A 56,321-nucleotide genomic window follows, 5' to 3' on the forward strand; every position below is an offset into this window, starting at 1 on the left:
GCACGGCACCGGTGACCGGTGCCGTGCCGCACGGGCGAGCCAGGGCCGGGGGCGGTGCCGGGCTCACCAGCCCGGGGTGTAGCTGGTGTACCGCCGCCGGCGCGGGCGCAGGCTGACGGCGAAGCCGACGACACCTCCGGCGATGATCCACAGGCCGGGGCCGAACGCCTCCACCCGCTCCATGATGCCGTCCAGCGACGTCACATCGTCCTGGGCCACCTGGGTGCCCGGGGCGCTGGCGGAGTTGTCGGCCGCGCCGCCCGCGTCACCGATCCTGGTGCCCGGGATGGTCACGCCGAGCGCCGTCATCGCCTTGGTGACGGGCTGGAAGAAGGTCACCCCGCCCTTGGTGCAGTCGCCGCTGCCGCCCGAGGTCACGCCGAGTGCCGTGTTCCCGACGAAGAGGGGACCGCCGCTGTCTCCGGGCTCGGCGCACACGGTGGTCTGGATCAGCCCGCTGACGGCGCCCTCGGGGTAGTTCACGGTGGCGTTCAGCCCCGTCACCTTGCCGGAGCGCAGTCCTGAGGTGGCACCGCTGCGGAAGACCTCCTGGCCCACGGTCGGGTCCGCGGCGTTGGTGATCTTCACCTGCTGACTGCTGCCCACGTCCAGGACGCTGTTCCGGCTGAGCTTGGTGTTGTCGTAGCGCACCAGGGAGAAGTCGTTACCGGGGAAGTTGGTCTGCACGGTGGTGCCGATGCTCGTCTTGCCCGCGGTGTCCTGGAACCAGGGCGTCCCGGGCGGGCCGCAGTGCCCGGCGGTCAGGATGAAACCGGTCTGGCCGTTGGTGACGTTGAAACCGGCCGAGCAGCGGCTGCCGTTGGTGAAGATCGGGGCGGCACCGTCGGTCTTGGTGGTGAACGTGCCCGTGGTGCGCTCCATGCTCACCTCCCCCATCGGCGCGGCCATGTCCTTCATCCGCGACCAGTCGGCGGTGGATACGGAGCTGTCGCCCAGCACCATCACCTTGTTGGTCTTCGGGTCGACCATCCATGCGGTGCCCGCCACCCGGGGCGCCGAGCGCAGCGTCTCGGTGGCGGATCGCAGCTGCTCCATGCTGTACCGGACCAGCTTGGCCCGTGCCCCGGCCCGGCTGACCTCGGCGGCCGTTTCCTCGTCGGTCACCGCGACGACCGGCTTCCCGTCCTCGGCCGTCCAGTTCCCGGCCGTACGGGACGCGCCCAGCTCGGCCACCAGACGGCTGCCGAGGTCGGTTCTGGCACCGTCCTGGGCGTTCTCCCCGTCCAGGACCTGCGAGGAGCCTCCGCTCTCCGCTCCGTGCGCCGATCCGCCCGGTGAGGACTGTGCGACCAGCAGTCCGCCGCAGACCATGGCACCGACGGCCGCGTACCGTACTCCATGGCGCACGCCTCGCCGCGTGTGCTTCACCACCACGTCTCCTTACGTCGATCCAGCGCCGACGGCCAGAGCCAGGGCTCGGCCGGACGGGGCCCTCCCTCTCCATACGGGCGGGACCGGCGTCGCGCTCACCGCGAAGCGCGGCTGTTGTGACGCGGGGGGAAATCGGCGTGCGGCGTGCTTACTCCGGGGCCGTCAGGGGCTGTCCGCAGCGCAGGTTCCAGCGGCCGGACCGGCCGCTCAGCTCAGTCGCCGCGAGCGGGGCGACGTCGAGGCGCCAGAACGTGCGCGGCGGCAGGTCCAGCGCGTGGACCAGGGCGGCCCGGATCACGGCGGGGTCGGCGACGGCGAGCACGCGTACGTCCCCTCCGGCCCCGGAGTCCTGCCCCGCCCCGGACTCCAGCCAGGCGCCGGTCCGTTCGATCAGCCGCAGCAGCGACTCACCGCCGTGCGGCGCCGCCGCCGGGTCCGACAGCCAGGCCGCGACCTCCTCGGGCGCCTCCCGTCCCACCTCGTCCAGCGACCGGCCGCGCCAGCGGCCCACATCGAGGTCGCGCAGCTCGGGGGCGACCGCCGCGTCGAGGGCGAGGGCCTGTGCGGTGCCGCGACAGCGGGCGGAGGGTGCGGTGAACATCACATCGTGGCGCGGCACGGCGCCCCCGGCGGCCCGGACCCGCCGCACGGCGGCCGCGTCCGGCGGGGCGTCGTCGAAACGCACCTGCCGCAGGGCCGCGTTGACCGCGGGCGCCAGCAGGGTGATATGCACTGCCTTGTCCCTCTTTTCCATACCATCTGCCCTGGTGGGAGCGGCGATTCCGGCGACCGCGACGTAGCGGCGGCCGGGGGTCGCGCGCTACGGTCTCATGGAAAACGACGACGTGACGGAAGTCCGGTGAGAGTCCGGCACGGTCGCGCCACTGTGTGTTCCGGCGGAATGGTCCCGTAAACGCGGGCCCTCCGGCGGGCGAGTCAGACCCAGCGTTGTCGTACGAGTACCAACAACCGGGACGCGTGTTCCCAGGAGGTCGCCATGGCTCAGTCCGCCGTTCCCGCACCCAGCTCCCAGCCGGTGCCGGAGATCACCCCCGTCTCGCTGAAGGCGATCGCCCCGTGGGCGCTGTTCTTCGGCGTCCTCATGCTGATCCTCCTGTACTTCGTCGGCGCCGAGCAGGGCGCCACCGCGGTCATCTCCGGTGAGAGCGTGCACGAGTGGGTGCACGACGGCCGCCATCTGCTCGGTTTCCCCTGCCACTGACCGCACTCACCGCCTCAGTCTCAGCTCCACACCAGGGGAATCGACACCACCATGAACTCCATATCCGTCCGGGCGCTGCTCGTCCGGGGCATGCTCGCGGGTCTCGCCGCCGGGCTGCTCGCCCTCGCCGTGGCGTATCTGCTGGGCGAGCCGCGCGTGGACTCGGCCATCGCGTACGAGGAAGCGCACAGCCATGAACACGGCGGCGTCGAACTCGTCAGCCGCACCATGCAGTCCACCGGCGGTCTGGCCACCGGCGTGCTGATCTACGGTGTCGCCATCGGCGGCATCGCGGCGCTCACGGTGTGCTTCGCCCTGGGCCGAGTCGGCCGGTTCGGCCCGCGGGCCACCGCCGCGCTGGTGTCAGTCGGCGCGCTGGTGTCCGTCTACGTGGTGCCGTTCCTGAAGTACCCGGCCAACCCGCCGGCCGTGGGCGACCCGGCCACCCTCGACCAGCGCACCACACTGTACTTCCTGATGGTGGTCCTGAGCGTGCTGCTGAGCGTCGCCGCGGTCATCCTCGGCAAGCGGCTGGCGCCGCGGCTGGGCAACTGGAACGCCAGCGTGGCCGCCGCAGTGGCGTTCCTCGTGGTGATCGGGCTCGCGTACGCGTTCCTGCCCTCCTTCAACGAGGCGCCCGACGGCTTCCCGGCCACCCTGCTGTGGCAGTTCCGGCTGGCGACGCTCGCCGTCCAGGCGACGCTGTGGGGATCCTTCGGCCTGATCTTCGGATATCTGGCCGAGCGGCAGCTCACCCCGCGCCCGGCGGCCGCCGTGGCGCAGGGCACCAGGGCGAACGCGGGCGCCGTCCGCTGACCGCCCCGCTCCCCCGCCACGCCCGATCCGCCACCCATCGCCAGAGGAACCACCGCCCGTGCCGATAGCACGTCCTGCCCGTCGCGCCACCCTGCTGCTGACCGGCGCCCTGCTGCTGACCGGCTGCGGTGGCGGCCCCGAAGCGTCCTCCGGATCCGCCGAGGACGCCCCCGGATATCCGCGCACCGTGAGCAACTGCGGCCAGAAGGTCCGTATCACCGCACCGCCTCAGCGGGCGGTGTCGCTCAACCAGGGGTCGACGGAGATCCTGCTCTCGCTCGGGCTCGCCGACCGGCTGTCCGCCACCGCCACCTGGACCGACCCCGTGCTGCCCGGGCTGCGCGAGGCGAACGCCACCGTGCCCCGGCTCGCGGACAACGCGCCCTCCTTCGAGAAGGTGCTCGACAAGGAGCCGGACTTCGTGTCCGCGTCCTTCGAATCCACGCTGGGCAAGGGCGGGGTGGCCACCCGTGAGCAGTTCGAGAAGCTCAAGGTGCCGACGTACGTCGCCCCCGCCGACTGCACCAAGGACAACAGCGGGGACGGCGACGGCAGCCGCAGCACCCCGCTGACCATGGACGACGTCTACGGTGAGATCCGCGACCTGGCCACGGTCTTCGGCGTGGAGAAGCGCGGCGACGCGCTCATCGGCAAGCTCAAGGCCCGGGTCGCGAAGGCCACCAAGGGCATCGACGCGTCCGGCACGTCCGTCCTCTACTGGTTCGCCAACTCCGAGTCCCCCTATATGGCGGGCTGCTGCGGCGCCCCGGGCATCATCACCAACGAGGTCGGCGCGAAGAACGTCTTCGACGACGCCCATGAGGAATGGCCGCAGATCAACTGGGAGACGGTGGCGGAACGCAACCCGGACGTCCTGGTGCTCGGCGACCTCACCCGGAAGCAGGAGTCGGCCGAGACCGCCGCGAAGAAGATCGCGTTCCTGGAGTCCAACCCGGTCACCCGGTCGATGGACGCCGTCCGCGACAAGCGGTACGTCCTGCTCAGCGGGCAGGCCATGAACCCGTCGATCCGTACGGTCGACGGCGTCGAGAAGGTGGCCGCCGCGCTGCGCCGCTTCGGTTCCGACCGGTGACCGATCCCGCCGCGCCACGTGTACGACGGCTGCGGTACCCGGCGCTGTGGGCGGCCGGGGCCGTGGCGCTGCCACTGTCGATCGCCTTCGCCATCACCATCGGCCCGGCCGACATCCGGGTCGGTGATGTGTGGGCCGTGGTGGCGTCCCATCTGGGCTGGGGCAGCACCGGGCTGACACCGATCCGGGACGGCATCGTGTGGGATCTGCGGCTGCCGAGGACCCTGCTCGCCGCGGTGTGCGGGGCCGGGCTCGCGCTGTGCGGGGCGGTGATGCAGTCGCTGCTGCGCAACCCGCTGGCCGACCCCTTCGTCCTGGGTGTCTCCTCGGGCGCGTCCACCGGCGCGGTCGCGGTGGTGGTGCTGGGGGCCGGTGGCGGGTCGGTGTCCGTCTCGGCCGGGGCCTTCGTGGGTGCGGTGGTGTCGTTCGCGCTGGTGCTGGCGCTCAGCCAGGTGCTGGGCGGTACGACGGACCGGGTGGTGCTGTCCGGGGTGGCCGCCATGCAGCTGTTCTCGTCGCTGACCTCGTTCATCGTGACGACGGCGGCGGACGCGGAGCAGACCCGCGGCGTGCTGTTCTGGCTGCTCGGCTCGCTCGGAGGCGTCGGCTGGGCCGAGGTGTGGGCGGGGCTCGCGGTGCTGGCGGTGGCGCTGCTGGTCTGCGGGTTGCACGCGCACGCGCTGGACGCGTTCGCGTTCGGGCAGGACGCGGCGGCCACGCTCGGCGTACGGGTGGTCCGCACCCGGATCGTGCTGCTGACCGTCACCGCGCTGCTGACCGCGACGCTGGTCGCCTCGGCGGGCGCGATCGGCTTCGTCGGGCTGGTGCTTCCGCACGCCGCCCGCGCCCTGGTGGGCTCAGGACACGCCCGGCTGCTGCCGGTGACGGCGCTGACCGGGGCGGTGTTCATGGTGTGGGTGGACACGCTGGCCCGCACCATGCTCGATCCGCAGGAGGTGCCGGTGGGCGTGGTGACCTCGCTGATCGGCGTACCGGCCTTCGTGCTGGTGCTCTACCGCACCCGGAAGGCGGGCACCGGATGACCGGGGACACGGGCACCGGAACCGGGCTGCGCGCGGAGCGGGTGGCGCGCGAAGCGGGCGGGCGCCTGATCGTGGACGGGGTGAGCCTCGCCCCGGCGCCCGGGTCGTGCGTCGGGCTGCTCGGGCCGAACGGCTCGGGCAAGTCGACGCTGCTGCGGCTGCTGGCCGGGGTGCTCGCCCCCGCCTCGGGCGTGGTGACGCTCGACGGCCACCCGCTGGCGGACCTGCACCGCAGGGCGGTCGCCCGCCGGATCGCGGTGGTCGAGCAGGAGGCCGTCACCCAGTCCGAGCTGTCCGTACGCGAGGTGGTGGGCCTCGGCCGCATCCCGCACCGCCGCCCCTGGTCGGGGCCGTCGGCGGCGGACGAGGAGGCGATACGCGACGCCCTGGAGCAGACCGGGCTCACGGACCGGTCCGACCAGTCGTGGCACACCCTCTCCGGCGGTGAGCGCCAGCGCGCCCAGGTCGCCCGCGCCCTCGCGCAAACGCCCCGTGAGCTGCTGCTGGACGAGCCGACCAACCACCTCGACATCCAGCACCAGCTCGATCTGCTGGCGCTCGTCGCGGATCTGCCGGTCACCACCGTGATCGCGCTGCACGATCTGAATCTGGCGGCGATGTACTGCGACACGCTGCTGGTACTGCGGGAGGGGCGGGTGGCGGCCGCGGGCGCCCCCGGGGACGTCCTCACCGAGGATCTGATCGCCGAGGTCTACGGGGTACGTACGGCCGTCACACCGGACGGCCCGGACGGGCGCCCGCACATCCGCTTCCTCACCAGGTAGCCACCAGGCCGGAATCCGCGGAATCACCCGCCGAGCGCACCTGCGGATGCATCCGCTCCGGATCACCGGGAGAGTCGAACGTATCCGACATACCCGATGAGCTGGTTGGGGTGCTGCGGTATGCGTATCACCGGACTTGGACATGCAGGACTCTTCATCGAGACCGCGGCGGGATCGGTGCTGTGCGATCCCTGGGTCAACCCCGCCTTCTTCGGCTCGTGGTTTCCGTTCCCGGACAACACGGAGCTGGACTGGGCGCACTACGGGCGGTCCGCGGACTATCTGTACGTCTCCCATCTGCACCGGGACCACTTCGACGCGCAGAATCTGCGCCGCAATGTGCGCAAGGACATCACGGTGCTGCTGCCCGCCTTCGCCACCGACGAGCTGGAGCGTGAGCTGCGCGGGCTCGGATTCACCCGGTTCCTGCGCACCGAGAGCGGACGGCCGGTCGAGCGGGACGGCCTGCGCATCATGATCACCGCGCTCACCGGCCCCGGCGACGGCCCGATCGGCGACTCCGCGCTCTCCCTGGACGACGGGCAGACCGTGCTCCTCAACCAGAACGACGCGCATCCGCTGGACATCCCGGCGATCCTGGAGTTCGGCGAGGTCGACGCGTACTTCACGCAGTTCTCCGGGGCGATCTGGTACCCGATGGTCTACCGACTGCCGGACTCCGCGAAGCGGGAGTTCGCCGCCCGCAAGCGGCAGGGCCAGTTCGACCGCGCCCTGCGCTACATCGACGCGGTCGACGCGGCGCACGTCTTCCCCAACGCGGGTCCGCCGTGCTTCCTCGACGAAGCGCTCTTCGACTACAACGGCACCGGCCGCGACGGCGAGTCCATCTTCACCGACCAGCGCGAGTTCCTGGCCCAGCTCGCGCGGGCGCGGCCCGGTGTCTCGGCGCATCTGCTGCTGCCGGGGACGGTGGCGGAGCCGGAGGACACCGCCTGCAAACTCACCCACCGCCACACCGACAAGGAGATCGACCACATCTTCGGGGACAAGCGCGCCTATCTGCGCGACCTCGCCCGCCGTCGGCGCCCCGCCCTCGCCGCCGAACGCGCCTCGCGCACCCCCGCGCTGCCGCGGAGGCGGCTGCTGACCGAGCTGAAGCGGTGGTGGGAACCGCTGCTGGCGCGCGCGGACCACATCTGCGCGGGCGTCGGCGGCCCCGCCCGGCTGGACGTGGGCGAGATCCCGGTCGTGATCGACTTCCCGGCGCGGGAGGTGCGGGAGTGGAACGGCGAGCGCTGCCGCTACACGCTCTCCACCACCGGCGACCTGGTGGCCACGAACATCGCCAAGCGCGAGGTCGACTGGTCCAACAGCCTGCTGCTGTCGATGCGGTTCAGCGCCAGCCGGGTAGGCCCGTACAACGAGTTCCTGTACGTGTTCTTCAAGTGCCTGTCCATGGAGCGCGTCGAGTACGTCGAGAACTACTACGCCGCCGGCGAGGACGACGGCCAGGACATCGAACTCGACCACTGGCGGATCCAGCGCCGCTGCCCCCATCTGGGCGCCGACCTGGGCCGGTTCGGTCAGATCGAGGGCGAGGTGCTCACCTGCACCCTGCACGGCTGGCGCTACGACCTGACCACCGGGCGCTGTCTGACGTCCGACGGCCACGAACTGCGCGCCAAGCGGTGCGAGAAACCCTGAGACGGGCGGCGCTCAGCTGCGTATGGGTCGGTGAACCCACCGAAGGAGTCCCCCATGACGCGCAGAAGAACCCCCGGCCGCCGCAAGCAGCTGGTGCTCCTGGTCGGCGCGGTGGCGCTGGCCGGTACGGGAGCCGGAGTGATGGCGGCCACCAGTAACGCCACCACCAGCCCGAGTACGGTCAAGTCGGCCGCCAACTCCACCGTGTGCGACGGACTGACGCAGGCACTGGCCAACAACGAGAAGTTCATCGCGGACCAGCAGGCGAATCCGGACGCGCAGTCGGATGCCCGGATCGCCAACCGGCAGGCGGTCATCGAGGAGATCAAGCGCAAGCAGGAGGCGTCCGGGTGCGCGGTGGACTCCCCCGCCGCCGCGTCCACACCGGGCGGCGAGGCCGCAGCCGATGACACGGCGGCCACCGATGACACGGGAGCGGCCGGTGACACAGCGGCCACCGGAGGCGAGGTCGTGTGCGCGGGTTCGACGGTCACCCTGTCCGGTGAGGACGGCGCACCGGCCGCGTCCAGCAATCAGTTTCCGGCGGGCACCAAGCTGAAGGTGACCAACCTGGACAACGACAAGTCCACGACCGTCTCCGTCACCTCGACCTCGGGCAGCTGCGCCCTGCTCAACAACGCCGCCTTCGAGCAGGTCCGCGAGCCCGGCAAGAACCTGATCCGCAACGCGCGCATCGAGCGCGTGGGCTGAGCGAGCCGCGCGCCGGGAGCCGCGCGCCGGGAGCCGGAAAGCGACATCACCGGCTCCCGGCGGCCGATCAGCCGCCCCGGCGGGCGGCCACGGCCGCGAGCGTCTGCCAGGCCCGCTCCGGGTGGCGGGTCTCCTCCGGGTCGCCGTTGTACGGGTCGAGCAGCACCGACTCGGCGCCCAGTCGGCGCAGCTCCTCGATGTCGTCCATGATCTGGTCGATCGTGCCCTCACCGGCGGCGCGTTCGGGGCCGGTGACCGGCTCGTCGGTGACCTTCAGCACCAGCCGCGGGGCCAGTGCGGGCACCGGACGGCCCAGCTCCTCCGCGATGCCCTTCAGCCGGTCCAGCGCCTCCCGCAGCCAGTCGAGGGTGAACCAGATCGGATGCCACGCCTGGCCGTGCCGTACCGCCCGGCGCAGCGCGGCGTCGCTCATGCCGCCCACCCAGACCGGTATGTCCCCGCTGCGGTAGTCCGCGTCGTCCTCCCAGGCCGTGCGGATGGTCTGGAGGTGTTCGTCGGTCAGCTTTCCGCGCCGCTCGAACTCCACGCCGAGCGCCTCGTATTCCTGCCGCGCCCATCCCACGCCGACGCCGAGGACCAGGCGGCCGCCGCTGAGCTGGTTGAGGTTGGCGGCCATGCGGGCGATGAGGAGCGGATGCCGGTACGGGACGACCAGCACGGTGGTCCCCAGCCGCACCCTGTCGGTGATTCCGGCCAGCCAGGAGAGGGTGGTGAAGGGGTCATAGAACGGGGCCGGGTACTGCTCCGCCACATCGGGCGTGACCGCGACGTGGTCCGAGACCATCAGCAGGTCGTACCCCAGACCCTCCACGGTCCGGGCCCACTGACGCAGTACATCCGGCCGGGCGCCCGGGCCGAAGTTCGGGACGTTGACTCCAATTTCCATACCGTCACACTAGGCAGTGATCATGAAACCGGGGACACCGCCCCGCTCCCCTGCCGCGCCCGCCCCCGCGCCGCTACTCTCGCCCCATGAACACTACGTGGAACCCTTCCGCACCAGGGGTGTTACGGCTTCCCTCGGGGCGGCTCGTGCGCGGCCGGGGGCTGCGCCACCCTCTTCCCGAGGGCCCCGCGCCCGCCTTCGCGCTGTATCTGCTGGGCAAGGAACCGCCGTCGGTCGAGTGGGAGGCCCGCTGGCTCCGCTGGCCCGACTTCCGGCTGCCGTCGGACCGCGAGGCGGCCGCCGCCGCGCTGCGCGATGTGTGGGAACGGGCCGCGGGCGAGCGGGTCGAGGTCGCCTGTGAAGGTGGCCGGGGCCGCACCGGCACGGCGCTGGCCTGCGTCGCGGTGCTGGACGGCGTACCGCCCGGGGAGGCGGTGGCTTACGTACGCGAGCACTACGCGGCACGCGCCGTGGAGACGCCCTGGCAGCGGCGCTACGTCACGCGGTTCAGGGAGTCCGCGGTCCTCGATTGACGGTGTATTGAAATTGTCTTGAGCGCCGAAACGCACGCGACCTAGGGTCAGCGTCATGAGCAAAGCGCCGGACACCGGTTACCAGAAGGAATGGCCCGCCGTGGCGGCGGCAGCCGTCACGGTCGTGCTGTGGGCCTCGGCCTTCGTCTCCATCCGCAGCGCGGGCTCGGCCTATTCGCCCGGCGCCCTGGCGCTCGGGCGGCTGCTCACCGGGACGGTGGCGCTGGGCGCGATCTGCCTGATCCGGCGGGTGGGGTGGCCGCCCCGCGCCGCCTGGCCGGGGATCGCCGTCTCGGGCTTCTTCTGGTTCGGCGTCTATTCGGTGGCGCTCAACTGGGGTGAGCGGCTGGTCGACGCGGGCACGGCGGCGATGGTCGTCAACATCGGCCCGATCCTCATCCCGCTGCTGAGCAGCAAGCTGCTGGGCGAGGGGCTGCCGCGTCCGCTGCTGTGGGGGACGGCTGTGTCGTTCAGCGGCGCGGTGGTCGTGGGGCTCTCGATGTCCGACTCGGGCAGCGCGTCCGTCCTCGGTGTGGTGCTGTGTCTGGTGGCCGCGATGACGTACGCGGGCGGTGTCGTCGCCCAGAAGCCCGCACTGCGGCACGGCGGGCCGCTCCAGGTGACCACCTTCGGCTGCCTGATCGGGGCGGTGGCCTGTCTGCCCTTCGCCGGGGCGCTGGTCTCGGATGTGGCGGACGCCCCGCTGTCCGCGACGCTCAATGTGGTCTACCTGGGCCTGTTCCCGACCGCGCTCGCCTTCACCACCTGGGCCTTCGCCCTGGCCCGCACCACCGCGGGCCGGATGGGCGCCACCACCTACGTCGTACCGGCGCTGGTGGTGCTGATGTCCTGGCTGGTGCTGGACGAGGTGCCGGGCCTGCTGACGCTCGCGGGCGGCGCCCTGTGCCTGGCCGGGGTCGCGCTCTCCCGCCGCCGTCCGCGCCCGGCGGGCTCGGCGGTCGTGGCCACCGGCGGTCAGGCCTCCCGGGAGACGTCTCCGGCCGACTAGCGGTATGCCGATCAGCGGTATGCGGACGCCAGGCCTCCATTAGCAGCTTCGGGCGCAGCACCGGCGTGATCCGGCCGTTGTACCCATGGCCGCTTGGCACACTTTTCTGCCCGATATCGATCACTCTCCGACCGATATAGTCCGAGTGTGACCGGTATCGCAGAGAAGAATCCGCTCCGCCACGGATGAGTGCGATGCGCGAGGGTACCCATCGCCTCATGGACACAAACGAGCAACCCTTGCTCACGCCCGATCTGCCGCCCCTGGTCGACGTACCGGACCTGACGTTCCCCAGCGGACGCCGTACGGCCACGTCCCAGGGCGCGACGGAGCGGAACGGCGAAAAGGAATCCCCCACCCCCTCCACCACCCCTCAGCAGCGCCCCCTCGCGGCGTAAAGCCCGGCAACTCGGGCACTCAGCAGGCATGCGTCTTGCAGTGCTCGACATAGGTTCACGTGCCGTTCACCTGAAAATCGCCGATCTCGTTCCGGGTGGACCGCCCGAGCCGGTGACCACGCTCAAGCAATCGGTCCATCTGGCTGAGGCGACCGATCACCAAGGCGTGATCAGTGACGACGCCATCCGGCGGCTGGTCGGCGCGGTGACCGAAAGCGAAGCGGTCACCGCGGCGCACGAGGCCGACGACCTGGTGCCCCTGGCGACTTCCGCGGTGCGTGACGCGGCCAACCGGGACGCCGTCCTCGCCGCGATCGAGGAGGCCACCGGAGTCCGGGTGCGCTTCTTCACCGGCGAGCAGGAGGCGCGCCTGACCTTCCTGGCCGCGCGGAGCTGGCACGGCTGGTCGGCCGGGCAGATGCTGCTGTTCGACATCGGCGGCGGCTCGATGGAGCTGGCCTGCGGCGGCCGTACGGAACCCGCGGTGGCGCTCTCGCTGCCGCTCGGGGCCGGTCACCTCACCCGCCACCACCTGCCCGACGAGGGTCCGGTGCACAAGCGGGACGTGGCACGGCTGCGCCAGTACGCGCGCTCCGTCCTGGCCGAGGCCACGGCCGGCCTGCGCGACCAGCCGGTCCCCGTGTCCGCGATCGCCACCTCGAAGACCTTCACCCAGCTCGCACGGCTCGCCGGAGCCCCCAAGCCGACGGCCGGGACACCGGGCCGCAGCACCCTCGACCGCTCCGATCTGCGGAAGTGGATTCCCCGGCTGGCGGCCAGGTCCGACGCCGAGCGCGCCCGGCTGCCGGGCATCTCCGTCTCCCGCGCCCATCAGTCACTCGCCGGGGCGATCGTGGCGGAGGCCGCCATGGAGGTACTGGGCGTGCAGCGGGTCACCATCTGCCCCTGGGGTCTGCGCGAGGGAGTCCTGCTGGACCGGCTGGCCTCGCTCAGCACCCAGCCGCTTCCGGCGGCGGCCATACCGCGGGCCCGGAGCCACACCCTCCACCGGCTGCACACCGTCTCCTGAACCACCACTGAACCACCGTGCCGTCCGCCCGGCGCTCCCCCGGGATGATCGGGCGGGTCCCGCGCGTTATGCGGTTCGGCAATCTTTGTCGACGACGATGGGGACGGATGACATGCCTCTTCACGGTGAGTACGAGCCGAGCCCGACCCAGTGGGTGCGCGATCAGGTCGAGCTGATCGAGAGCTCCGGGGGCACCGAGGGCACCACGATGCGGGGCATGCCCGTCATCGTGCTGACCTCGCGCGGGGCGAAGAGCGGGAAGATCCGCAAGACTCCGCTGATGCGGGTGGAGCACGAGGGCAGCTACGCGGCGGTGGCCTCGCTCGGCGGCGCCCCCAAGCACCCCGTCTGGTACCACAACGTGCTGGCCGACCCCCGCGTCGAGCTGCGCGACGGGACGGAGCTGCGGGACATGACGGCCCGCGAGGTCACCGGCGAGGAGAAGGCGCGGTGGTGGCGGCGCGCGGTCGAGGCGTTCCCGAACTACGCGGAGTACCAGGAGAAGACCACGCGCGACATCCCCGTCTTCGTCCTGGAGCCCGCGGCCACACCGCACTGAGCCGCACCGAGCGGGAGCGGGAGCCCGGCCCGGCGGCCGCGCCCCCGCTCCGGCGCCGGGCGGCCTCCACCCGGCCATCACACAATCTCTACGTGATCGGGCCCGGGGGGACAACGGTGATATGCGTCCTCGCGACAGGGGAAACCGAGGGTTAGGCTCGGGTGGCACACCTGCACCACGGCACGAAGGAAGTACCTCAGCATGACCACCGCGAACAAAGGCGACCTGTCGCCGATCTACGACAGTCTCATAGCGGAACAGGGCGACGTTCTCGCCGAGGCGCGGGAAGCGGCCGAGGAGATTCAGCGGGAGGCCGCCGAGGCCCTCGACTGGAGCCGGATCCGCCCCGACCAGGGCTCCAACCCGCACCAGAAGAGCGAGTGACGAGGGGTCCGTACGCCTCGCCCCGCAGCGGGCTCTTCGGATTCGACCATGACAACCGGCGCGGCCCGGGGCTCCAGCCATCGGGCCACGCGACCGCGCGAAGGCACTGGACCACCACGCGCGGTGACCTCCCTCTTCGATAAGATTCCGGCGACGCAACGGACTTGACCGCGTCGCACACTTATCGCATGAGGGGAATCAGGTGACTACAGGGGTAGAGACATTCGAGTTTCAGGTCGAGGCACGCCAGCTCTTGCAGCTGATGATCCATTCGATCTACTCGAACAAGGATGTCTTTCTGCGGGAGCTCATCTCCAACGCCTCCGACGCCCTGGACAAGCTGCGGCTGGAATCCCTCCGGGACGGGGAACTGGAGGCGGACACCTCCGATCTCCATATCGCGCTGGACGTCGACAAGGAACAGCGCACACTGACCGTCCGTGACAACGGCATCGGCATGTCCCACGAGGACGTGGTGCAGCTCATCGGGACGATCGCGAACTCCGGCACCGCGAAATTCCTCAAGGAGCTGAAGGAGTCGCAGGACGCTGCGGCCTCACAGGATCTGATCGGGCAGTTCGGGGTCGGTTTCTACTCCAGCTTCATGGTCGCCGACGAGGTGACGCTGCTGACCCGGCGCGCGGGTGAGAGCGCGGGCACCCGCTGGGTGTCCAGCGGCGAAGGCACGTACACCATCGAAGCGGTCGAGGACGCGCCCCAGGGCACCGCGGTCACCCTGCGGCTCAAGCCCGAGGACGCCGAGGACCACCTCTTCGACTACTCCTCCCCGTGGAAGATCCGGGAAATCGTCAAGCGGTACTCGGACTTCATCACCTGGCCGATCCGGATGGCCGGTGAAGCCCCCGCCGCCTCGTCCGAGGACGACAGCACGCCCGACGACGGCGGGGCACCGGAACTCGAGACCGTCAACTCGATGAAGGCGCTGTGGGCCCGCCCGCGGGGCGAGGTCACCGACGAGGAATACAGCGAGTTCTACAAGCACATCAGCCACGACTGGACCGGCCCGCTCGAGACCATCCGCATGCAGGCGGAGGGCACCTTCGAATACCAGTCGCTGCTGTTCATTCCCTCCCGCGCACCGCAGGACCTGTATATGCAGGACCGCAAGCGGGGTGTGCAGCTCTACGTCAAGCGCGTCTTCATCATGGACGACTGCGAAGCGCTCATGCCGGAATACCTGCGCTTCGTCAAGGGTGTCGTCGACGCCGCCGACCTTTCGCTGAATGTCTCGCGCGAGGCCCTTCAGCAGGACCGTCAGATCCAGCTGATGCGCCGCCGGCTGGTCAAGAAGGTGCTGTCGACGGTGAAGGACATGATGTCCGACAACGCCGAGCGGTACGCGACGTTCTGGCAGGAGTTCGGCCGCGTCCTCAAGGAAGGGCTGCTGGGCGACTTCGAGAACCGGGACGCGATCCTGGAGGTCTCCTCGTTCGGCTCGACGCACGACGCGGAGCAGCCGACCACGCTCCGGAGTTACGTGGAGCGGATGAAGGAGGGTCAGGAGCACATCTACTACCTGACGGGCGAGTCGCGCTCGTTCGTCGAGAACTCGCCCCATATGGAGGCCTTCCAGGCCAAGGGGTACGAGGTGCTGGTCCTCACCGACCCGATCGACGAGCTGTGGGTCGACGCCGTTCCCGAGTTCGAGGGCAAGCAGCTGCGCTCGGTCGCCAAGGGGCAGGTCGACCTCGACGGCGAGGACGAGGCGGGCGAGAACGGGCCCGAGCGCGAGCAGCAGAAGAAGGACTTCGCCGATCTGCTGTCCTGGATGACGACGACGCTGAGCGAGCAGGTCAAGGAGGTGCGGCTGTCCTCCCGCCTCACCACCTCCCCCGCCTGCATCGTCGGCGATACCCACGATGTCACTCCGGCGCTGGAGAACATCTACCGCGCGATGGGGCAGAACGTGCCCCAGATCAAGCGCATCCTGGAGCTGAACCCCACGCATCCGCTGGTCAGCGGTCTGCGCACGGCCCATGGTGAGCGCGCGGAGGACCAGGGTCTCGCGGACACGGCCGAACTCCTCTACGGGATGGCCCTGCTCGCCGAGGGCGGGGAGCTGAGCGACCCGTCGCGCTTCATCAAGCTGATGGCGGGCCGCCTGGAGCAGACGCTGTGATCAGCACCCTGTGATCAGCACCCTGTGAGCCACACCCCGGGCGGGCCGTCATCACGGCCCGCCCGGGGCGTTTCCGCCCGGCTTTTGCCAAAGCGGCAAATACTCTCCGTATCTCCCCGGCCGCCGCCGCATGATCGTGACGTAGCGGGCCGAAAGGCCCAGGCGGCTCAGGGAGGATCCATGCACCACCGGTTGGTCGACGTTCCGGACGCCCGTATCCATGTGGTGGAGGCGGGCTCCGGCCCGCTGGTCCTCCTGCTCCACGGCTTCCCCGAGACCTGGCACTCCTGGCGCCACCAGCTCCCCGCGCTCGCCGCGGCCGGATACCGCGCGGTGGCCCTCGACGTACGCGGCTACGGCCGCTCCTCCGCGCCGCGTGATGTGGCGGCGTACCGCATGCTCGCCCATGTCGGCGACAACGTCGGCGTGGTCCGTGCCCTCGGCGAGGAGACCGCGGTGGTCGTGGGCCACGACTGGGGCTCCCCCATCGCCGCGAACTCCGCGCTGCTCAGGCCCGATGTGTTCACCGCCGTGGGGCTGCTGGGCGTGCCGTACGCGCCCCGGGGCGGCCCTCGGCCCAGCGAGATCTTCGCGCGGATCGGCGGGGACGAGGAGTTCTACGTCAGCTACTTCCAGCAGCCCGGCCGGGCCGAGGCGGAGATCGAGCCCGATGTGCGCGGCTGGCTCGCCGGGTTCTACGCCGCGCTCTCGGGTGACACCGCGCCCCCGCCCGGTGGCGGCGGCCCCTTCTTCGTCCCTCGGGGCGGACGGATGCGGGACCGCTTCCCGGACGGCCCGCCGCCGTCCTGGCTCACCGAGACCGATCTCGACACCTGCGCCGCCGAGTTCGAGCGGACCGGTATTGCCGGGGCGCTGGCCCGCTACCGCAACGCCGACCGCGACTGGGAGGATCTCGCGGCCTGGGACGGGGCGCCGCTCACCCAGCCCTCGCTGTTCCTGGCCGGAGAGCGGGACGCCTCGCTCGGCTGGCTGGCCGACGCCATCGAGGCGTACCCCACCACCCTCCCCGGGCTGATGTCCTCGCACCTCCTGGACGGCTGTGGCCACTGGGTACAGCAGGAGCGGGCCGAGGAGGTCAACCGGCTGCTGATCGCCTGGCTGCGGGCGCTCGGCTGAGACCACGCGCCCGAGGGTGTGTCAGCCGAGGTGTTCGGCGGCCGCGGCGCGGATCAGCTGGCGCAGCCCGTCGTAGTAGACGTCGTGGTCGGTCAGGGCGGGCAGCACCACGTCCCGCTGGCCCGTCAGCACCGGGAACTCCTCGGGGTCCAGCGCGGCGAGCGCCGTGCGTGCCGTGGCCAGGGCCCGCTTCCCGTCCTGGTGGTCGACGAAGGCGACGGCGCCGAGGGTGAGCAGATACAGCCGCCGGTAGACCTGGATGGCCGCCGCCGGTGTCATCCCGGCGGCGACGCTCTGGGCGAGCTGCGGCTCGACCAGGCGGCTCAGCAGCTGCGGGCCGAACCAGGAGCGGCCCGCGCGCAGCGCCGCGAGACCCGGGTGCCGGAGGAGTACCTCGTAGAGCGCGGTGAAGCGGGTCTCGGTGGCGGCGGCCCAGTCGGTGTCCTGCGGTACGTGAGGCAGCAGCGTGGCCAGGTGGTCGGCGCAGACGTTCAGCAGTCCGTCGAAGTCGCCGCAGCGGCGGAAGACCGTGGCGTGCGAGACGTCGAGCCGCTGGGCCACCGCCCGGAAGCTCAGGGCCTCGGGGCCCTCCTCGTCGATGACCGCCAGGGCCGCCACCGCGATGGCGTCCGGGGCGGGTGGTTCGGCCACGGTCCGCTTCTTCCTCACGGGCACATACTTTCTCACGCGACGCGACGTTACAGCGGTTGTTACAGTGTATCTCGTGGTCACTCATCAAGACGTACAGGCCGCGGCGCGACGCGTCGCGGGGCACATCCGGCCCGTCGCGCTCGCCCCGGTGGACGACGGGGCCCTCGGCAAGGCCGAGGGCTGGCTGGCCCTGGAATTCCTCCAGCACACCGGCTCCTTCAAGGCGCGCGGGGCGTTCAACTTCATCGGCGGCCATGTCGCGGCGGGCACCGTTCCGGACGCGGGTGTCGTCATCGCCTCCGGTGGCAACGCCGGGCTGGCGTGCGCCTGGGCGGCGGCCCGGCACTCCGTGACCGCCACGGTGTTCGTGCCCGAGACGGCGCCCGCCGTCAAGGTGGGCAGGCTGCGGGCGCTCGGGGCGGACGTACGCCAGGTCGGCCGGGAGTACGCCGAGGCGCTGGACGCCTCGCGCGCGTACGCCGCCGAGACCGGCGCGCTGGAGTCGCACGCCTACGACCATCCGCTGATCGCGGCCGGTGCGGGCACCGTGCTGGAGGAGATCCTGCGGTGCCGCCCGGAGCTGGACACGGTGGTGGTGTCGGTCGGTGGCGGCGGGCTGTTCACCGGGGTCGCGGTGTCCGCGCTGGCGCACGGCGTCGGAGTGGTGGCTGTGGAGCCGCACGGTTCGCGCGCGCTGAACGCGGCGCTGGAGGCGGGGGCGGTGGTCGACGTCCCGGTGGATTCGGTCGCGGCGGACTCGCTGGGGGCGCGGCGTGCGTCCCCGATGGCGCTGGAGTGGGCGCGCAGGGACGGGGTGCGGTCGGTACTGGTGTCCGACGAGGCGATCGTCTCGGCGCGGCAGGCCCTGTGGGACGAGCGCCGGATCGCGGTGGAGCACGCCGCGGCGACGGCGCTCGCGGCGGTGCGGTCGGGGGCGTACGAGCCCCGGCCCGGCGAGAAGGTGGCGGTGCTGCTGTGCGGGGCCAACACCGATCCGGGAGACCTGGCCCGCCCGTAGGTCCTGTTCGCGCCACGGGATGCCCCCGCCCCTCCTCCGCGCGCGGGGAGGGGCGGGTGGGAGCGGCGGCCGGCTACTCCCCCGCGTACGCCTTCCGCAGTGCGGCGATGTCCAGCTTGACCATCGGCATCATGGCGTCCATGGCGCGCTTCGCCTTCGCCGGGTCGGAGTCGGCGATCATCTCGATGAGCACGTCGGGGACGACCTGCCAGGACACCCCGAACTTGTCCTTCACCCAGCCGCACTGGAGCTCCTGGCCGCCGCCCTCCAGGAGCCGGTTCCAGTAGTAGTCGACCTCTTCCTGGTCCGCGCAGTGGATCTGGAACGAGATGGCCTCGTTGAACGTGAACTCCGGCCCGCCGTTGAGCCCGACGAACTTCTGGCCGTTGACCTCGAAATCCACGGTCAGCACCGAGCCGGGGGTGCCGGGACCGGCCTCGTTGTAGCGGACGGTCCGCCCGACCTTGCCGTCCTTGAAGATCGATACGTAGTGCTGCGCCGCCTCTTCGGCCCGGCCGTCGAACCACAGACAGGTGGTGAATCCGTCGCTGGCCATCGGTGCCTCCTACGGGTGGGAGTGTTTACCTGTACCGACCGGCGCCGCGCGGCAAACTCATCGCTCCTCGGCGCACTGTTTTCCGGTGAGGTACCGGTGCAGCTGACCGGCGCCTTCGAGCATGGCCGTGGTGCGCCGGGTCAGCCCCTCCCGGCGCTCGGCGATGACCTCGCGCAGCGCGTCGCTGCTGCCCGTGTGGCGCAGCCCCTCCAGCACGGGCCGGATCCGGTCGAGGGGATAGCGGTCCTGCCGCAGCATATGGATCATCCGGGCGTCCCGGACGTCGGCCGGGCGATAGGTGCGGTAGCGGGTGCCGCGCTCCCGCTTGGGGACCAGCAGCCCGGCGGACTCCCACACCCGGAGCGCGGAGGTGCGGACACCGAGATACGCGGCCACCTCGCCGATGCGCAGGCCACCCCGGGGCACGTCCAGGGCCTCCGGGGTCTGCCCGGCGACCGCTTCGAGCGCCTCGCCCGCTGCCCGCAGGGACAGCCGCTGGTCGTGCAGGGCCGCGTGGGCGGCGTCCACGAGGCCGAGCGCGAGGGGTACGTCATCGGCGTGGACCGCCCGCATGACCTCCCGGGCGGTGTGCGATCCGTACCCGGGGACGAGCGCGTCGTACGTGGCCAGCGCCCGGCGGTGGCGGGTGTCGAGCTTGCGGTAACCGGCCGGGGTACGGGCGGCCCGGGGCAGGACGCCCGCGTCGACGTAGTTGCGGATCTGCTGGGTGGAGATTCCGGCCGAGCGTGCCAGGTCGATGGGGCGCAGCGGTGTTTCCGGGCTGGTGGTGGGACGGCTCATGGGGTGACTCTATCCGCAAGGTGTGTACGGCGAGTTGAGGGTTTTCCGCCCTCACTCCCCGTCAAGCTGGCCCGCGATGGCGAAAAGTCTCTACGCGGTACTTCAATGAAACACTTGAAGGCATGGATGTCAGTGACAGGGACGATGTTCGGCACCACCATGCCGCGGACGCACACGATGTGATTCAGGTCCGCGGGGCCAGGGAGAACAATCTGCGGGAAGTTTCCCTCGATATACCCAAGCGGCGGCTCACCGTCTTCACCGGAGTCTCCGGATCCGGCAAGTCCTCGCTCGTCTTCGACACCGTCGCCGCGGAGTCACAGCGGCTGATCAACGAGACCTACACGGCGTTCGTCCAGAATTTCATGCCGACGCTCGGCCGCCCCGACGTCGACGCGCTGCGCAACCTCAGCGCCGCCATCATCGTCGACCAGGAGCGCATGGGCGCCAACTCCCGTTCCACCGTGGGCACCGCCACCGACGCCCACACCATGCTGCGGATCCTGTTCAGCCGGATCAGCACCCCGTATGTGGGCCCGCCGCTCGCGTTCAGCTTCAACACGGCCGAGGGCATGTGTCCGCGGTGCGAGGGGCTGGGCCGGGTGTCGGAGATCGACATCGGCCAACTGGTCGACCGGGAGCGGTCGTTGAACCAGGGGGCGATCACCGCCCCCGGATTCGGGGTGGACACGTGGTACTGGCAGCTTTTTGCGCACTCCGGCCTTTTCGACCCCGATGCCCCGCTGCGGGACTACACCCCCGAGCAGTGGCGGGACTTCCTGCACAAGCCCGCGACCAAGATCAAGGTGGGCAAGAACAACCTGACGTACGAGGGGCTGGTCACCAAGGTCAGGCGGCTGTACCTGGGCAAGGACCGGGAGGCGATGCAATCCCAGGTGCGCGCGTTCGCGGACCGGGCGGTCGCGCTCGCCCGCTGCCCCGACTGTGACGGCTCCCGGCTGAACGAGGCCGCCCGGTCCTGTACGGTCGACGGCCGCACCCTCGCGGAGTGCTCGGCGATGCAGATCAGCGATCTGGCCGCGTTCGTCGGGGACATCCGGCACGACGCGGTCGGGCCGGTGCTGGAAACCCTCCGCGACACGCTGGACTCGCTGGTCGAGATCGGCCTCGGGTATCTGAGCCTGGACCGGGAGTCCGGCACGCTCTCCGGTGGCGAGGCACAGCGGGTGCGGATGGTCCGCCACCTCGGTTCGAGTCTGACGGATGTGACGTACGTCTTCGACGAGCCCACCGTGGGCCTGCATCCGCATGACATCAGCCGCATGAACGCCCTGCTGCTGCAGCTGCGCGACAAGGGCAACACGGTGCTGGTGGTGGAGCACAAACCGGAGACGATCCTGATCGCCGACCATGTGGTGGATCTGGGCCCCGGAGCCGGTGCGGCGGGCGGGCAGATCTGTTACGCGGGCGATCTGGCCGGGCTGCGGGCCTCCGGAACCCTGACCGGCGACTATCTCGGCCACCGGGTGAGCCTGCGCGACAAGGTGCGTGACCCCCGTGGCCAGCTGCCGATCAGCGGCGCCCGGCTGCACAATCTGCGGGATGTGAGCGTGGACATCCCCCTCGGGGTGCTCACCGTCGTCACCGGGGTCGCCGGGTCCGGCAAGAGTTCCCTGATCCATGGCTCGCTCGGCGGGCGGGACGGGGTGATCGTGGCCGACCAGTCGGCGATCCGTGGCTCACGCCGCAGCAACCCGGCCACCTACACGGGGCTGCTGGACCCGATCCGGTCGGCGTTCGCCAAGGCCAACAAGGTGAAGCCGGGGCTGTTCAGCGCCAACTCGGAGGGCGCGTGCCCGCGTTGCAAGGGCATCGGCCTGACCTACACCGATCTCGCGATGATGGCCGAGGTGGCGTCGGTGTGCGAGGAGTGCGAGGGCAAGCGGTTCAAGGCGGAGGTGCTGGCGTACCGGCTGCGCGGGCGCAGCATCGGCGATGTGCTCGCCATGCCGGTGGCCGAGGCCAGGGAGTTCTTCACCACCGGACTGCCGCGGGTGATCCTCGACCGGCTGATGGCGGTGGGCCTCGGCTATCTGGGGCTCGGCCAGCCGCTCACCACCCTCTCCGGCGGTGAGCGGCAGCGGCTCAAGCTCGCCATCCACATGGCGAAGAACGGTACGACGTATGTGCTGGACGAGCCGACGACCGGGCTGCATCTGGCCGATGTGGACCAGTTGCTCGGGCTGCTCGACCGGCTCGTGGACGACGGCAACACGGTCGTCGTCATCGAGCACCACCAGGCGGTGATGGCTCACGCGGACTGGATCGTCGACCTGGGCCCGGGGGCGGGCCAGGACGGCGGCCGGGTGGTGTTCACCGGGACGCCCGCCGACCTGGTGGCCTCCGGTACGTCGCTGACGGCCACCCATCTGCGGGAGTACGTCAGCCGGTAGGCCCGTGCGTCACCGGGGCGGTGGCGGGGGCACGGGGGCGCCCGCGGGCGGGGCGATCTTCGCGTACGAGGCGCTGCGGCCCTGGTCGTCCCCGGCCCCCGCGTCCGTGGCCGCCGCCGTATCCCGGGGCATCAGGGTGTCGCGGGCGGCGCCCGGGTCCCAGCCCGTGTCGACCACGCGCTTCTGCACCAGGACGGCCGCGCCCAGAACCGCCAGACCGATCAGCAGGACGAGGGCGACGCCCACCCCGCCACCGGCCTTGCCCGCGTTGCCGATGAGCGCGCCGAACCAGCCGAAGTCGGCGTCGCCGAAGGTGGTGTTCTGCTTCCCGAACGCGCCGAGCACCTTGAGCAGCAGGGCGGGCAGGAAGGTGATGAGCACACCGTTGAGGAACGCGCCCACGGCGGCACCACGGCGGCCGCCCGTGGCGTTGCCGTAGACGCCCGCCGCGCCCCCGGTGAAGAAGTGCGGCACCAGGCCCGGCAGGACCAGCGCGAGACCGAACGCCGGGTTGAACACCCAGGTGAGCAGCGCCAGGCTGGCCAGGCCGCCGGTGAAGCTGGAGAGGAAGCCGATGAGCACGGCGTTCTGCGCGTACGGGAAGACGATCGGGGCGTCCAGCGCGGGCAGGGCGCCGGGCACGACCTTGTTCGCGATGCCCTGGAAGGCGGGCACGAGTTCGCCGAGGATGGTCCGTACGCCGAAGAGGATGACCGCGACCGCGATGCCGAACTGCAGGCCCTGCATGACCGACTGCATCACATAGTTGCCGGTGTCCGTGGCGGCGGTTCCGGTGCCGGTGGCGAACGCCTTGAAGGCCTTCTGCTGCCCGGCCTTGACGAGGAAGAGCACCGCCATCACGACGTAGATGAACAGCATCGACAGGGCCGTGGCCACCATCGAGTCGCGCAGGAAGCGCAACCCCTCGGGCAGCTTCATCTCCTCGGTGCTGCGGCTGCGTTTGCCGACCACCTTCCCGGCCGCGCCCGCCACCACGTAACCGGCGGTGCCGAAGTGGCCGATGGCGACGGTGTCGCTGCCGGTGACCCGCTTGGTCCAGGGGTGGGCGAACGCGGGCATGGCCACCAGCATGATGCCGAGCAGCACACCGCCCACCGCCACCACGACGACGGTGGACTGACCGGCGCCCGCCAGCACCACGGTCAGCAGCGTGGCCATGAACAGCATGTGGTGTCCGGTCAGGAACACATAGCGCAGCGGGGTGAACCGGGCCAGCAGCAGGCTGACCACGAAGCCCAGGATCATCAGCCAGGCGACGCGCGACCCGAACTGTGCCTGGGCGATGCCGACGATGGCCTCGTTCGTCGGGATGACGCCGTGCGCGCCGGTGACGCCCTGGATCATCGTGCCCAGCGGGGTGAGGGAGCTGGTGACCAGCCCCGCGCCCGCTCCGATGAGCAGAAATCCGAGGGTCGCCTTGATGGCGCCGCCGATGATCTGCCCGGTGGTCTTCTTCATCGCGATGAGTCCGATGGCGGTGATGATGCCGATCAGATACGCGGGTTCGCTCAGGATCTCGTTCACGAGAAACTTGGCGGGAGTTACGAGCCAGCCCATGATGTCTACTTCTGTTCCCGTCGTCAGACGTCGTACGTGTCCCGGAGCACCGCGTCGATCTCCGCGGTGCTCGTGAAGTCCTGAACCACCTTCACCGGCCGTCCCACATCGCCCAGGGTCCTGGCGATCTCACGGGAGGTGAGCAGGGCCACGGCCTCGGAGGCCTTGCCCTTCGCGGAGATGGTGTCGGTGGCCTCCACGGTGACGTACGCCGACCACCCCCAGCCCTCCAGGACCTGTTCCAGGGTGTTCTTGAGGAACAGGCTCGTGCCCACGCCGTTGCCGCACACCGTGAGGATCTTGTGCTGGGAGGGCCCGGCCGCCCGCGGCTTCGCGGGGGCGGATTCCGGCTTCTCGTCGCCGCTCAGCACGGCGAGCAACGCCTCGGGGGTGGGCGCCGCCGCGAGGGCGGCCGCGGCATCGGGGTCGCCGAGCAGCCGGGCCAGGCTCGCCATCGCGGCGGTGTGGGCGCTCGAGTCGGTGGCGGCGAGGGCCACGACCAGGGTGACCGGATCGTTGGTCTCGTGCCCGAACTCCACGGGCTCGGCCAGCCGCACCCAGGACATGCCGGTCTCGCGGACGGCGGGAGAGGGCCGGGCATGGGCGAACGCCACACCGGGGGCGACGACGATGTACGGCCCGTTCTCCTCGACGCCCGCGATCATCTCCGCGGTGTACTCGGCGGTGGTGAAGCCCGCGTCCACCATGAGTCCACCGGCGACCGCGATCGCCTCACGCCAGTCCGCCGCCCCGGCGCCGAGCCGTACGCACCCGGCCGGAAGCAGATCTATCAGTTCGTCCATGGCGCGAAATCCTCGCATCCCCGCCCTGCTCACCACGTGGCGAGGGGTCCTCGGGACGCGGCCGCCCGCCGAAGCGGGAGCCGGCCCAGCCCAGCAGGAAGCCCGCCGGGATGGTGATCAGGCCCGGGTTGCGCAGCGGGAACCAGTGGAAGTCGCGGTCCGGGAAGACCGCGAGGTCGCCGCCCGAGACCGCCGGGGAGAAGACGATCGTGAGGAGGGTGAGGCCGATACCGCCGTACATCGCCCAGCGCATTCCGGTCACCGTGAAGCCGCGCCACATCGTCCCGTACAGCAGGACCGGCAGGAGCGCGGAGGCGGCGGCGGTGAAGGTGAAGGAGATCAGGATCTGCCGGTTCCAGTGCTGGGTCACCATGGCGAGGGCGACGGCCACCACACCGACGCCCACGATCGCCGCCCGGGCCGCGGCCAGTTCGCGGGCCGGGGAGAGCCGCTCCGGGAGCATGACCTTGGCCAGCACATCGTGGGCGAGGGAGGCCGCGGCGGCGAGGGTGAGCCCCGCGACGGCCGCGAGCGTGGTGATGACGACCGCGCAGGCGACCAGGGTGAACAGCAGGCTGCGGTGGGCCGCCTCGGCCCCCGGGTCGAGCGCGCGGGTGAGCAGCAGCAGGGAGTTGGTGCCGGTGGGGTCGGCGGCGCGCAGCGCCGGGGTGCCGACGATGGCCGTGGCACCCGCGCCGACGATCACGATCAGCCCGCCCAGCACGGCGACCGCGCCGACGGCCCAGGTCGTGGCGGAGCGGGCGGCCCGCACGCCACGGATCGGATGGAGCCGCATGGTGATGTGCGGCAGACAGGCCGCGCCGACCGCCAGGGTCAGCTGGATGCTGATGACCTCCAGCTTGCCGGTGGCCGAGTCGCCGAACTGGCGGCCGGACTCCCAGAAGGCGTCGCCGTAGCCGCTCTTGTCGGCCGCCGCGCCGAAGAGGGTCGCGGGGTTCCAGTCGAAGCGCTTGATGACGAGCACGGCGAGCAGGATGAACGCGCCGAGCAGGATCACGGTCTTGAGGATCTGGATGAAGCCGGTGCCCTTCATCCCGCCGAGGGCGGCGTAGCACACCATGAGGGAGCCGATGAAGATGGTGCAGCCGGTGACCGACGCGGCTCCGGGGATGCCGATCAGCAGGGACATCATGTCGCCCGCGCCATTGAGCTGGACGGTGAGCAGCGGCATCGTGACCACCAGCACCAGCACGGCGGTGCCGATGCGGGCGGGGCGCTCGCTCAGCCGCTCGGACAGCACATCGCCCAGGGTGTACCGGCCGTGTCCGCACAGGGGTCCGGCCATCACCAGCATGAACAGCAGGATCGAGACCACGGTGGACATGGTGATGAGGACACCGTCGAATCCGGCGATGGCGATGGTGCCGGTGGTGCTGAGGACGGTGGCGGCCGAGATGTAGTCGCCCGCGATGGCCAGGCCGTTCTGCATCGGGCCCAGGTTGCCGGTGCCGATGTAGAACTCGGAGGGGTCGTCGCTGTCGGTGGCCGCCAGGATGCAGAGCAGGAACGATACGGCGATAAAGCAGGCGAACAGGACGAACGCCAGGGTCCTCGGCTCGAAACCGCCGCTCATCGCTGTCTCTCCCCGGTGTCCTCGGCAGGTCCGCGCCGCTCGGCGCGGACCAGGACGGTGACCAGGACCGCCGCGTCGGCGCCCACCAGCAGGGCGCCCACCGTGAAGCCGCCGCCCGCTCCGAGGTCGATCCCTCCACCGGCGGTGCAGTTGACCACCACGGCGGCCAGATGGCAGGCCAGCGCGGCGCACGCGGCCCGCGCCGTCCACGGCCACGGCCGCCGCCAGGGCGAGCGCCGCGCCCGGCGCTCCCCGCGGTGGTCCGGACGGATGTCGGTGGGCGGGGCGGGGCGCATACCCGTCGCCTCCGGCGGCCGCGGGGGCATGACCTCGGCGGTGCGCACCGGGCGCGGATGTGTGGTCTGCCCCCATGCGTGATCGGACATGTGGTGCTCCTCGTGGCGGATCCGTCCAGCGCGGGTGGGACGAACCGCCACGACAGCAGCTCACCGGGACCGCCGTACAGCCCGTCGGGGTACCGCGTGGCAGAAGCACATGATCCACTGACGGCCGTTGTGCACGCCCACACTCTTCCTGGCCGCCCGCGCCCGTGGCGCACAGGTCCGTTACCGGATTCTCACGAATCCGGTCGGAGTGACAGCAGCCCGTGCGCCGCGAGGGCGAGCGACAACTCGACGACGTCGCGCGGGCGGTGCAGCGTACGCCCGGTCAACTGCTCGTAGCGACGCAGCCGGTTGAGCACCGTGTTGCGGTGGCAGAACAGCGCCCGCCCCGCCTCGCGCGCCGACCCGTCCGCGTCCAGCCACGCCGTCAGGGTCGTCAGCAGGACGTCCCGGTCGGCGGGTTCGAGCGCCAGGACGGGCCCGAGCATACGGTCGGCGAGCGCGGTGGCCAGGTCCGGGGAGGACACCACCAGCGCCTCCGGGTAGTGCTCCTCCAGCAGCGCGGCCTCGCCGGTGGCGGGGCAGGCGCGCAGCGCCGTATCGGCGAGCTGGCGGGCCACGTTCACCGAGGCCAGGCCGGTGACGGCGGGGCTGACCCCGGCCCGGGCGCCGGGCTGGACGGTGAGGCCCCGGGCCACCTGCTGGGGGTGGACGTCCCCGAGGAGGACGATCGCGTGGGCGGTGGACTCCCCGGTGTGCCACACCGTACGGCCACCGGCCTGGATCTCCGGCGGGCGCGGCGCGGCGGGCCCTGAGCCCGGGTGGTCCAGCGCGACGACCGCGTAACGCCCCTGCTCGGGCAGGCCCAGGACCTCCTCGGCTTCCGGGAAGTCGCTCACCCGGGCGGTGCCGTCCAGCAGCGCCTCGATGATGATCCGGAACCGGTTCTCGCGGTGCCAGGCGAGCTGCCGTCCGACCTCGTGGTACGCCTCGGCGACGAGCGTGCAGTGCTCGTCGACGAAGTTCCAGATGTCGGCCGCCACATGCACCAGGCCCCGGGCGCCCACCGGGTCCTCGCGCGAGGCCGACTCCACCAGTTCGTCCCAGACGACGGTGCAGCCGATGCGGAAGCCGTGCAGCAGCGCGTCCAGCGGGAGGCCCTGGGCCGCGCGGTCGGCGCCGATCCGCCAGGAGCAGGAGCGGGCCGTCTCCCGGGTCTCCTTGGGGTACAGCAGGGAGCGGACGTTGTTGGACAGCGAGTCGTTGACGTCCCGCCACAGCTCGTTCGGGTCGATGGCCGCGGAGTTGTAGACGGGTTCTCGCTCCCGCATCAGGGCGACCACCTCATCGGTCAGCCGGGGCAGTTCGTCGATGAGGACGCGGGCGGTCCGGTGCAGCAGCGCGACGGCCTCGGGGTCGGCCCGCGAGCGTACGGGCGGGCGGGCGGCGGGCATACGGGGCAGCGCCCGGGCCCTGTCGGCAGACAGTCGGCTGGCAGAGCGCCCGGCGGCGGGGCCGGTGGCGCGGGAGCCGGTGACTGGGTGCATGACGTTCCTCCACCTCTGACGTGCGATGTGCCGCTCAACGCGGCATCATGAGGCCGGACCCGCTCGGGGGCCAGACCTCCACCGCTATTGCATCATCGGCATACCGCATGGTCGGTGACTTCGGACAATTCCGCTCGGCGCCGCCATCGCCGTCAGGCCACTTGAGCCGGTCCACGGGGTGCCGGGAGCACAGCGATACGGTGGGGCCGCCCCACGACGCGAGAGAAAGGTGCGGCCATGGCTTCCGTGCACGGCACCCCGCTGGACATCCCCACCCTCGACGGAGTCGCCGACGCCTACGTGGCCCATCCCGGCGACGGGGACCCGCATCCCGGTGTCCTGCTGTACCCGGACGCCTTCGGGCCGCGTGCCACGGTCGAGGAGGCGGCGAAGCGCCTCGCCGGACACGGCTACACGGTGCTGGTGCCCAACGTCCTCTACCGGGCGGGCCGGGCGCCCGTGGTGGAGCTGCCGGAGTTCATCGACCCCTCGCAGCGGACCGACATCTTCGACCGGCTCGGGCCGCTCATGCGGGCGCACACTCCCGAGCTGGCGATGCGCGACGCGGGCGCCTACCTCGACTGGCTGGCCGCCTCTCCCCTGGTCGCGGACGGTCCCGTGGGCAGCGTCGGCTACTGCATGGGCGGTGTGCTGGCGGTGCGCACCGCGGCGGCCCACCCCGAGCGGGTGGCGGCCGCGGCCAGCTTCCACGGCGGCCATCTGGTGACGGACGCCCCGGACAGCCCGCACCGGCTCGTCGACGAGGTGTCGGCGGAGCTGTACTTCGGCCACGCCGACCAGGACTCGTCGATTCCGGCGGACCAGATCGCCGAGCTGGAGGAGGCGCTGGACGCGGCCGGGGTGCGGTACCGCAGCGAGGTGTACGAGGGCGCCCACCACGGGTTCACCCAGGTCGACACCGCCATGTACGACGCCTCCGCGGAGGACCGGCACTGGCAGGAGCTGCTGGCGCTCTTCGAGCGCACGCTGCGACGGTGACACCGCCACCGGCGGCCGGTTGAACACACCGGTTGAACACACCGGTTGAACACACGGCGTCGCCGCCGCTGACCCAGCAGCGGCGGCGACCCGTCACGGTGATGCTTCAGGTGCTGCGGTGGGCGGGGCCGGGCGGACTACCAGCCCTTGGTCACCCGGTGCTCCTTGAGAGACGCGCAGTTCGACCCGTAGGTGAAGGTCGACTGGTTGTCGATGCCCCCGGCCCAGTCGACGCACTTCCCGCGCCCGTAGTCGTAGATCGGGCCTGCGTAGGACGTGTACAGGCCTTCGTCCAGCTGCGAGTCTTCCGAGCCGTTCACGTAGAGGTAGGCGAACATGTTCTTCGCCGCCCCGGTCGAGTTGCGGACGGTGACGACACAGTTCTTGCCCTTGGCGGAGTTGTACGTGAGGAAGACGGTGCCCTGGGTGCCGATCGGCGCCGAGTTCACCACCTTGTACCCGCTGCCACAGGCCCCGTTGTACGCGGCCTTGGCCGCCGCCGAAGCGGACGGGGCCAGGACCACGGAGCCCGCGACGGCGGAAGCCAGGACCGCGGTCGCGGCAACATAGCGCGAAATCTTCATATTTCCCCCTTGTAACCCTAGGGCGCGTTTTTGCGACGTCTAGGTGACATGTGATGGCCCAGGATGGTTGCACGGAAATCTGCAGGGATCATCGAAAATCCATAGAGATCAACGGGGATCTTCCTGCGGACTCCCGCTGCCGCGCGGGATGTTCGAGCGGGCGACGGGCGTCACGCCGGTGTGCTGGCGCGGATGACGAGACGGGTGGGCAGCTCCGGCGGCGCACCGGCCGCACCGGCCGTCGTCGCGGTGGGAACGCCGTGATCGGGGCGGTGGTCGGCGCGGTGCTCGGTGTACTGGTCGGTGTGATCGAGGAGCAGCCGGGCCGCCGATTCGCCCTTCTCCACGGTGGGCTGATGGACCGTGGTCAGGGGTACGACAGCGGTGGCGGCCGCCGGGATGTCGTCGTATCCGATGACGGCCAGGTCCCCGGGCACGGCGAGGCCATGGTCCCGGGCGGCCGCGCACGCGCCGAGCGCGAGGGTGTCGGAGACGGCGAGCAGCGCGGTGGGGCGCGGGCCCGGCGCGGTGAGCAGGGTGTGCACGGCCGTACGAATCGCCGCGATGTCGTTCCTGCCGCATTCGATGACGGTGAGATCCGTGAACGGCAGCCCCGCCTCTGCCCACGCGTCGCGGTAGCCCAGCAGCCGGCGGCGCAGGATCGCGCTGGTGGTGGCGAGCGCCTGGGGCCAGGTGGCCGGGCCGAGCCGGGGCTGAACGGCGAGCCGGTCGACCAGGATCACGGCCCGCCGGTGGCCGAGGCCGACCAGATGGCGGGCGGCGCGCCGGGCGCCGCCGAAGTCGTCGACGGTGACGAATCCCGCCCAGGCGTCGCCGAAGCGCTCACGTCCGGTGTCATGGCCGGGCGAGTCCACGGCCAGCACCGGCAGTTCGCGCTTGACCAGGATGTCCAGACCGGGGTGGTCCTCCTCCACGCTGTACAGCAGCGCGGCGTCGATCACGGCCTTCTCCAGCGCCGCGAGCGGCGCGTCGGCCACCTGCTGGACGGGGGCGGTGGCATGCCGGGCGAGCGGTCCCACGGCGGGCGGCAGGGCGAGCAGGGTCATGGTGGTGCGGCGGCGCTGGAACTCGCGGGCCACGCCCTCCAGGAAGGCGGTCGCGGCCGGGTCGGCGAAGGCCGTCTCCAGCGGGAGGGGCAGCACGACCCCGACGGTGCCGGTACGTCCGCGCCGGAGCGAGGCGGCGGCCGGGTCGGGACCCGCGTAACCGACCTCCTCGGCGGCCTGGAGGACCCGTTCGCGCATGGTGGCGGAGAAGCGGCCGGTGTCGTTGAGGACGTTGGAGACGCTCATCACCGAGACCCCCGCCGTGCGGGCCACATCCTTCAGCGTCGCCATCCGCTCTCCCGGTTTGCTCCGGCTTCTCGTGATCGCTTGCCGCTCACCCCCATCTTATGCCACTGTGCTTTATCGATACATCAACGGTGATGTGCCGCACGAGAGGGCCTGTCCGTGAGCAGTCAGAGGCACCGCATGCCCGCCGGGGAGCCGTACGCCGCCCCCGCCCCGGCCGCCCGCCGTTCGGCCCACCCCTCGGCCCACCGTAAAACCCGCGCCCCGCGCGGCATCTGAGTCCGCCCCGGGGGCCTCCGCGCGCCAACCGCGCCGCACCTCACCGGCGATCGGGCAGCACACCCCGCTGCCGACCGTGACGCCCTGCCGCACGGCGCCGGACCGCCCCTGCCCGGCCGACTCCCGTCAGCAATCGCAACGGCAAGATCCAGCACGAACCAGCAATGGGATGGACGCATGACAGCCCCGGATGAGCGCCGGATGACCGCAATACCGGCGAGTGGCGAGGCAACGGGCCTCGCTACGGCCACCACGGCGCCCCGCCCCTCCACGCACCGCGCGGAGGGCTCACCGAACGCCTGGTGGCGTGACGCGGTGATCTACCAGATCTACCTCCGCAGCTTCCTCGACAGCACCGGGGACGGCATCGGCGACCTCGCCGGGGCCCGGCTGGGGCTGCCGTACCTGAAGAAGCTGGGCGTGGACGGGATCTGGCTCAGCCCGTTCTACCCGTCGCCGCAGCACGACCACGGGTACGACGTCGCCGACTACCTCGGCGTCGACCCGATCTTCGGCGATCTGGACGAGTTCGACCGCCTGGTGCACGACGCCCACCGGCTCGGGCTGAAGGTCCTGATGGACATCGTCCCCAACCACTGCTCCAGCGAGCACGCCTGGTTCAAGGCGGCCCTTGCCGAGGGGCCCGGCGGACCGGCCCGCGCCCGCTTCCACTTCGCCGACGGGCGCGGTACGGACGGCGAACTGCCGCCGAACAACTGGCACGCCATGTTCGGCGGCCCCGCCTGGAGCCGGGTCACCGAACCCGACGGCACCCCGGGCCAGTGGTACCTCCACCTCTTCACCCCGGAACAGCCCGACCTCAACTGGCGTGAGCCGTCGGTCGGCGAGCACTTCCACGAGGTGCTGCGGTTCTGGCTGGACCGGGGCGTCGACGGGTTCCGCATCGACGTGGCGGCGGGCCTGTTCAAACACCCCGACCTGCCCGACTCCGACGACCCCACCATCGACGAACGCACCCGCGACTCCGTCAACCCCCTCGCCTGGAACCAGCCGGAGATCCACGACGAGTGGCGCCGCTGGCGCGCCATCTGCGACGAGTACACGGCCCGCGACGGCAACGACCGGCTGCTGGTCGGCGAGGTCTCCGTACAGACGCCGCTGGAGCAGGCCAAGTACGTCCGTTCCGACGAACTCCACCAGGCCTTCTTCTTCCACCTGCTCACCGCCCCCTGGAACCCGGACGTGTTCCGCAAGGTGATCAGCGAGGCGATGCGGGACATCGCCGACACCGGCTCCACCGTCACCTGGGTGCTCAACAACCACGACCAGGTCCGCACCGTGACCCGGTACGCGGGCGAACCGGGTGACGGCGAGGTGGCGTGCCTCGGCCCGTCCCGGGCCCGCGCCGCCGCCCTGCTGATGCTGGCCCTGCCCGGCGCCGCGTACGTCTACCAGGGCGAGGAGCTGGGTCTGCCCGAGGTGGTCGACCTGCCGGACGAGGTGCTGACCGACCCCATCTTCCACCGCACCGGAAGCCGTCAGCACATCCGCGACGGCTGCCGGGTGCCGCTGCCGTGGTCGGGGCACGCCTCGCCGTTCGGCTTCACCACCGGCGAGGCGGCGTCCCAGCCGTGGCTGCCGCAGCCCGAGTGGTTCGCCGAACACGCCACCGACCGGGCGCTGGCCGACACCGACTCGTTCTGGCATCTGTACCGCGAGGGGCTGTATCTGCGGCGCAGCCTGCCGCAGATGGGCGAGGGCCCGCTGGTGTGGATGGAGTCGCCGCCCGAGGTCCTGGCGTTCATGCGCGGCGACGGGCTGGTGTGCGCGATCAACTTCAGCGACCACGCGGTCCCGGCCCCGGTCACCGGAGCGCCCATTCTGGCCAGCACCTCCTGCCCGCCCGGGACGCTGCCGGGCAGCGCAGCGGCCTGGTGGATCACGGACCTGACCGGCTGACACGTCACCGTGGCGTGATCCGGGCGTACGTCGGTTGAGGACGTACGCCCGGAAGGCAGCCGTCAGGTGAGGGCCACGCTCATCCGCCGTACCGCCTCGGCGATCACCTCCGGCGAGGTGGCCAGGTTGAACCGGACGTGGCCCGCCCCGCCCGTACCGAAGGGCAAGCCGGAGTTGAGGGCCACCCGGCCCCGGTCGAGGAAGACGGCGGCGGGGTCGTCGCCCAGGTCCAGGGCGCGGCAGTCGAGCCAGGCGAGGAAGGTCGCCGGACCCGGCCGGTAGTGGACCCCCGGCAGTCGCCGGGCCAGCAGATCGGCGAGCAGCCGCCGGTTGTCATCGAGCCCCTTGAGGAGCGCGTCCAGCCACTCCACGCCCTCGCGCAGCGCGGCGGTGTGGGCGATGACCCCGATGTGGCTGGGGCCGTGGCCCACCTCTTCGGGTAGGCGCGCCAGGTCCTCGGCGGCCGCGGGTCCGGCGATGAGCAGCGCGGCCTTCAGCCCGGCGAGGTTCCACCCCTTGGAGGCGGACATCAGCGACAGTCCGCTCTCCCCGCCGGGCACGCTCAGATACGGGGTGAAGACGGTCCCCGGGGCCACCAGGGGCGCGTGGATCTCGTCGGCCACGACCCGTACGCCATGGCGGTCGGCGAGCGCGGCGACGGCGGCCAGTTCCCCGGCGGTGTGCACGGTTCCGGTCGGATTGTGCGGGCTGCACAGCAGATAGACGGCGCGTCGGCCACCGGCGGCTGCGCGCCGGAAGGCGTCCTCCAGCGCGGCGAGGTCGAGCCGCAGGTCCGCGCCCAGCGGCGCCTCCACGATCCGGCGGTCCAGGTGCTCCACGAACGGGTAGAAGGGCGGATAGACCGGACAGTTGACCACCACCGCGTCCCCTGGGCCGCTGATCAGCTTGAGCGCCTCGACGACGCCCAGCATCACATCGGGCACGATCGCCGTACGGTCCACGGCGAGCCCGTCCCAGCCCCAGCACTCCCGGGCGAAGCCCGCCAGCGCCTCGGCGTACGCCGTACCGGCCGGATAGCCGGTGTCGCCGAGGGCCATGGCCTCCGCGACCGCCCGCACCACCGGCTCGGCGAGCGGGACGTCCATCTCGGCCACCCACAGGGGCAGCACATCGTCCGGGTAGGTGCGCCACTTCATGCTGGTCCGGCGCCGCAGTTGGTCGAGGGAGAGCCGGTTCAGCGGGTTGGGGTCGTCCTCGGTGGGGCCGTGCGGAATGAGATCCATGTCATCCATGGTCCCCGCGATGCCCGTGTTCGCCCATGTTCTCGACGTGGTCCATGCTGTGACGAGCAGCCAATTCCGTCCTCGCGGTCATGGCCGGGCGGTCATCAGCGTGTTGACGGGATGCGGCAAGATGGCAGGTCACGTCGAGGCCGCGTGAACGAGCCGCGACGCCATCGGCACATCCTCCGCACGAACAGGTGACCAGGTGAGCAGCAGACAGGACTCCGGGCCGGAGACGACGCGGCCCGCCGCCCTCGGGGCGTCGGGAGGTAAGCGGTGAACCGGGCACTCACGCTGCACGACATCATCATCGTCGGCGCCGCGCTGATCTCCGCCGCGGCGGCCGGACTGCTGGCGCGGATGGCGCTGCGGTGGCTGGGCGAGCGGGCCCGCAGGACGCGGTGGAGCGGGGACGACATCATCGTCGCCACGCTGCGCACCCTGGCCCCCTGGGCGGCGATGTCCGTGGGCGTGTCGTCAGCGGCCGCGGCGCTGCCGCTGACCCGTACCGTCGGCCACACCGTCAACCAGGTGGTGATCGCGGCGCTGATCCTGGCCACGACGGTCACGGCGGCGCGGGTGGTCGCCGGTCTGGTGCAGACGCTGGCGCTGTCCCGGTCCGGAGTGGCGGGCACCGCCACCATCTTCGTCAACATCACCCGCATCGCGGTGCTGATGATGGGCGTGCTGATCCTGCTCCAGACCCTGGGCATCTCGATCGCGCCGCTGCTCACCGCGCTGGGCGTGGGCGGTCTGGCGGTCGCGCTGGCCCTGCAGGACACCCTGGCCAACCTGTTCGCGGGCGTGCACATCCTGGCGTCCAAGACGGTCCAGCCCGGCCACTACATCCGGCTCAGCAGCGGGGAGGAGGGGTACGTCGTGGACATCAACTGGCGTAACACCACGATCCGCCAGCTGTCCGACAACCTCGTGATCATCCCCAATGCCAAGCTGGCCGGGACCATCACCACCAACTACCACCAGCCGGGGCAGGAGATGTCGGTGATGGTGCAGGTGCGGGTCGGGTACCGCAGTGACCTCGAACACGTCGAGCGGGTGACGGCCGAGGTGGCCGCGAAGGTGATGGCCGACGTCTCGGGTGGCGTGGTCGATTTTGAGCCGAGTATCCGCTTTCACACCTTCGGCGAGTCCGGCATCGACTTCTCGGTCTTCCTGGGCGCGCTGGAGTTCAGCGACCAGTACCTGATCAAGCACGAGTTCATGAAGCGGCTGCACCGGCGCTACCAGGCCGAGGGCATCGAGATCCCGCTCCCGATCCGCACCGTGGTCCTCCACCAGCCGGGCCAGGTCCCCCTGCCCACCCAGCGCACCGGCGAGCCGACCCCGGACCCGGGTCTCCTGACGGAGCGCTAGCCGCGGTGCTACGGCTCACCCCTGCGGCGGCCGTAGCGAGCTGGCGCGGACGATGAGGGTGGGGGACAGCGTGATGCGGCGCGGGGGGCGTTCCGCGGGGGCGCGGAGGGTTTCCAGCAGCAGCCGCGCCGAGCGCTCGCCCAGGGGGTGGGCGGGCTGGGCGACGACCGAGATGGGCGGCGTCATGTACGGGGCCCAGGGGGCGTCGTCGAAGGAGACGAAGCCGACGTCGGAGCCGACGCGCAGGCCGCGTTCGGCGAGGGCGGCCAGGGTGCCGAGCGCCATCGGGGCGTTGGCGACGAAGAACGCGTCGGGCGGATCGGCCCGGGACAGCAGCTCCCGGGCGGCGAGCATCGCGCCGTCCTGCCGGAAGTCGGCGTGCGCGACGATTTCCCGCAGGCCGTGGTGGTCGCGGAGGGCCGCGCGGTAGCCGCGCAGCCGGGCGCGGGCGGTGTCGGCGGACACCGGGCCGGTGACGCAGGCCGGGCGCGACCAGCCCTGCTCGATGAGGTGGGCGGTGGCGGCCCGGGCGCCCGGATAGGAGCGCACCACGATGGCGTCGGTCTTCTCGCTCAGCGGGCGGTCGATCACCACGACCGGGATATGGCTCTGGCGCAGCCGTGAGATGTCGGTGTCCCGGCCCTGCGGGGACAGCACGACCCCGGCCACCCGGGCCTGCTCGGCCACGGCGAGGTGGCGGCGCTCCTTCTCGGGGTCCTCGTCGGTGTTGCAGAGCAGGACGGTGAAGCCCTCCGCCTCGGCGGCGTCGGTGACGCCGCGCGCGACCGCGGTGAAGAACGGGTTGCCGATGTCGGGGATGAGCAGCGCGATGACCTTGGTGGTGCGGGTGCGCAGGCTGCGGGCGATCCCGTTCGGCCGGTAGCCCACCGCGTCGGCGGCCCGCATCACCCGCTCGACGATCTCCGGCGCGATGGACGGATTGCCGTTGAGGGCCCGGGACACGGAGGCCGGGGAGACTCCCGCCTCCTCGGCAACGGTTTTGATCGTCGGCGTTGGTGTCACCTCACCCACGGTAGCCACCTCTCGGCGCGGCATCACCACAGGTGTCGGACCCTTGTCCGAGAAATCGATTTCTGAGAGCCTGCGGGCACCCGCGGCGACCGTCGCGGGCCCATCGATGACGCAGGGAAATGTGGTGGCGTCCATGCCGTACACCGTGCCGGTCCGTACGCCGAGGCCGACCGTGGAGCCCGCCACGGTGTGGCTCGTGGCCAGTGGCGATCTGCGCCCCTCCGCCAATGCGGCGGGGTGGCCGGTCCAGGAGGCGGTGGAAGCCGCGCTGGGCGACGCCTTCGGGAAGCTCGGCTGGACGGTGCGCCGGGCGCATGAGGTGGATCCGGTCAAGGGCCATGGCTTCATCGACAGCCAGCGCATGGGGCTGTCCGTCTTCCGCTCGATCCCGCCCGACGCGCCCCTGGTGGTCGCCGAGGCGGTGTGGCAGTACAGCCACCATGTGCTGGCCGGGCTGCGCACCCACCGAGGTCCCCTCCTGACCGTGGCCAACTTCGACGGCACCTGGCCCGGCCTGGTGGGGCTGCTCGGGGTGAACGCGGGCCTGACCAAGATGGGCAAGGAGTACTCCACGCTGTGGAGCGTGGACTTCACCGACGACTGGTTCCTGGACGGGCTTCGGAGCTGGGTGGACACCGGCACCGTTCCCCAGGACGCCTCGCACGTACGGCCGTTGCCGCCGCTTCCCGCCACGCCCGAGCACGAGTTGGGACACGCGGTCGCCGACCAGCTGATGGCGGACAAGGCCATCATCGGGGTCTTCGACGAGGGCTGCATGGGGATGTACAACGCCATCATCGACGACGAACTCCTCAACCCCCTCGGCATCTACAAGGAGCGCCTGTCGCAGAGCGCGCTGTACGCCGAGATGTCCACGGTGCCGGAGGCGGAGACCACCGAGGTGCGCACGTGGCTCACCGAGCGCGGCATGCGCTTCGAGACCGGTACGGACGAGGCCACCGAGCTGACCGACGAGCAGCTGCGCCAGCAGTTCGCGATGTACATCGCCGCGCTGCGGATCAGCGACGACTTCGGTCTTGACGCGGTCGGCATCCAGTACCAGCAGGGTCTGAAGGACCTGGTGGCCGCGTCCGACCTCGCCGAGGGGCTGCTGAACAACGCCGAGCGTCCCCCGGTACGCAGCCGCGACGGCTCCCGGGTGCTGTGGGAGGACCAGCCCCTCCCCCACTTCAACGAGGTGGACGAGGGCGTGGCGGTGGACGCGCTGCTCAGCAATCGCCTCTGGACGGCGATGGGCCTCGACCCGGCCACCACACTGCACGACGTCCGCTGGGGCGAGGAGTACGACGGCCAGTTCGTCTGGGTCTTCGAGATCTCCGGCTCCATCCCGGCCTCCCACTTGGCCCAGGGCTACGCCGAGGCCGTCTCGCTGCGGCAGAACCCGGTGTACTTCCCGGCCGGTGGCGGCACCCTGTCCGGGGTGTCCCGGCCCGGCGAGATCGTCTGGTCCCGGCTGTACATCGCCGATGGCGCGCTGCAGCTGGACATCGGCCGCGGCCGCGCGGTGGCGCTGCCGGAGGAGGAGACGCGGCGGCGCCGGGAGGCCACCAACCCGGAGTGGCCGATCATGCACGCGGTCCTCGACGGAGTGAGCCGCGACCAGTTCATGGCCCGTCACAAGGCCAATCACATCCAGGTGCTGTACGCGCCCGACGCGGCCACAGCCGACCGCGCGCTGGCCGCCAAGGCGGCGGCCTTCGAACGGCTCGGGGTGGCCGTGCACCTGTGCGGCGACGTGGCGATCGAGGCCGGGTGATGACGTCGCACAGCGCACCGCAGCGCGCCGTGGTGGGCGTGGACATCGGCACCTCCAGCTCCAAGGGTGTGCTGGTGTCCACGGATGGCACGGTCCTCGCCCAGTCCGTCGTACGGCACTCCGTCGACCGGCCGCGTCCGGGCTGGGTGGAGATGGATCCGGAGGTGTGGTGGCGGGAGTTCATCACGCTGGTGCGGGATCTGCTCGGGTCCGCCGAGGTGACCGTGGAGGCGGTCGGGGTCAGCGGGATGGGTCCGTGTGTCGCGGCCACGGACGACGCCGGGGTGCCGCTGCGTCCGGCGCTGCTGTACGGGATCGACACCCGCGCCACCGAGCAGATCCGCGAGCTGGAGGGCGAGCTGGGCCGCGAGGAGATCCTGCGCCGCTGCGGTTCGGTGCTCTCCACACAGGCCGTCGGCCCCAAGCTGGCGTGGCTCGCCCGGCACGAGCCCGGCGTCTTCGCCCGCGCGCGGCGGCTGTTCATGCCCAGCTCGTGGCTGGTGCACCGGCTCACCGGGGAGTACGTACTGGACCACCACTCGGCCAGCCAGTGCACCCCGCTCTACGACACCGGCGCGCTCGACTGGTACCGCCCCTGGTCGGACGGGCTGGCCGGGCGGATCGAACTGCCCCGGCTCGGCTGGTCCGGGGACGTGGCGGGCCGGGTGTCACCAGGGGCGGCGGAGGCGACCGGGCTCGCGGCGGGCACCCCGGTGACGGTCGGCACCATCGACGCGTGGGCGGAGGCGGTGAGCGGCGACGCGCACAACGCCGGTGATCTGATGCTGATGTACGGCTCGACGATGTTCCTCATCAACACGGTCGAGGAGCGCGTCACCTTCCCTGCCCTGTGGGGCACCGTCGGGGCGCTCCCGGGCACCCGCAATCTGGCCGGTGGCATGGCGTCCTCGGGGGCCATCACCGACTGGCTGCGCTCGCTGTTCGGGGACCCGTCCGTGCCCGAACTGCTGGCCGAGGCGGAGACCTCGGGCCCGGGTGCGCGCGGGTTGCTGATGCTGCCGTACTTCGACGGGGAACGCACTCCCGTCGCCGACCCGGCGGCCCGTGGTGTCCTCGCGGGCCTCACCCTCGCGCACACCCGCGGCGATCTCTACCGCGCGGCGCTGGAGGCCACCGGTTTCGGCGTCCGCCACAACGTGGAGGCGATCCGCGCCGCCGGTGGCCGCATCGACCGGGTGGTGGCCGTGGGCGGTGGCGCCCAGGGGCACTTGTGGACGCGGATCGTCTCCGACATCACCGGGCTGACCCAGGACATCCCCACCCACACCATCGGCGCGAGCCTCGGTTCGGCGTTCCTCGCCGCGTCGGCCGTCGGGGACGCCTCGATCGCGCGGTGGAATCCGCCCGCCGTCCAGGTGCGTCCCGACCCGGCCACCTCGGCGCGCTACGACGAGTTGTACGCGCGCTACCGCGCGCTGTACCCGGCGACCGCGGACATCGTCCACGGCCTCTCCTGACGCCCCTAAGTACGCGCCCGTCGCCCGCGCCACGCCCGCGTCCGCAGCGCTGCCCGGGTGGCGCCGCGGACCAGGGCCGGGGGCCGCCGGGCGCCGAAGGCCTGCCGCGCCCGGTCGTCGAGCAGGCTGTCGGCGGCCGCGCCCGCGAGCGGGCCGAGCACCCCGGGCACCCGGTCGGCCAGCATGCCGCGAGTGGCCTGCCACAGCGCCCGGCCCTCAGGGGTGGCGGCGAAGTGCGCGCGCTCGTAGTCGGTCATCCAGGCCTCGAACTCCCGCCAGGTGGCGGGCACTTCGGGGATGCCCATGCGGTCGGCGAGGCCGAGGTACAGGGTGTGCGAGGCGGCCCGCTCGGCGTCGGTCGGGGCGCGCCACGCGTGGTCCGCGCACCAGCGCATCGGTGCGAGGTCGAAGCAGGCGAGGACATAGCGGAAGGCGTCGTCGCCGATGGCGTACGGGGCGTGCAGCCGGTCCAGCGCCGCGATGGTCTCGGTGCCGTGCTCGCTGTCCAGCCCGTGCTCGAAGAGCCCGTACATCATCGCGCCGGTGGCCTTGGCGCGTACCCGGGTGTGCTGGGTCATCCGGCCGGTGGCGGCGAGCACCCGGGCGATCTCGGGGACCGCGAACGTACGGCAGAAGCCCAGGTTGAAGCCCAGCTTCAGGTCCCGGGCGAAGGTGTCGTACGCCATCCGCCGGTAGGTTTCCTCGGCCTCGGGTAACGCGCTCACCGGGGCGGCTCCCCGGTCGGGTGGCCTTCGGGGGCGGGGGTCCGCTCGGCCCAGATGCCACGGACGTGGCCGAGGTGGCGGCGCATCAGGGCCTCCGCGCCGTCCGCGTCGCCCGCCTCGATGAGGTCGAGGAGTTCGGCGTGTTCGTGGGAGGAGTCGAAGAGGGCGCTGCCCTCGGTCAGTGTCCGCAGCCCGTAGAGCCGGGAGCTGGTGCGCAGGGAGCGCACGATCTCCACCAGCCTGCTGTTCCCGGCCTGTTCCAGCAGGGTGAGGTGGAATTCCATGTCGATGGTGACGTGGGCGATGAAGTCGCGGCGGTGCGCGGCGTCCTCGATGCCCGCCGCCAGCGGCCGCAGCCGCGCGATGACCTCGGGGGCCACGCCCGCCTCGGTGATCTGCCGGATCACCGGGATCTCGATGAGCGCGCGCAGGTGGGTGATGTCGTCCAGCTCGGCCGCGGAGAGATGGGTGACCCGGAAGCCCTTGTTACGGGCGATCTCGACCAGCCCCTCCTTGGTGAGGTCGAGCATGGCCTCCCGTACCGGTGTGGCGGACACCCCGAAGTGTTCGGCCAGGCTCGGCGCGGAGTACACGACACCGGGCTTCAGCTCTCCGGAGATCACCGCGCCACGGAGGGTTTCGGCGATCTCCTCGCGGAGGCTGAGGCGGCCGCGGAGCGAGGGCAGGCGCGTGGTGGCCCCGTCGTCCACGGTCATGCGGTCTCCTTCATCTGTCGCTACTCGTCGGCCTGACGGGACTCGATGGCCTCATGGACGGTACCGGCGAGTACCAGATCCTCCCATGCCATTCCGACACTCTTGAACAGCCGGGGGCGTCCGCTGTCCACGGCCGGGCCGCCCGGCCGGTCGCGCACCAGGTCGGCGAGGGGCAGCAGTTGGGCGGGGTCGAGCAGGCCTCGGTCGATGACCTGGATGAGGTCGCCCGCCTCCCGGGTGGCGGCGGCGCGGGACTCGACCACGACGGTGGCGTGGCGGACGGTGTGGTCGTCCACTTCCCTGGCATCGGGTTCATGCGATCCCACGGCCATCACGGTGGCGTGCGGGGGCAGCAGGGCCCCGTCGAACAGCGGGGTGCGGGCCGTGGTGCAGCAGGCGATCAGATCGGCGTCCGCGACCGCCTCCGGCGCACCGGCCATGACGCGGACCCCGGCGGTTTCCGGGAAGCCCTCGACGAGTTGGCGGGTGCGCTCCGGGGTGCGGCCCACGACGGTGACCTGGGTGATCGGGCGGATCGCGCGCAGCGCGGCCAGATGGCTGTGGGCCTGTGGGCCGCCGCCGAAGAGCACCAGCCGGGACGCGCCGGGCGGGGCGAGCAGGTCGGCGGCCGCGGCGGACATCGCGGCGGTGCGGACGTTGGTGAGCGCGACCCCGTCCAGCAGGGCGAGCGGGGTGAGGGTTTCGGCGTCCAACAGCAGGTACTGCCCCTGGATGCGGGGAAGTCCGCGCGCCGGGTTGTCCGGTGCGACGGTGGCGATTTTGACGCCCGCGTAGGCGCTTCCCCGGGCGGTACGGCCTTCGGCGGGCATCAGCAGCAACTGGCCGTGGTCCACCGGCACCACCGCGCGGGGCGGGGCCGCCTCGGGGTCGAGCCCGTTCCGCAGCGCCTGCTGGAGCGCCCGGATCGCGGTGTGCGGGGACAGGGCGGCGGCGACGGAGGCCGCGTCGATAGTCTTCATACTGGTCTTCATGAGTGGTCGGCTCTTTACGCTCGGATCTCTACAGCTCGAAACCTTCGGGGAATGGGTCGTCGGGGTCGCGCAGATACTGGGCGGTGCCGGTGATCCAGGCGCGCCCGGTGACGGTGGGCACCACCGCGGGCAGTCCGCCGACCGTGGTCTCCTCGACCAGCCGCCCGGTGAAGTGGGTGCCGATGAACGACTCGTTGCGGAAGTCGGTGTGCAGCGGCAGCAGTCCGCGCGTGTGCAGCTGGGCCATGCGGGCGCTGGTGCCGGTGCCGCAGGGTGAGCGGTCGAACCAGCCCGGGTGGATGACCATGGCGTGGCGGGAGTGCGTGGCGTCCGATCCGGGAGCGGCCAGATAGACGTGGCGGCAGCCGCTGATCTCGGGGTTTCCGGGGTGGACCGGGCGGTCCTGCTCGTTGATGGCGGCCATGATGGTCATCCCGGCGTCCATGACGCGGTTCTTGTGGGCCCGGTCGAAGGGGATTCCGAGGTCGCCCAGGTCGGCGATGGCGTAGAAGTTGCCGCCGAAGGCCAGGTCGTAGCGGATGTCGCCGAAGGACGCGGTTTGCACCGTACGGTCCAGGGCGAGCGTGAACGCGGGTACGTTGCGCAGCGTCACCCCGCGCGCCGCGCCCGCCTCGACGGCCACCTCCACCACGACCAGCCCGGCGGGGGTGTCCAGCCGGATGGTGGTGACGGGCTCCTCGACCGCCACCATGCCGGTTTCGACCAGGACGGTGGCGACGCCGATGGTGCCGTGTCCGCACATCGGCAGACAGCCGGAGACCTCGATGAAGAGCACACCCCAGTCGGCGTCGGGGCGGGTCGGCGGCTGGAGGATGGCCCCGCTCATCGCGGAGTGGCCGCGCGGCTCGGTGACCAGGAACCGGCGGATGTGGTCGAGGTGTTCGATGAAGTACCGGCGCCGGTCGAACATGGTGGCGCCGGGAATCACCCCCGCGCCGCCCGTGATGACACGGGTCGGCATCCCCTCGGTGTGCGAGTCGACGGCGTGGAAGACCCGGTCGCTGCGCATGGGTGTCAGCCGAGCCCTTCCGCGAGGGCCTTCTCGGTGGCCTTGCGCACCGTGTCGGCGTGTTCGGGGGTGAGCGGTACGCGCGGATGGCGGCAGGGTCCGCCGTAGCGCCCGGCGATGTCCATGCTGCCCTTGATGGCCTGGACGAACTCGGTCCTGGCGTCCCAGCGCAGCAGCGGGTGCAGGGTGCGGTAGAGCGGCAGCGCGGTGGTGAGATCGCCTTCGGTGGCGGCCCGCCACAGCTCGGCGCAGGCGCGCGGGAAGGCATTGGGGTATCCGGCGATCCAGCCGGGCGACCCGGCCACGGCCAGCTCCAGGGCCACGTCGTCGCTGCCGCACAGGACGTCGAGCCCGGGGGCCAGCTCATGGATCCGGTAGCCGCGGCGGACATCGCCGGTGAACTCCTTCACCGCCACGATCAGCCCCTCGTGGTACAGCTCCGCCAGCAGCTCGGGCACCAGGTCGACCTTGGTGTCGATGGGGTTGTTGTACGCCACGACGGGCAGCCCGGCCCTGGCCACCTCCCGGTAGTGGTCCCGCACCGCGCGCTCGTCGGCGCGGTAGGCGTTGGGCGGCAGCAGCATCACGGCCGGGGCGCCCGCCCCGGCCGCCTGCTCGGCCCAGCGCCTGGCCTCGTCCGCGCCGTACGCCGCCACTCCGGGCATGACGGTGAAGCCCTCGGGGGCGGCCTCGATCGCGGTGGTGACCACGCGGGACCGCTCCTCGGCGGTCAGGGTCTGGTACTCGCCCAGCGAGCCGTTGGGGACGACACCGTGACAGCCGTTCGCCGCGAGCCAGGTGACGTGTTCGGCGTAGCCGTCGAAGTCGACCGCGAGCCTGCCGGTCGGGTCCTCGCGCAGCGGCAACGCCGTCGCGACGAGCACCCCGTGCCATGGCTTGGCGATTGCGTTCATGCGCCCTCCTCGTCGTGGTGTGGCATGGTTCCGTCTTCCAGGTCTCTCAGCAGCCCGAGCGGCACCGGCTGGGCGATGGGTCTGCTCGCCAGCCCGCGCAGGTCCTCCTCGGTGACATCGCGCCCGGCGTGGGCGGCGGTCAGGGCGGCGGTGGCGTAGCCGCACACCCGGCCCTGGCACAGGCCCATGCCGGGGCGTGCGCACAGCTTCACCGCCCGTGGATCGGCGGCGCCCAGGTCGGTGACCGCATGGCGGATGGCTCCGGCGGTCACTTCCTCGCAGCGGCAGACGACGGTGTCCTCGGTCAGCCACTCCCGCCAGCCGGGCCGGACCGGATACGCGGCGTACAGCGCGGCGGCGAAGCCGCGCCGGGCGGCCCTGCGGCGCAGCAGCCGGGCGACGCGGCGCGGGTCGGGGCGGGCGCCGGTGGTGGCGTACGCCGCGTGCAGTCCGGCCAACTCGCCCTCGACACAGGCGAGTTCGGAGCCTCCGACGCCGCATGCCTCGCCCGCCACATAGACACCGGGCACGGTGGAGCGCTGCCGGGTGTCCACGCGGGCACTCAGGCTGCCGTCGCCGTCCCGGTCCATCGCGCAGCCCAGTTGCAGGGGGATCTCGGTCTGCGGGGTGAAGCCGTAGCCCACGGCCACCGTGTCGCACTCCAGCCGCCGACGGCTGCCGGGCACGATCCGCCACCGGCCGTCCAACCGCGCCACCTCCGCCCCGGAGACGGCGTCCGCCCCCAGGGCCCGGACCACCGCGGTACGGGTGCGGTACGGGACCCGGTGGCGCCGCAGCGTCCGCAGGTAGTGCGCGCCCTCGGCGAGTTTGGCGGCGGCGCGCAGGGTGGTGAGCGGGTGGCGGGCGAAGGCCGTGGGTCGCCCCGCTTCGAAGACTCCGAGGACCGTGGCGCCCGCCTCGGCCAGGCCCGCGGCCACCGGCAGCAGGAAGGGCCCGGTCCCGGCGACGACGACGCGCCGCCCCGCGACAACGCCGTGCCCCTTGAGCAGGGCCTGCACACCGCCCGCTGTATAGACGCCGGGTAACGTCCAGCCGGGGAAGGGCAGTTGACGGTCGTAGGCGCCGGTGGCCACGACGACGGTACGGCTCCGGACCTCGCGGGACGTGCCGTCGCTCAGGGCGTGGGTGACGAAACCGGCGGCGGTGCGCTCGATGTGCCAGACGGCGTGGCCGGGCAGCTGGTCGAGCCGGGCGCGATACGTGTCCAGAGCCGTGCGCAGCCGCTGGAAGGCGGGCCAGTCGTGGTGTGCGGCGCCGTCGTCGGCGGGGCGGTGGCGCCAGTACTGGCCACCGGGGCGGGGTGCCGCGTCCAGCAGTGCGACCCGGGCGCCGTGGGCCGCCGCGGCGGTCGCGGCGGCCAGCCCGGCGGGCCCGGCGCCGAGCACCGCGATGTCGTACACGACGGTCACCGGTTCAGCAGGCGAGGTCGGCACGGCCCGCTCCCTCCTGCGTCTCCACCACGTCCCCCGGCGCCACCTCGGCCAGGCACGCGCGGTGGTTGGGGCGCCCGTTGACGGTCACCAGGCAGTCGAAGCACACGCCGATGCCGCAGAACATCCCGCGCGGGCGGCCGCCTTCGCGGGTGCTGCGCCAGGAGCGCTGTCCGTCGGCGATGAGCGCGGCCGCGATGCTCTGGCCGGGCTCGGCCCGCACCTCCCGGCCGTCGAAGCGGAAGGTGAAGGGGGTCCGGTTCATGCGGCGGCCTCCTCGAATCGCTGCGGGCGAAACGGTGTGAGGGGAAGGTCCGGTGCCCGGCCGGTGAGCAGTTGGGCGAGCAGCTGCCCGGTGGCGGGCGCCAGGCCGATGCCGGCGCCCTCGTGGCCACAGGCGTGCACGAGGCCGGGGACGCGGGGGTCGGGCCCGATCACCGGCAGATGGTCGGGGCAGTACGGGCGGAAGCCCAGATAGCCGCGGAGCAGCGCGACCTCGGCGAGGAACGGGAAGAGCCCGATGGCCTGGTCCGCCAGCCTCCGCAGCACGGGCAGCGCCACGGTGCGGTCGAACCCCACGCGCTCCCGGCTGGCGCCGATCAGGACGGTGCCCGCCCGGGTGCCCTCGACCACGACCGAGGTCTCCAGACCGGCGTCGTCGCTGGCGACGTTGGCCACGTACTCGGCGGTGTACACCTTGTGCCGTACGACGCGCGGCAGTGGCTCGGTGACCAGGATGAACCCCTTGCGGGGCAGCACCGGCACCGGCGCCCCGGCCAGCTCGGCGAGGTGTCCGGCCCAGGTGCCCGCCGCGTTGACGACCCATCGGGCGGGCAGCGCGGGCAGCGTGGCCGAGTCGGTGCGGACCCCGGTGACGGCGCCCCGCGGGTCCCGGAGGAAGCCGATCACGTTCACGCCGGTGTGGACGGTGGCGCCCCGGGCGCGCGCGGCGCGCAGCAGCTGTGCGGCGGCCAGTACGGGCTGCACCTGCGCGTCCTGCGGGTAGTGGGCGCCGCCCGCCACCTCGCGGGTCAGGTTCGGCTCCAGTGCGAGCAGTTCGTCCGGGCGGACGTCCACCGCCTCGACCCCGGCCGCGCGCTGGCGTGCCGTGAGCTGACGCAGCCCCGCCGAGGTGGCGTCCGAACCGGCCACCACCACACCGCCCTTGGCGTGGTACTCCACGGCGGCGGCGCCGAGATCGTCCCGGATCTCGCGCCACAGCCGGGACGACAGCAGCGCCAGGTCCAGTTCGGGGCCGGTCTCCTTGTCGGACACCAGGATGTTGCCCTCGCACGCACTGGTGGTTCCGCCGCCGATCGCGCCGCGCTCCACCACGGTGACGCGCAACCCCGCTGACGTGCAGTAATACGCGCAGGCCGCGCCGATGACACCCGCCCCGATGACGAGCACATCCGCGGGGCGGGGAAGGCCGGGTCGGGTACGCGTACCGGTCATGGCCAGTAGCGTGTCATATGGCACTACCCCTGGCCAGGGTGCGGCAACGGACCATGGCTAGAATTCGCCGCCACGGCACAGATCGAGAGAGGAGTGCACGTGGCTACGGGGGGATGGCAGCCGCCGAACAATCCTGGGCAGGGAGGCCCGTGGGGGCCACCGCCCCCACCCGGTCCGTACGGGCCGCCGCCGCAGAATCCGTACTACGGACCACCGCCGCCGAACCCCTACGGACCGCCGCCACCCGGCCCGTACCGGCCCGTTCCGGTGCGCCGCCGCCGGTGGTGGCTGCTCTCGCCGCTCATTCCGCTGGTCCGTTCGGCGAACCGCGCGGCGAAGCGGCTGTTCGACAAGGAGGGCGGCGGGCGGGTCCGTGACCAGCTCGTCGACAAGGTCCAGCTCACCCGCTCGGTCCTCGGTGTGCTCGCGACCCTGGCGCTCGTCTACATGTACGGGGCGGACGGCGGCTGGAGCGGTGCGGCGACCGACGGTGCCGCCAATCTCTTCGCGACCCCGCTCCTGCTCCTTCTCACCGGACCGCTGGTCGTGTTCGGCTTCATCCTCTACGCGCCCCCGCACCGCCGCCCGGTGCTGCGCTCCCGGCTGGGCGGACCGCTCAAGACGGTGGGCTGGTACGTACTGATCCTGGCGGCCTTCGGCGCCTTCATCTATGTGGTGGGCCAGACGACGCTGCTGCACGGGCTGCACGGCGTGATGTTGTTCGTGGTCGGCCTGCCGCTGATGGTGGGTCTGCCGTGGACGCTGGTGTTCCTCTTCCTGTCCTCCGCGTACGTCGCGCGCAGCGCCTTCAACACCGCCTATGTGCACGCCGCGCTGCCGCCCGTGCTCACCGGGGTGCTGGTGTGGCTGATCGCGGGCTTCAACCTGCTGTCGGACGGGCTGCCCAACGGGCCGCTGCCCGCCCAGCTGTGCGCCGTGTTCGGCGGTCCGCTGTCGGTGACCGCTCTGTCGCTGTGGGAGCTGCGGCGGCTGCGTACCCACCACGGCGTGACCATACGCGGCTGAGCCGCCCTCAGATGGGTTCCGGCGGCCAGACGTCCGGGGCCAGCACGCCGAGTACGTACGCCCGGGCCACCAGCTCCGCGCGGTTGCCGACGCCCCAGCGCCGGGAGAGCCGGGTGAGGTGGTAGTTGACGCCGTCCGCGGTGAGGCCGGTCTGCCGGGCCATCTGCGCGGTGGTGTGGCCGCCCGCCGCGAGCGCGAGGATCCGGACCTCGATGGGGGCGGCCCGCTCCGCCTCGCCGGGGACCGGGTCCACCGCGCCACCGCCCCGTGGCCGGGGTTCCTCGCCGAGCACCCGCAGCAGCACCAGCAGCCACATCGGGCTGTCGGTGTCGCTCACGGTGTCGGCGGTCAGTTCGCCGTACCGCCGTACCCCGTCCGGCGACTGCCACCGCACTTCGACCGGGTAGCGGGAGCGGCGGCCGAGCCGGACCGCCTCCACGATGCGATACACCTGGTCGGCCGTGCTGGGGTGGAACAGCTCCAGCACATTACGTCCCGCCAGCTGCCCCGGGGTAACGCCCCACTCGCCCGCCATCGCCGGGTTGGCCATCAGGATCTCGCCGTCCGTCCCGCACACCGCGCACGGCACCGGTACCCGGTCGAAGAGCAGCAGGGAGCGGTTGCGCCAGACGACCCAGTCCTCACCGCCGAGGATCCGCATCGCCTCTTCCGGCACCTCGTCGTCGTTCATGCCGGGCCTCGCTCTCGTCTCGGTACCGCCCCTTGACACCACGGGCGGCGCGTGCGCAAGTCGATCACACCATCCAGCACTACAAAATCATGTAGTGCGGTGTGCGAGCGGCAGGGGGCGGCGGGGCGAGGCTGGAGACATCCCCCGCATGGAAGGCATCGCATCGTCATGACCGAAACCCCCCTCCTTCCGGCCGAGACCGCTGATGGCACCGGCGCCGACGGCGTCCCGGTCATCGACATCTCCGCGCACACGAACAACACGCCGATCCAGCAGGTCATGGAGCTGACGCGGCACCATGGCCCGGTGGTGCGGCGCCGGCTGCACGGCACCGACATCCTGTTCGTCAGCGACCTCGACCTGGTGGCCGAACTCTGCGACGACCAGCGGTTCTCCAAGTACGTCAACCAGTCACTGGAGAACGTCCGGGAGTTCACCCACGACGGGCTGTTCACCGCGTACAACGACGAGCCGAACTGGGCGAAGGCGCATGACATCCTGATGCCCGCCTTCGCGCTCGGCTCGATGCGCACGTACCACCCGGTGATGCTCCAGGTGGCGCGGCGGGTGATCGACGCCTGGGACGCGAGCGCGGCGAGCGGCGAGCCGGTCGCGGTGACGGACGACATGACGCGGATGACGCTGGACACCATCGGGCTGGCCGGGTTCGGCTACGACTTCGGCTCGTTCGACCGCGCCGAGCCGCATCCGTTCGTGCAAGCCATGGTGCGCTGCCTGGAGTGGAGCATGCGCAAGGTGGCGCGCCGCCCGGACGTGGACTACAGCGAGCAGGACGAGGCGTTCCGCGCCGATACGGCGTATCTCACGTCCGTCGTCGACGAGGTGATCCAGGCGCGGGTCGCGGCGGGCGAGTCGGGCACCGACGATCTGCTGGGGCTGATGCTCGGCGCCACGCACCCGTCCGACGGCACCCCGCTGGACCACGCCAACATCCGGGACCAGGTGATCACCTTCCTGATCGCGGGTCACGAGACCACCTCGGGCGCGCTGTCCTTCGCCCTCCACTACCTGTCCAAGAACCCGGGCGAGCTGCGCCGGGTGCAGCGGGAGGCAGACGCGCTGTTCGGCGCCGACGCGGACCCGGAGCCGACGTTCGAGCAGGTGGGGCTGTTGCGCAACACCCGCCAGGTGCTGAACGAGGCGCTGCGGCTGTGGCCGACCGCGGCCGCCTTCTCCCGGCAGGCGCGCGAGGACACGATGCTCGGCGGGCGCATTCCGATGCGGGCCGGGGAGGCGGCCATCGTGTTCACCCCGATGCTGCACCGCGCCGGGGTGTGGGGCGACAACCCGGAGCTGTTCGACCCCTCGCGCTTCGACCCGGAGGCCGAGGCGGCGCGTCCGGTGCACGCGTACAAGCCGTTCGGCACCGGTGAACGGGCCTGCATCGGGCGGCAGTTCGCGCTGCACGAGGCCACCATGCTGCTCGCGATGCTGGTGCACCGCTACCGGCTGATCGACCACGCGGACTACCAGCTGAACATCAAGGAGTCGCTCACCCTCAAGCCCGAGGGCCTCACCCTGCGTCTCGTCCCCCGCACAGCGGAGGAGCGGGCGGTGGCGGCGGCCGCCGCGGTGGCCGAGAGTGCGCCCGCCCGGGACGGCTCGCTGCCCACCCGGGTCCACCAGGACACCGGTGCGCTGCTGCTGTACGGCACCAACTTCGGCACCTGCCGCTCCTTCGCCGAGGACCTGGCCGAGGGTGCGGAGGAGCTGGGCTGCGCCACCGAGGTCGCGCCGCTCGACGCGTACGCGGGCGGGCTGCCCGCCGAGCGCCCGGTGATCATCACCGCCGCCTCCTACAACGGGCAGCCCACCGATGACGCCGCCGCCTTCCTGGCCTGGCTGGAGACGGCCGAGCCGGGCGCGGCGGACGGTGTGAGCTACGCGGTGCTCGGCGTCGGCGACCGCAACTGGGCCGCCACCTACCAGCGCGTGCCGACCCTGATCGACGAGCGGCTGGCCGCCCTCGGCGCCACCCGGCTCGTCGACCGGGCCGCCGCCGACGCCTCGGGCGATCTCAGCGGCACCGTACGGGACTTCACCGAGCGGCTGCGCACCGCGCTGCTGGAGCGCCACGGCGACCCGGCCACCGTGGGCGCGGCCCCGGCCGACACCACGGACGACGGCCCGGCGTACACGGTCACCGAGGTCACCGGCGGGCCGCTGGACGGTCTGGCGCGGCAGCACGGCATGGTGGCGATGGAGGTCATCGAGACCGGCAGCCTCAGCGATCCGTCGTACGCGCGCGTCAAGCGGTTCGTCCGGCTGGCCCTGCCCGACGGGGTCACGTACCGCACCGCCGACCATCTCACCGTGCTTCCGGCGAACGACGCGGAGCTGGTGACGCGGGCCGCCAAGCTGCTCCACGCCGACCCGGACACCGTGCTCAGCATCGTGCCCTCCCGCCCGGGCCGCCGCGGCGGTCTGGCGGTGGACCGGCCGGTCACCGTACGGGAGCTGCTGACCCACCACGTGGAGCTGAACCACCGTCCGAACGCCGAGCAGCTGGCCCTGCTCGCCGAGCTGAACCCCTGCCCGCCGGAGAAGGCGGCACTCGCCGCGCAGACCCCCGGTGAGCGCACCCTGCTGGACCTGGTGGAGGCCAACCCGGCGCTGCGCGAGACCCTGACCTGGCCGGTGCTGCTGGAGCTGCTGCCGCCGCTGCGGCCGCGACACTACTCGGTCTCCTCCTCCCCCGCCGTCTCCCCGCGCCACGTCGATCTGATGGTGTCGCTGCTGCGCGACGAGGCGAGCGGCTTCCAGGGCACCGGCTCCGGCCATCTGAACGCGGTACGGCCGGGGGACACCGTGCTCGCCCGGGTGCAGCCCTGCCGGGACGCGTTCCGTATCGGCCACACGCCGGACCGGCCGGTCATCATGGTGTCCGCCGGTACCGGGCTCGCGCCCTTCCGCGGCACCATCGCCGACCGGCGGGCGCTCGTGGAGTCCGGCACACCGCTCGCCCCGGCGCTGTGCTACTTCGGCTGCGACGCACCGGACGCCGACTATCTGCACGCCACGGAGCTGGGCGCCGCCGAGGCGGCGGGGGCGGTGTCCATGCGCCCGGCGTTCAGCCAGGCCCCGGTCGGCGGACACCGCTTCGTCCAGCACCGCATCGCCGCCGACGGCGACGAGATCTGGCAGCTGCTGGCGGAGGGTGCCCAGGTGTACGTGTGCGGCGACGGCGCCCGGATGGCCCCCGGGGTGCGGGAGGCCTTCCGGTCGGTGTACGTGGCCCACACTCCGGGCGCCGACGAGGCGGCGGCGCAGCGCTGGCTGGACTCCCTGATGGCCGAGGGCCGCTTCGTGGAGGACGTCTACGCCGGGTGACCCCGGCCCGGTTCAGTCGCCGGTGGGGCGGGCGCGCACATGCATGCGCTCGCCCTGGGCGCCGAAGAGGCTGAGGAACTCGACGGGCTGCGCGCTCGCGCTGGCGAAGCCGTGGGGCGTACGGGTGTCGAACTCGGCGGCCTCGCCCGCGGTGAGCGTCAGATCGTGCTCGCCGAGGGCGAGGCGCAGCTTGCCGGAGAGGACGTACAGCCACTCGTACCCCTCGTGCACCGCCTGCGACGGCCGGACGTCGGCGCCCGTCTTCCGGCCGGGCAGGATCTGCTTGTAGGCGTGCAGCCCGCCGAGATAGCGGGTCAGCGGCACGAAGGTCTGACCGTGCCGGGTGAAGGGGCGGGGATGGATGCGGGGGTCGCCGGTGGGCGGCGCGCCGACCAGTTCGTCCAGCTGGACACCGTGGGCCTTGGCCAGGGGCAGCAGCAGTTCCAGCGTGGGCTTGCGCTGCCCCGACTCCAGCCGCGAGAGGGTCGAGAGCGAGATCCCGGTGGCCTCGCTCAGCTGGGCCAGGGTGGCTCCGCGGTCCCGCCGCAACGCCCGCAGTCGCGGGCCGACGCCGTTCAGCACCTCGGGAATGTCGTCTGCCATGGCCCTATTTGCCGCTGCGGCAAGAAGTTTTGTCAAGCCCTGCCGGTCATCGCCGATCACCAGGTGACGGGCAGCTCATGGGCCCCGTAGATGACCATGTCGCTGCGCATCGGCACCTTCTCCGGCGCCACCGCGAGCGCCAGGCCCGGGAAGCGGCCGAGCAGTCCGCGGTAGCCCGCCGCCAGCTCGATCCGGGCCAGGTTCGCGCCGAGGCACTGGTGGATGCCGTATCCGAACGCGAGGTGGCTGCTGCGGGGGCGGCCGACGTCGAGCGTGTGGGGCTCGTCCACCAGTGCGGGGTCCCGGTTGACGGCGGGCACCGAGACCGCCACGCTCTGGCCCGCCGTGACGGTGACGCCGCCGATCTCGACGTCCTCCAGCGCGATCCGGACCGGGAAGGCGTTGACGATGCTCAGGTAGCGCAGCAGCTCCTCGACCGCGCCCGGCACCAGCTCGTCGTCCTCGCGCAGCCGCCGCATCTGCTCCGGGTTCCGCAGCAGGGTGAAGGTGCCGAGGCTGAGCATGTTGGTGGTGGTCTCGTGTCCGGCGATCAGCAGCAGCGCCGCCATGTTGGTGATCTCGACGTCGGACAGCTCGCCGACGGAGGTGAGGTACGAGATCAGATCGTCCTGGGGAGCGCGCCGCTTGGCGGCGGTGAGTTCGCCGAGGAAGCCGGTGATCGTCCGCATCCCCTGGTCGAACTGGCCGCCCGTCTGGTCCTGGACCAGGATCTGCGCGCTGGCCCGCTGAAACGTCTCGCGCTCCCCGTAGGGCACGCCGAGCATCTCGCAGATCACCAGCGAGGGGACCGGCAGCGCGAAGTGTTCCACCAGGTCGGCCGGTTTCCCGGCGGCCTCAAGGGCGTCCAGGCAGTCGGTGACGATGCCGTCGATGCGGGGTTCGAGAGCGCGCATCCGCCGTACGGTGAAGTAGCGGGTGAGTAACCCGCGATAGTGACTGTGTTCGGGGGCGTCCATGGCCAGAAACGACCCCGGCCCGTTGCCGCGGTTCTTCCGGATGCTCTGCGGGACGGGCCGCACCGTGTCGTCGCCGCGCCACCGCTCGGCGCTGAACCGCGGGTCCCGCAGCACCTCCCGGGCCTCCTGGTATCCGGTGACCAGCCATCCCGTACTGCCGCCGACGAACCGGAGCGGGCTGATGGCGGGGCCGGTGATCAGTGCGGGAGCGGGGTCGACGTAGTTGGCGCGCTGGATGGGGTACGGCGGGGCCTGGTGGGGCGCGGACGACGGGGCACTCACGATGGTCCTCCTCGGAACGGCCTGCTGGCTCGTGCGGACTCCTCCGGGGAACGCCGTTCGGTCCCCCGGGCACCATGCCCGAGGTGCGAACTGGATCACAAGGGTGCCGTCTGGCGTGCGGGGCAGCAGTAGTGTCGCGGGCAAGCTGTATTCGTACCGGGCAGTAGGACGGGCAGTAGGAAGGGATGGGACATGTTCCGCAAGGTGCTGGTCGCCAACCGTGGAGAGATCGCCATTCGGGCGTTCCGCGCCGGATATGAGCTGGGAGCGAGGACGGTCGCCGTGTTCCCGCACGAGGACCGCAACTCGCTGCACCGGCTGAAGGCCGATGAGGCGTATGAGATCGGTGAGCCGGGCCATCCGGTGCGGGCCTATCTGTCCGTCGAGGAGATCGTCGCCGCGGCGCGGCGGGCCGGTGCCGACGCGGTGTATCCCGGATACGGCTTCCTGTCCGAGAACCCCGACCTCGCGCGGGCGTGCGAGGAGGCGGGCATCGCCTTCGTCGGCCCGAGCGCGGAGATCCTTGAGCTGACCGGCAACAAGGCGCGGGCGGTGGCCGCGGCCCGGGCGGCGGGGGTGCCGGTGCTCGGCTCCTCGGAGCCCTCCTCCGATGTGGACGAGCTGGTGCGGGCGGCGGAGGAGCTGGGCTTCCCGGTGTTCGTCAAGGCCGTGGCGGGCGGTGGCGGGCGCGGGATGCGGCGGGTCGAGGAGCCGCGGCTGCTGCGCGAGTCGATCGAGGCGGCGGCCCGCGAGGCCGAGTCGGCGTTCGGCGATCCGACGGTCTTCCTGGAGAAGGCGGTCGTCGAGCCCCGCCATATCGAGGTGCAGATCCTCGCCGATGCCGACGGTAATGTCATGCACCTGTTCGAGCGGGACTGTTCGCTGCAACGCCGCCACCAGAAGGTCATCGAGATGGCGCCCGCGCCCCATCTCACCCCGGAGCTGCGCGAGCGGATCTGCGGCGACGCGGTGAAGTTCGCCCGGCAGATCGGCTACCGCAACGCGGGCACCGTGGAATTCCTGCTGGACCGCGACGGCAACCACGTCTTCATCGAGATGAACCCGCGGATCCAGGTCGAGCACACGGTGACCGAGGAGATCACCGATGTCGACCTCGTCCAGTCACAGCTGCGGATCGCGGGCGGCGAGACCCTGCCCGACCTCGGTCTCTCGCAGGACACCGTCTATCTGCGCGGCGCCGCGCTCCAGTGCCGCATCACCACCGAGGACCCGGCCAACGGCTTCCGCCCGGACATCGGCATGATCAGCGCCTACCGCTCCCCGGGCGGCTCGGGCATCCGCCTCGACGGCGGCACCACCCACGCCGGTGCCGAGATCAGCGCCCACTTCGACTCGATGCTGGTGAAGCTGACCTGCCGGGGCCGCGACTTCGACCACGCCATCGGGCGGGCCCGGCGCGCGGTGGCCGAGTTCCGTATCCGCGGGGTGTCCACCAACGTTCCGTTCCTCCAGGCCGTGCTGGACGATCCGGACTTCCGGGCCGGGAAGATCACCACCTCGTTCATCGAGCAGCGGCCGCATCTGCTGACCGCGCGGCAGTCCGCCGACCGTGGCACCAAGCTGCTCACGTATCTCGCCGACGTCACGGTCAACAAGCCGCACGGCCCCCGGCCCCAGCTGATCGACGCGGCCGGAAAGCTGCCGCGGGTGCCGGACGCGGCGCCGCCCGCCGGGTCCAAGCAGACCCTCACCGAGCTGGGCCCGGAGGGGTTCGCGCGGTGGCTGCGCGAATCGCCGCGGATCGGGGTCACCGACACCACCTTCCGGGACGCCCACCAGTCGCTGCTGGCCACCCGCGTACGGACCAAGGACCTGCTCGCCGTGGCCCCGGTGGTGGCGCACACCGTGCCGGAGCTGCTGTCGCTGGAGTGCTGGGGCGGCGCCACCTACGACGTGGCGCTGCGGTTCCTCGCCGAGGACCCCTGGGAGCGGCTGGCGGCGCTGCGCGAGGCGGTGC

51 protein-coding genes (1 of these 51 running past the window's edge) are annotated in these 56,321 nt (G+C 71.8%); 25 read left to right on the plus strand and 26 right to left on the minus strand.

What is annotated here, in order from left to right:
* Positions 1-63: 63 nt before the first annotated feature.
* The gene (locus tag ACFV9T_RS18400; RefSeq protein WP_385441419.1) at positions 64-1,389 is read right to left on the minus strand and encodes a S1 family peptidase; all 1,326 of its coding nucleotides are present in this window, start codon (positions 1,387-1,389) and stop codon (positions 64-66) included.
* A 151-nt stretch (positions 1,390-1,540) separates the two neighbouring features.
* The gene (locus tag ACFV9T_RS18405; RefSeq protein WP_385441421.1) at positions 1,541-2,146 is read right to left on the minus strand and encodes a histidine phosphatase family protein; all 606 of its coding nucleotides are present in this window, start codon (positions 2,144-2,146) and stop codon (positions 1,541-1,543) included.
* A 243-nt stretch (positions 2,147-2,389) separates the two neighbouring features.
* On the opposite strand from ACFV9T_RS18405, the gene ACFV9T_RS18410 reads away from it, so the two are divergent.
* The 7 genes from ACFV9T_RS18410 (at position 2,390) to ACFV9T_RS18440 (ending at position 8,727) form a co-directional block, all read left to right on the plus strand.
* A complete protein-coding gene (locus ACFV9T_RS18410; protein ID WP_385441424.1) occupies positions 2,390-2,614 on the plus strand; it encodes a CbtB-domain containing protein in 225 nt (74 codons plus the stop codon).
* Positions 2,615-2,665: 51 nt separating this feature from the next.
* Positions 2,666-3,430, plus strand: a complete 765-nt coding sequence (locus tag ACFV9T_RS18415; protein ID WP_385441426.1) for a CbtA family protein — start codon at positions 2,666-2,668, stop codon at positions 3,428-3,430.
* Positions 3,431-3,488: 58 nt separating this feature from the next.
* Positions 3,489-4,523, plus strand: a complete 1,035-nt coding sequence (locus ACFV9T_RS18420) for an ABC transporter substrate-binding protein (RefSeq protein ID WP_385441429.1) — start codon at positions 3,489-3,491, stop codon at positions 4,521-4,523.
* Positions 4,520-5,566, plus strand: a complete 1,047-nt coding sequence (locus ACFV9T_RS18425; protein ID WP_385441431.1) for a FecCD family ABC transporter permease — start codon at positions 4,520-4,522, stop codon at positions 5,564-5,566. Before ACFV9T_RS18420 ends, ACFV9T_RS18425 begins: the two co-directional genes overlap by 4 nt.
* Positions 5,563-6,351, plus strand: a complete 789-nt coding sequence (locus ACFV9T_RS18430; RefSeq protein WP_385441434.1) for an ABC transporter ATP-binding protein — start codon at positions 5,563-5,565, stop codon at positions 6,349-6,351. The genes ACFV9T_RS18425 and ACFV9T_RS18430 overlap by 4 nt, the downstream gene beginning before the upstream one ends.
* 120 nt (positions 6,352-6,471) lie before the next feature.
* Entirely contained in the window at positions 6,472-8,016 is a 1,545-nt protein-coding gene (locus ACFV9T_RS18435) for a Rieske 2Fe-2S domain-containing protein (protein ID WP_385441437.1), read from the plus strand.
* A 54-nt stretch (positions 8,017-8,070) separates the two neighbouring features.
* Entirely contained in the window at positions 8,071-8,727 is a 657-nt protein-coding gene (locus ACFV9T_RS18440) for a hypothetical protein (RefSeq protein ID WP_385441438.1), read from the plus strand.
* A gap of 67 nt (positions 8,728-8,794) precedes the next feature.
* Here ACFV9T_RS18440 and ACFV9T_RS18445 read toward each other — a convergent pair whose 3' ends face one another.
* On the minus strand, positions 8,795-9,634 hold the full coding sequence (locus tag ACFV9T_RS18445; RefSeq protein ID WP_385441440.1) for an LLM class flavin-dependent oxidoreductase: 840 nt from the start codon (positions 9,632-9,634) through the stop codon (positions 8,795-8,797).
* Between the two features lie 86 nt (positions 9,635-9,720).
* Here ACFV9T_RS18445 and ACFV9T_RS18450 point away from each other — a divergent pair, with 86 nt between their 5' ends.
* From ACFV9T_RS18450 to ACFV9T_RS18485, 8 genes are all read left to right on the plus strand, one after another.
* Positions 9,721-10,167 (plus strand): protein-tyrosine phosphatase family protein, encoded by a 447-nt coding sequence (locus tag ACFV9T_RS18450; protein ID WP_385441442.1) that lies wholly within the window; start codon positions 9,721-9,723, stop codon positions 10,165-10,167.
* A 55-nt stretch (positions 10,168-10,222) separates the two neighbouring features.
* Complete coding sequence (locus tag ACFV9T_RS18455; RefSeq protein WP_385441443.1) at positions 10,223-11,176, plus strand: DMT family transporter; 954 nt, start codon at positions 10,223-10,225, stop codon at positions 11,174-11,176.
* 218 nt (positions 11,177-11,394) lie between these two features.
* Positions 11,395-11,574: a hypothetical protein gene (locus ACFV9T_RS18460; protein ID WP_385441444.1), complete on the plus strand. Its 180-nt coding sequence runs from the start codon at positions 11,395-11,397 to the stop codon at positions 11,572-11,574.
* Between the two features lie 28 nt (positions 11,575-11,602).
* The gene (locus ACFV9T_RS18465; protein WP_385441447.1) at positions 11,603-12,604 is read left to right on the plus strand and encodes a Ppx/GppA phosphatase family protein; all 1,002 of its coding nucleotides are present in this window, start codon (positions 11,603-11,605) and stop codon (positions 12,602-12,604) included.
* 112 nt (positions 12,605-12,716) lie between these two features.
* Entirely contained in the window at positions 12,717-13,163 is a 447-nt protein-coding gene (locus ACFV9T_RS18470; protein WP_385441450.1) for a nitroreductase family deazaflavin-dependent oxidoreductase, read from the plus strand.
* A gap of 201 nt (positions 13,164-13,364) precedes the next feature.
* A complete protein-coding gene (locus tag ACFV9T_RS18475; RefSeq protein ID WP_385441452.1) occupies positions 13,365-13,547 on the plus strand; it encodes a hypothetical protein in 183 nt (60 codons plus the stop codon).
* A gap of 202 nt (positions 13,548-13,749) precedes the next feature.
* The gene (htpG, locus tag ACFV9T_RS18480) at positions 13,750-15,687 is read left to right on the plus strand and encodes a molecular chaperone HtpG (RefSeq protein WP_385441454.1); all 1,938 of its coding nucleotides are present in this window, start codon (positions 13,750-13,752) and stop codon (positions 15,685-15,687) included.
* A 180-nt stretch (positions 15,688-15,867) separates the two neighbouring features.
* Complete coding sequence (locus ACFV9T_RS18485) at positions 15,868-16,824, plus strand: alpha/beta fold hydrolase (protein ID WP_385441455.1); 957 nt, start codon at positions 15,868-15,870, stop codon at positions 16,822-16,824.
* Between the two features lie 21 nt (positions 16,825-16,845).
* Here the strand turns inward: ACFV9T_RS18485 and ACFV9T_RS18490 are convergent, their stop codons facing one another.
* Complete coding sequence (locus ACFV9T_RS18490) at positions 16,846-17,475, minus strand: TetR/AcrR family transcriptional regulator (RefSeq protein WP_385441457.1); 630 nt, start codon at positions 17,473-17,475, stop codon at positions 16,846-16,848.
* Positions 17,476-17,548: 73 nt separating this feature from the next.
* Here ACFV9T_RS18490 and ACFV9T_RS18495 point away from each other — a divergent pair, with 73 nt between their 5' ends.
* Entirely contained in the window at positions 17,549-18,493 is a 945-nt protein-coding gene (locus ACFV9T_RS18495; protein WP_385441460.1) for a serine/threonine dehydratase, read from the plus strand.
* A gap of 73 nt (positions 18,494-18,566) precedes the next feature.
* Here ACFV9T_RS18495 and ACFV9T_RS18500 read toward each other — a convergent pair whose 3' ends face one another.
* Positions 18,567-19,049 carry a VOC family protein gene (locus ACFV9T_RS18500; protein WP_385441462.1) on the minus strand — a complete coding sequence of 161 codons (483 nt, stop codon included), beginning with the start codon at positions 19,047-19,049 and terminating at the stop codon, positions 18,567-18,569.
* 57 nt (positions 19,050-19,106) lie between these two features.
* On the minus strand, positions 19,107-19,850 hold the full coding sequence (locus tag ACFV9T_RS18505; protein WP_385441465.1) for a MerR family transcriptional regulator: 744 nt from the start codon (positions 19,848-19,850) through the stop codon (positions 19,107-19,109).
* A 122-nt stretch (positions 19,851-19,972) separates the two neighbouring features.
* On the opposite strand from ACFV9T_RS18505, the gene ACFV9T_RS18510 reads away from it, so the two are divergent.
* On the plus strand, positions 19,973-22,264 hold the full coding sequence (locus ACFV9T_RS18510; RefSeq protein ID WP_385441467.1) for an ATP-binding cassette domain-containing protein: 2,292 nt from the start codon (positions 19,973-19,975) through the stop codon (positions 22,262-22,264).
* Positions 22,265-22,273: 9 nt separating this feature from the next.
* Here the strand turns inward: ACFV9T_RS18510 and ACFV9T_RS18515 are convergent, their stop codons facing one another.
* The 5 genes from ACFV9T_RS18515 to ACFV9T_RS18535 form a co-directional block, all read right to left on the minus strand.
* The gene (locus tag ACFV9T_RS18515; RefSeq protein WP_385441470.1) at positions 22,274-23,842 is read right to left on the minus strand and encodes a PTS ascorbate transporter subunit IIC; all 1,569 of its coding nucleotides are present in this window, start codon (positions 23,840-23,842) and stop codon (positions 22,274-22,276) included.
* A 23-nt stretch (positions 23,843-23,865) separates the two neighbouring features.
* Positions 23,866-24,645, minus strand: coding sequence for a PTS sugar transporter subunit IIA (locus tag ACFV9T_RS18520; protein WP_385441472.1), 780 nt, complete (start codon positions 24,643-24,645; stop codon positions 23,866-23,868).
* Positions 24,575-26,239, minus strand: a complete 1,665-nt coding sequence (locus ACFV9T_RS18525; protein ID WP_385441474.1) for a cation acetate symporter — start codon at positions 26,237-26,239, stop codon at positions 24,575-24,577. The genes ACFV9T_RS18520 and ACFV9T_RS18525 overlap by 71 nt, the downstream gene beginning before the upstream one ends.
* A complete protein-coding gene (locus ACFV9T_RS18530; protein ID WP_385441476.1) occupies positions 26,236-26,625 on the minus strand; it encodes a hypothetical protein in 390 nt (129 codons plus the stop codon). The genes ACFV9T_RS18525 and ACFV9T_RS18530 overlap by 4 nt, the downstream gene beginning before the upstream one ends.
* A 191-nt stretch (positions 26,626-26,816) precedes the next feature.
* Positions 26,817-28,130 (minus strand): PucR family transcriptional regulator, encoded by a 1,314-nt coding sequence (locus ACFV9T_RS18535; RefSeq protein ID WP_385441479.1) that lies wholly within the window; start codon positions 28,128-28,130, stop codon positions 26,817-26,819.
* Between the two features lie 237 nt (positions 28,131-28,367).
* Between ACFV9T_RS18535 and ACFV9T_RS18540 the strand changes: the two genes are divergently transcribed.
* A complete protein-coding gene (locus ACFV9T_RS18540; protein ID WP_385441480.1) occupies positions 28,368-29,129 on the plus strand; it encodes a dienelactone hydrolase family protein in 762 nt (253 codons plus the stop codon).
* Positions 29,130-29,266: 137 nt separating this feature from the next.
* Here the strand turns inward: ACFV9T_RS18540 and ACFV9T_RS18545 are convergent, their stop codons facing one another.
* Both ACFV9T_RS18545 and ACFV9T_RS18550 read right to left on the minus strand, forming a co-directional pair.
* Positions 29,267-29,713: a hypothetical protein gene (locus ACFV9T_RS18545; RefSeq protein ID WP_009720338.1), complete on the minus strand. Its 447-nt coding sequence runs from the start codon at positions 29,711-29,713 to the stop codon at positions 29,267-29,269.
* A 170-nt stretch (positions 29,714-29,883) separates the two neighbouring features.
* Positions 29,884-31,071: a LacI family DNA-binding transcriptional regulator gene (locus tag ACFV9T_RS18550; protein ID WP_385441482.1), complete on the minus strand. Its 1,188-nt coding sequence runs from the start codon at positions 31,069-31,071 to the stop codon at positions 29,884-29,886.
* A 435-nt stretch (positions 31,072-31,506) separates the two neighbouring features.
* On the opposite strand from ACFV9T_RS18550, the gene ACFV9T_RS18555 reads away from it, so the two are divergent.
* The gene (locus ACFV9T_RS18555; RefSeq protein WP_385441484.1) at positions 31,507-33,225 is read left to right on the plus strand and encodes a glycoside hydrolase family 13 protein; all 1,719 of its coding nucleotides are present in this window, start codon (positions 31,507-31,509) and stop codon (positions 33,223-33,225) included.
* Positions 33,226-33,287: 62 nt separating this feature from the next.
* Here ACFV9T_RS18555 and ACFV9T_RS18560 read toward each other — a convergent pair whose 3' ends face one another.
* Positions 33,288-34,469 (minus strand): MalY/PatB family protein, encoded by a 1,182-nt coding sequence (locus ACFV9T_RS18560; protein WP_385441486.1) that lies wholly within the window; start codon positions 34,467-34,469, stop codon positions 33,288-33,290.
* Positions 34,470-34,745: 276 nt separating this feature from the next.
* Here ACFV9T_RS18560 and ACFV9T_RS18565 point away from each other — a divergent pair, with 276 nt between their 5' ends.
* Positions 34,746-35,843 carry a mechanosensitive ion channel family protein gene (locus ACFV9T_RS18565; protein ID WP_385441488.1) on the plus strand — a complete coding sequence of 366 codons (1,098 nt, stop codon included), beginning with the start codon at positions 34,746-34,748 and terminating at the stop codon, positions 35,841-35,843.
* Positions 35,844-35,858: 15 nt separating this feature from the next.
* On the opposite strand, the gene ACFV9T_RS18570 is transcribed toward ACFV9T_RS18565, so the two are convergent.
* Entirely contained in the window at positions 35,859-36,866 is a 1,008-nt protein-coding gene (locus ACFV9T_RS18570; protein ID WP_385441489.1) for a LacI family DNA-binding transcriptional regulator, read from the minus strand.
* A 142-nt stretch (positions 36,867-37,008) separates the two neighbouring features.
* Here ACFV9T_RS18570 and ACFV9T_RS18575 point away from each other — a divergent pair, with 142 nt between their 5' ends.
* Together ACFV9T_RS18575 and ACFV9T_RS18580 are read left to right on the plus strand one after the other, a co-directional pair.
* Positions 37,009-38,652: a fucose isomerase gene (locus ACFV9T_RS18575; protein ID WP_385441492.1), complete on the plus strand. Its 1,644-nt coding sequence runs from the start codon at positions 37,009-37,011 to the stop codon at positions 38,650-38,652.
* Positions 38,652-40,130, plus strand: coding sequence for an FGGY-family carbohydrate kinase (locus ACFV9T_RS18580; protein ID WP_385441495.1), 1,479 nt, complete (start codon positions 38,652-38,654; stop codon positions 40,128-40,130). The genes ACFV9T_RS18575 and ACFV9T_RS18580 overlap by 1 nt, the downstream gene beginning before the upstream one ends.
* 5 nt (positions 40,131-40,135) lie before the next feature.
* Here the strand turns inward: ACFV9T_RS18580 and ACFV9T_RS18585 are convergent, their stop codons facing one another.
* Genes ACFV9T_RS18585 through ACFV9T_RS18620 form a run of 8 tightly spaced genes read right to left on the minus strand, consistent with a single transcriptional unit; the run spans position 40,136 to position 47,413 of the window.
* On the minus strand, positions 40,136-40,855 hold the full coding sequence (locus ACFV9T_RS18585; RefSeq protein ID WP_385441497.1) for an oxygenase MpaB family protein: 720 nt from the start codon (positions 40,853-40,855) through the stop codon (positions 40,136-40,138).
* Entirely contained in the window at positions 40,852-41,571 is a 720-nt protein-coding gene (locus tag ACFV9T_RS18590; RefSeq protein ID WP_385441499.1) for a GntR family transcriptional regulator, read from the minus strand. Before ACFV9T_RS18590 ends, ACFV9T_RS18585 begins: the two co-directional genes overlap by 4 nt.
* A 20-nt stretch (positions 41,572-41,591) precedes the next feature.
* Entirely contained in the window at positions 41,592-42,563 is a 972-nt protein-coding gene (locus tag ACFV9T_RS18595; protein WP_385441502.1) for an ornithine cyclodeaminase family protein, read from the minus strand.
* 28 nt (positions 42,564-42,591) lie between these two features.
* Complete coding sequence (locus tag ACFV9T_RS18600; RefSeq protein WP_385441504.1) at positions 42,592-43,593, minus strand: proline racemase family protein; 1,002 nt, start codon at positions 43,591-43,593, stop codon at positions 42,592-42,594.
* A 5-nt stretch (positions 43,594-43,598) separates the two neighbouring features.
* Positions 43,599-44,507, minus strand: a complete 909-nt coding sequence (locus ACFV9T_RS18605; protein WP_385441506.1) for a dihydrodipicolinate synthase family protein — start codon at positions 44,505-44,507, stop codon at positions 43,599-43,601.
* Complete coding sequence (locus ACFV9T_RS18610) at positions 44,504-45,961, minus strand: NAD(P)/FAD-dependent oxidoreductase (RefSeq protein WP_385441508.1); 1,458 nt, start codon at positions 45,959-45,961, stop codon at positions 44,504-44,506. The genes ACFV9T_RS18605 and ACFV9T_RS18610 overlap by 4 nt, the downstream gene beginning before the upstream one ends.
* Entirely contained in the window at positions 45,942-46,223 is a 282-nt protein-coding gene (locus ACFV9T_RS18615) for a (2Fe-2S)-binding protein (protein ID WP_385441510.1), read from the minus strand. Before ACFV9T_RS18615 ends, ACFV9T_RS18610 begins: the two co-directional genes overlap by 20 nt.
* A complete protein-coding gene (locus tag ACFV9T_RS18620) occupies positions 46,220-47,413 on the minus strand; it encodes an NAD(P)/FAD-dependent oxidoreductase (RefSeq protein WP_385441512.1) in 1,194 nt (397 codons plus the stop codon). The genes ACFV9T_RS18615 and ACFV9T_RS18620 overlap by 4 nt, the downstream gene beginning before the upstream one ends.
* 99 nt (positions 47,414-47,512) lie before the next feature.
* Here ACFV9T_RS18620 and ACFV9T_RS18625 point away from each other — a divergent pair, with 99 nt between their 5' ends.
* Complete coding sequence (locus ACFV9T_RS18625) at positions 47,513-48,439, plus strand: hypothetical protein (RefSeq protein ID WP_385441515.1); 927 nt, start codon at positions 47,513-47,515, stop codon at positions 48,437-48,439.
* A gap of 7 nt (positions 48,440-48,446) precedes the next feature.
* Here ACFV9T_RS18625 and ACFV9T_RS18630 read toward each other — a convergent pair whose 3' ends face one another.
* The gene (locus ACFV9T_RS18630; protein ID WP_385441517.1) at positions 48,447-49,130 is read right to left on the minus strand and encodes a PAS domain S-box protein; all 684 of its coding nucleotides are present in this window, start codon (positions 49,128-49,130) and stop codon (positions 48,447-48,449) included.
* Positions 49,131-49,298: 168 nt separating this feature from the next.
* Here ACFV9T_RS18630 and ACFV9T_RS18635 point away from each other — a divergent pair, with 168 nt between their 5' ends.
* Positions 49,299-52,481 (plus strand): cytochrome P450, encoded by a 3,183-nt coding sequence (locus tag ACFV9T_RS18635; RefSeq protein WP_385441520.1) that lies wholly within the window; start codon positions 49,299-49,301, stop codon positions 52,479-52,481.
* Positions 52,482-52,493: 12 nt separating this feature from the next.
* Here the strand turns inward: ACFV9T_RS18635 and ACFV9T_RS18640 are convergent, their stop codons facing one another.
* Both ACFV9T_RS18640 and ACFV9T_RS18645 read right to left on the minus strand, forming a co-directional pair.
* Complete coding sequence (locus ACFV9T_RS18640; RefSeq protein ID WP_385441522.1) at positions 52,494-53,084, minus strand: helix-turn-helix domain-containing protein; 591 nt, start codon at positions 53,082-53,084, stop codon at positions 52,494-52,496.
* Positions 53,085-53,140: 56 nt separating this feature from the next.
* Positions 53,141-54,343, minus strand: coding sequence for a cytochrome P450 (locus tag ACFV9T_RS18645; protein ID WP_385441525.1), 1,203 nt, complete (start codon positions 54,341-54,343; stop codon positions 53,141-53,143).
* A 192-nt stretch (positions 54,344-54,535) separates the two neighbouring features.
* On the opposite strand from ACFV9T_RS18645, the gene ACFV9T_RS18650 reads away from it, so the two are divergent.
* On the plus strand, positions 54,536-56,321 hold the 5' portion of the coding sequence (locus ACFV9T_RS18650; RefSeq protein WP_385441527.1) for a pyruvate carboxylase. 1,592 nt of this gene lie beyond the right edge of the window; only the first 1,786 of its 3,378 coding nucleotides appear in the window; it begins with the start codon at positions 54,536-54,538; the stop codon falls past the right edge of the window.

Origin of the sequence: Streptomyces sp. NPDC059850 (assembly GCF_042731515.1) — a bacterium.
Lineage (GTDB): Bacteria > Actinomycetota > Actinomycetes > Streptomycetales > Streptomycetaceae > Streptomyces.

Excerpts from the sequence above, each read along its gene's own strand:
- ACFV9T_RS18405 (WP_385441421.1), bottom strand. The coding sequence starts at position 2,146 with ATGGAAAAGAGGGACAAGGCAGTGCATATCACCCTGCTGGCGCCCGCG.
- ACFV9T_RS18410 (WP_385441424.1), top strand. The coding sequence starts at position 2,390 with ATGGCTCAGTCCGCCGTTCCCGCACCCAGCTCCCAGCCGGTGCCGGAG.
- ACFV9T_RS18415 (WP_385441426.1), top strand. The coding sequence starts at position 2,666 with ATGAACTCCATATCCGTCCGGGCGCTGCTCGTCCGGGGCATGCTCGCG.
- ACFV9T_RS18430 (WP_385441434.1), top strand. The coding sequence starts at position 5,563 with ATGACCGGGGACACGGGCACCGGAACCGGGCTGCGCGCGGAGCGGGTG.
- ACFV9T_RS18435 (WP_385441437.1), top strand. The coding sequence starts at position 6,472 with ATGCGTATCACCGGACTTGGACATGCAGGACTCTTCATCGAGACCGCG.
- ACFV9T_RS18440 (WP_385441438.1), top strand. The coding sequence starts at position 8,071 with ATGACGCGCAGAAGAACCCCCGGCCGCCGCAAGCAGCTGGTGCTCCTG.
- ACFV9T_RS18445 (WP_385441440.1), bottom strand. The coding sequence starts at position 9,634 with ATGGAAATTGGAGTCAACGTCCCGAACTTCGGCCCGGGCGCCCGGCCG.
- ACFV9T_RS18450 (WP_385441442.1), top strand. The coding sequence starts at position 9,721 with ATGAACACTACGTGGAACCCTTCCGCACCAGGGGTGTTACGGCTTCCC.
- ACFV9T_RS18455 (WP_385441443.1), top strand. The coding sequence starts at position 10,223 with ATGAGCAAAGCGCCGGACACCGGTTACCAGAAGGAATGGCCCGCCGTG.
- ACFV9T_RS18460 (WP_385441444.1), top strand. The coding sequence starts at position 11,395 with ATGGACACAAACGAGCAACCCTTGCTCACGCCCGATCTGCCGCCCCTG.
- ACFV9T_RS18465 (WP_385441447.1), top strand. The coding sequence starts at position 11,603 with ATGCGTCTTGCAGTGCTCGACATAGGTTCACGTGCCGTTCACCTGAAA.
- ACFV9T_RS18470 (WP_385441450.1), top strand. The coding sequence starts at position 12,717 with ATGCCTCTTCACGGTGAGTACGAGCCGAGCCCGACCCAGTGGGTGCGC.
- ACFV9T_RS18475 (WP_385441452.1), top strand. The coding sequence starts at position 13,365 with ATGACCACCGCGAACAAAGGCGACCTGTCGCCGATCTACGACAGTCTC.
- ACFV9T_RS18485 (WP_385441455.1), top strand. The coding sequence starts at position 15,868 with ATGCACCACCGGTTGGTCGACGTTCCGGACGCCCGTATCCATGTGGTG.
- ACFV9T_RS18500 (WP_385441462.1), bottom strand. The coding sequence starts at position 19,049 with ATGGCCAGCGACGGATTCACCACCTGTCTGTGGTTCGACGGCCGGGCC.
- ACFV9T_RS18505 (WP_385441465.1), bottom strand. The coding sequence starts at position 19,850 with ATGAGCCGTCCCACCACCAGCCCGGAAACACCGCTGCGCCCCATCGAC.
- ACFV9T_RS18510 (WP_385441467.1), top strand. The coding sequence starts at position 19,973 with ATGGATGTCAGTGACAGGGACGATGTTCGGCACCACCATGCCGCGGAC.
- ACFV9T_RS18515 (WP_385441470.1), bottom strand. The coding sequence starts at position 23,842 with ATGGGCTGGCTCGTAACTCCCGCCAAGTTTCTCGTGAACGAGATCCTG.
- ACFV9T_RS18520 (WP_385441472.1), bottom strand. The coding sequence starts at position 24,645 with ATGGACGAACTGATAGATCTGCTTCCGGCCGGGTGCGTACGGCTCGGC.
- ACFV9T_RS18525 (WP_385441474.1), bottom strand. The coding sequence starts at position 26,239 with ATGAGCGGCGGTTTCGAGCCGAGGACCCTGGCGTTCGTCCTGTTCGCC.
- ACFV9T_RS18530 (WP_385441476.1), bottom strand. The coding sequence starts at position 26,625 with ATGTCCGATCACGCATGGGGGCAGACCACACATCCGCGCCCGGTGCGC.
- ACFV9T_RS18535 (WP_385441479.1), bottom strand. The coding sequence starts at position 28,130 with ATGCACCCAGTCACCGGCTCCCGCGCCACCGGCCCCGCCGCCGGGCGC.
- ACFV9T_RS18540 (WP_385441480.1), top strand. The coding sequence starts at position 28,368 with ATGGCTTCCGTGCACGGCACCCCGCTGGACATCCCCACCCTCGACGGA.
- ACFV9T_RS18545 (WP_009720338.1), bottom strand. The coding sequence starts at position 29,713 with ATGAAGATTTCGCGCTATGTTGCCGCGACCGCGGTCCTGGCTTCCGCC.
- ACFV9T_RS18550 (WP_385441482.1), bottom strand. The coding sequence starts at position 31,071 with ATGGCGACGCTGAAGGATGTGGCCCGCACGGCGGGGGTCTCGGTGATG.
- ACFV9T_RS18555 (WP_385441484.1), top strand. The coding sequence starts at position 31,507 with ATGACCGCAATACCGGCGAGTGGCGAGGCAACGGGCCTCGCTACGGCC.
- ACFV9T_RS18560 (WP_385441486.1), bottom strand. The coding sequence starts at position 34,469 with ATGGATCTCATTCCGCACGGCCCCACCGAGGACGACCCCAACCCGCTG.
- ACFV9T_RS18575 (WP_385441492.1), top strand. The coding sequence starts at position 37,009 with ATGCCGTACACCGTGCCGGTCCGTACGCCGAGGCCGACCGTGGAGCCC.
- ACFV9T_RS18580 (WP_385441495.1), top strand. The coding sequence starts at position 38,652 with ATGACGTCGCACAGCGCACCGCAGCGCGCCGTGGTGGGCGTGGACATC.
- ACFV9T_RS18590 (WP_385441499.1), bottom strand. The coding sequence starts at position 41,571 with ATGACCGTGGACGACGGGGCCACCACGCGCCTGCCCTCGCTCCGCGGC.
- ACFV9T_RS18595 (WP_385441502.1), bottom strand. The coding sequence starts at position 42,563 with ATGAAGACCAGTATGAAGACTATCGACGCGGCCTCCGTCGCCGCCGCC.
- ACFV9T_RS18600 (WP_385441504.1), bottom strand. The coding sequence starts at position 43,593 with ATGCGCAGCGACCGGGTCTTCCACGCCGTCGACTCGCACACCGAGGGG.
- ACFV9T_RS18605 (WP_385441506.1), bottom strand. The coding sequence starts at position 44,507 with ATGAACGCAATCGCCAAGCCATGGCACGGGGTGCTCGTCGCGACGGCG.
- ACFV9T_RS18615 (WP_385441510.1), bottom strand. The coding sequence starts at position 46,223 with ATGAACCGGACCCCCTTCACCTTCCGCTTCGACGGCCGGGAGGTGCGG.
- ACFV9T_RS18620 (WP_385441512.1), bottom strand. The coding sequence starts at position 47,413 with ATGACCGGTACGCGTACCCGACCCGGCCTTCCCCGCCCCGCGGATGTG.
- ACFV9T_RS18630 (WP_385441517.1), bottom strand. The coding sequence starts at position 49,130 with ATGAACGACGACGAGGTGCCGGAAGAGGCGATGCGGATCCTCGGCGGT.
- ACFV9T_RS18635 (WP_385441520.1), top strand. The coding sequence starts at position 49,299 with ATGACCGAAACCCCCCTCCTTCCGGCCGAGACCGCTGATGGCACCGGC.
- ACFV9T_RS18640 (WP_385441522.1), bottom strand. The coding sequence starts at position 53,084 with ATGGCAGACGACATTCCCGAGGTGCTGAACGGCGTCGGCCCGCGACTG.